Raw genomic sequence first — 57671 nt, 5'->3', positions numbered from 1 at the left:
GCATTGCTTTGGTTAACTTAATCTTCTTTTTAGAATATAGTTTGAAATTATTAGAGAATATAGAAGGTCGGCGCTGTAAAGGTTGTCGGCCTTTTTTGGATTTTACTTGTGAAAATTAATTGGTTTTTTAGAATCCCAGAGGGATGGTGTAAATATAGCCATGGATTTTAATCCATGGTTATAGTAAAAATAATGTTCAAAAATCCCAGAGGGATGGTGTAATAAAATGGCTTGAATGTCGGTGCGAGGCTTTAACCACTTTAACCACAAAGAATCTCCACAACCTCCGCAGCTGCTCTTTCTCCAGAACGCACAGCTCCTTCCATATAGCCATTCCAAACAGTTGCGGTTTCTGCGCCAGCCCAATGGATATGCTGTATCGGTTTTCTTAAATGTTTGCCATAGCCTGTCCAAACTCCAGGGGTAAAATGTCCGCCATAACAACCGCGCGTGTATTCGTCGTCACACCAGTTTTTTTCCACGTATTCCAAATAATCTGCTGCTTTTTGTCCGAAGTAAATAACCAAACATTCTATGGCTTTTTGGGTTCTTTTTTCAATCGACCATTCGGAAGCTTCTCGGCCGTCATTTGCTTCCATAAACATTACCAAAACTCCTCTGGAATCATTCGGTAGAGAGTTGTCCATTACTATTTTTATTGGTCCAGTAAAACTAACGGCTTGTCCAGTTAATCCTTCTTTTCGCCAAAAAGGTGTTTTGTAAATTACTTGAATTTTGATAACTGAACCAGCTGGAATTCTTTGCGTTAATTGATCACGCATTCCTGGAAGTGGCGGTTGATAAGTTATGCGTCCAGCTAGCGTAGGAGGTAGTGTTACGATGACTTTTTTTGCTTCCCAAAATTGTTCTCTTGAGAAAACCTTAATCCCTGTTTCAGATTGCTCGATTCTAGTAACCGGATTATTAAAAAATACTTCTCCTTTTAGTTTTTTAGCTAATCGAACACTGATTTCCTGTGTTCCACCGATAATTCTTTCTTTTTGAGCTCCTTCATCTATATTTAAAAGATTGTCCATTCCGCTGCCCGATTTTATATAAAAAAGGAAGTGTAAGAATGAAATATCCCTTGCTTCTGTTGAGAAAACAACTTCAGATACGATGTTAAAGTATTCTCTAACCTTCTTGATTTTAGTGTTTTTTCTTATCCAAGAATCTAACGTTTCTCCATCCCAAATTTTAGCTTTTGGGTGATTCCAAGGTTCATCTAGATCAATTTGTTCGACTAAACGTTCTACTTTTTTAATGGTCAATCCTAAGCCCAACAAAACAAAAACATTCAATTTTGGTAATGCGCCATTGTTTGAACCCATTAATGTTTTCTTGCCATTATCATACAAGATTATTTTTCCTTCATTATAAGTTGGATAAAGCTCTAAATCCAATTCTTTGCATAATTCATACATTTTAGTTTGCGTAGGTCCAATCCATTGACCACCCAAATCTAAAACTTGGCCGTCTGCTAAATGATGGGTAAAACTCCTTCCACCAACGCGTTCTCTGGCTTCTATCACCTTAACAGAATAGCCTGCTTCTTCTAATTTTCTAGCAGCAGTTAAGCCTGATAATCCTGCTCCAATAACGATTACATCTGTTTTGTTTTCCATTGTATATGCAAGATATAATCAAAATCAGATTAATTGTAATAATTGATATTTTTCTTTGCGTTTTTTTGTGAACGTGAGATATCTTTCAGCTACTATTTTTATTATTTTTAAATTTTCACAAAACGTTTACTTAGAATAATTAGTTTTCATTTTAAGATTTGAGAAAGTAGGAACTAATTTATAATAACAAAAAAATATGGAAAACACTACAAATGAGATCAGTTATCAGAAAAAAGTATGGATTAAGGCAAGTATTTATGCGTTAATTATAGTGCTACTTTTGCTAATTAAAACAACATTCAATATTTTCATTCTTATTTTAGCTGGTGCTTTAGTGGCCATTTTCTTTAGAGGAATAAGCGATTTTATATGCCGTAAAACCAAGTGGAAGGAAGGAATTTGTTTGGCGATATCTTTTGTAGGAATTTTAATTATTGCTGCTGGTTTATTCTTTTTAATTGGCGCAAAATTGCAAAGTCAATCGATGGAGTTGAGCAAAGCATTGCCAGAAACATATCAAAAAGTAAAGGAAGCTATAAATGAAAATGAATTTGGCAGTAAAATCATCAACAGAGTATCTTCATCTGGATCGACTAAAAAAATACAAGAATTAGCGGGAACATTTTTCAAAAGTACGTTTGGAGTTCTCGGTGATGTTTATGTTGTCCTGTTTATAGGGATCTTTTTTACAATTTCTCCACAAATCTATAAGAAAGGTGTAATTCAACTAATTCCTAAAAAGGGTCAACCAAAAGGGAAGGATGTGCTCAATAAAATTGCAGAAAACTTACAAAAATGGTTGAAAGGTAAGTTGTTTTCTATGCTAGTAGTTACAGTTATGACTGCAATTGGATTGGCAATAATCGGTGTTCCGATGTGGCTGGTCTTGGCAATAATAGCAGGTTTACTTAGTTTTATACCCAATTTTGGACCAATAATAGCGCTAATTCCAGCTGCTCTTGTAGGTCTTATGGAAAGTCCAACAACTGCTGCAATTATAGTCGGATTATATGTCTTAATTCAAATCATTGAAAGTAATTTTATAACTCCATTGGTTCAACAAAAACTAGTGAATATTCCACCTGCACTTATTTTGCTCGCTCAGATATTGATAGGTTCATTAACAGGAGGTTGGGGCTTATTGTTGGCTACTCCGATTATGGTAATTGTAATAATTTTGGTTCAGGAATTATACATTAAGAAAAGAGATGAAAAAGCAGCTTAAATAGATTTTTTTAAATCCGTTAACTTGTTGATATTTAGATTTTTAATTGATGTGAAGCCTCTCTTGGTTTCTTAATTCTTATCGCTTAAATTAGGCTCAATTTTTAAAAAAGAAACGAGGATTTAAATCCAGTTTAATGTTTCTCACGTAAGTATTATATGAAAAATTGTCTAATCTTCTTTTTGTTATTAAATATTTCAATTCCTTCAAGTTTTGGCCAAAGAATCGATAATCTATCCTCTTTTCGGGATGTTCCAACTACTCAATATTTACGCTTTAATTACGATAACGATCTTTTTGTTGGGACAGATCAGAATTATACACAAGGCTTTAGTTTGGAATTAGTCTCTCCATTTCTTAAAAAAAATCCAATTAATTATTTGTTTTTTAAGCCTAAAAATACTGAAACTCGATATGGTTTAGCTATTGAACACAATAGTTTTACGCCCGACAGATATTTCGTTCCAGAAATACAGTTAGGTGACAGACCATTTTCAGCGACGCTTATGTTGAAGAGTTTTGTGATCTCAACTGATACCATAAAAGCAAGTAGATTCACATCGTCTTTTATTATTGGAATGATTGGTCAAGCTGCTTTGGGTGAAGAAATTCAAGTCGGAATTCATAAAGTCACAGATAGTGAAACGCCTTTGGGCTGGCCTAATCAAATACAGAATGATGTTGTTCTAAACTATGGTTTTGGTTATGAAAAACAGCTTGTTAGATTCCGTGATTTCTTCTCAATCCAAGCCAATGCCAATGGAAAAGTAGGAACTCTATTTACAAATGGGTCTATTGGAATAAATGCCACAATCGGAATTTTAAACTCTCCATTTTCGTCAATAAAAAGTAAAAATAATTTTAACTTTTATGTTTTTGCACAGCCATTAATTAACATTATAGGCTATGATGCGACTTTACAAGGAGGTGTTTTCAATAGAAAAAGCCCTTATGTTATCTCTGCAGACGGTATTGAAAGATTCACTGGACAATTCAATTATGGAATAGTAATGAGACTTAAATCTTTTTATTTCGAATATTCTGGTGCGTTGGTTACACGAGAATTTAAAACTGGCGGTTCTGCGAAATGGGGAGGGATAAAGATTGGGGTGATGTTGTAAATACGGTTTTTTGAATTGAGAATTGAAAATTAACAATTGATAATTAGTGTCTTGGTGTTTTTTTTTGGCTTTTTGAAAAGTTGGGATTTGGATGGGCTTTGATCAATGGAGAAGTTTTAATTCTTATTTACTCAATTTTAATATCCTAAATGCTCCTTGAATTACTAAAGCGAAAACGATTGTTCCAATTATTAAATCAGGTTTGTTTGAACCCAGCCAATTCACAAGGATTCCAGCGATTATTACTCCTGTATTTATGATTATATCGTTGGAAGTAAATATCATACTTGCTTTCATGTGGGCTTCTTCTTTGCTTTTTGAAGATTGTAAAATGAATAGACAAACACTGTTTGCAATAAGCGCTAAAATTGAAACAATAATCATGGTTTGAAAGTCGGGAAGTTGTTCTGCACCAAAAAACCTTCTTAAAACTTCTCCAAATCCAATTATTGCAAGTATAATTTGAAAATACCCAGCAAGTTTTGCAATCTTTTTCTTTTTGATTATTGTTCCACCAACGGCCAATAGACTTATTCCATAAACGAAACTGTCAGCCAGCATATCCAAACTATCGGCAATGAGTCCCATAGATTTTGAAATAATTCCTGTTGTCATTTCGATAATAAAAAACGAGAAGTTGATCCAGAGAACTATCCAAAGTAATTTACGTTGGCTCTTTTGTTCTTGAAAGCTGGTTTGATCGGTTTGTTCCGTCGATATTTTCTTACCACCCAAATTAAGTGATATGATAGATTCTTCTATTTCATCTAGATTACCGGTGTGGAAAACGGTCAATTTTCGATTGGCAATATTGAAATCCAAATGTGCAATATTGGAAATCTCATCCAGTTTCATTCTGATTAGATTTTCCTCTGAAGGACAGTCCATTTTAGAGATTTCAAAAATTGTTTTTTCCATTTGTCTATTCTGATTTTATGAATAGAACAATATTAGTAAAGCTTCAGTGCAACTCGATTGCAAAGATTATTTGTTGCAATTATTGCATAATCCTTTTATGACAAAATTAGCTTGTTGCAGTATGAAGTTTTCAGGCAGTTGAATGTTTGGAATAGGAAGATCCAAAAGGCAGAAAGTTTTACTACAATTTGAACAGTAAAAATGGAAATGTAAATCTTCCGGGTCGCAATTACAATCCTCCGAGCAAACAGCATATTTAGTCATGCCGGAACCGTCTTCAATACTATGAATTACCTTGTTTTTCTCAAAGGTTTTTAAAGTTCGGAATATGGAACTCCTGTCAGTATAAGTCAATTCGTTTTCAATATCCTTTAATGAAACCGCCTTTTCTTGACTTAAAAGATGTTGTAAAACGACAATTCTGACAGAAGTGCTCTTTACATTTTTAAGATTAAGAATTTCTTCTAGGGATTTCATTTTTTTAATGTGTAATGTAACTTTTTTTTTCCAAATCAATTGATTCAATGAACTCTCTTCCTTCACTATAATGGATTAATTCCCTTTTGTGAAGTCTGCCAATTATAATTGCGGGATGGGTATTGAATTTTTTAGCAAAATTGATAATATCATCGGATTCCAAAGGAAACGAATTGATAACTTCTGCTTCTTCCTCTTTTGAAAATGTATGTTCAACTGCGAATTCATCAGCTTCTTTTTCTTTTTCTAAATCTTGATTTCCGTAGTTTATATTTTCAATTGAAATGTATTTCTTACCATGTAAAAGTATGTGTCCAACTTCATGGAAAAATGTAAACCAAAACTTATCGTTGGTTTTGTATCTTGCTGATAATTGAATTAAAGGTGTATCACCAAGCCATCTTGTAGATCCATTTACGGGAGCTTTCGGTAAGCATGGAGTATATAATACAGCAACACCCGCGGCAAAACAAATCCTTTGTAAATCTTCAAAAAAGTGCTCTGGATGTTCAGCCATTAAACTTTTTATTTTAAGAAGTGACTTCTTTAATAGAATAGGATCAAATAGAGGGATTTCAAGTGTTTTTGCTCTCAATTCTCCTTCTCTTAACCATGCGGAAACTGCTTTCGATTCATTTGTATGTGCAAGAGATATTCTAAAACTTACTTTTAATTCTTGGTCATAATAATAAGATTTCCATGCATTATGATCTGAGACACCGAAAAAATTAAATAAAGCCATAACTTTTTCTTCATTGATTCTCGTAGATTTTACCCAGCCAAGGCTTGCCATTTTTGCATAAGGAAAACCTTTTGACCATTCAACAGCATTCTCAATATCTTTTTGTCTTTTGATTCGTGCCTTGTATTCATCAAACCTGCTTTGTCTGGTTAACCAGAATGATGCAGGTATTTTTAAGACATCTTCAAATTTCACAGCCATCTCAGCTGTAATCGAGCTTTGTCCTTTGGTTACCGCTGTAATTGTCTTTTCAGGTTTATTTACTCTTACAGAAAACTCCTTATTGCCCATTCTCAATTCTTCTAGCTTTTCAGCCAAAGTAAAGCCTGGGTGAGATATCGATTCTGGGTTATATTCGTTTTTCTTAATGGCCATTTTGTTATTATTTAATGATAATCTACTATTTCAATAATCTCTACTCCCTTAATTTCAATCCAGATGTATTTACCTGATTCGTTAATAGGAATTGGAGATTCATGAGGCTCAAAGATTAATCTGTAAGGATGATCTAAGTTGCAAGCCCACTGTCCTTTCCGGTCTGAAGTTAGCTCATGGAAGTTTCCAGGTAAATAGCGAACTTCTTCAAGGGTTTGTGCATCGAATAAATCATCAAGTCGCTGCTTGTACAACTTTGCTCTTCTTTGACCTAACTTCTTTATAGCTTGTGAGTCATTATTAGCATACTTTCTCAGTTTATTGTCATTAAAAGATATATCCATGAGAGGATTTGATTTATTTCTCTTAATTATTCCATACAAATGTATGGATAAAATAATTAACAGAAGGTGTTGGTTAAAATAATTTAATATTGTTGGTTTTTAATGGTATTGTTTATTGAAGATAGGTGGAATTTATTGGAAAAGCAAATTGATTGGGAATGATAGTTAGATGTTTAGGGCCACTTTTCACTTAGGTAGGAAGTGGTTTTTGTCATTAAAATCACCTACAAAGTGATTGGGGAGGTCGTCGACATAATTTTTAGAAAAAAAATGACCATTTCGTTGAAGTCAACAAAATGGTCAAAATATTATTTCTAGAGGTACATGTTTTAATTGTCAATTGATAATTATCCTAAACCCTCTTCTCATAAAAAATAGTCTTCAAATAATTCCCTTCCGCAAATCCAATCGGGTGATCATCATCATGCAGCGTAAAATGCATATACTTCCAGCCATTTCCTGCTGTTATGCTCGCACTTTTATGAATTTCTTCGAATTCTCCTAAACTGATTCTACTAGAGCATGAACCAAGGATAAGTTTACCATGTTTTTTGGTTAAATCCCTGCCTAGTCTCGCTAGTCTTTCATATTGGTTGGATGCGCTATTTACTTCGCTGGCTTGTTTGGCGAATGAGGGTGGATCGATGATGACTATATCGAATTCTTCCTTATTTTCTATTAATTCGTTCATGGCAACGAATGCATCTGCTGCAATGGGTGTCCATTTTGATTTGTCTAGCTTATTGAGTTCGATGTTTTCTGCTGCTACATCCATCGCTTGTTGACTTATGTCAATTGAAGTCAAGGATTCTGCTCCACCTTTTAATGCATGGATTCCAAATCCACCGACATAACTAAATACATCCAATACTTTCTTTTTCTTGGCATTTTGCTGTACCCATAATCTGTTTGGTCTTTGGTCCAAAAAGAACCCTGTTTTGTGTCCAGATTGGGTGTAAGCGTAAAATTTCACTCCGTATTCTTCGAATTCTACTTTTTCGTCGGACAATGCTTCACCAATTATGTGTCCTTCTTTGTATGGGAAAGTATTGTTTTGACCTACTTTTCTACTGAATCGGATGATAAGCGTTTCTAAACCATGCAAACTTTGGATTTCTTTCATCAACACTTCGATGTAAGGTTTCCAGATGTCAGAATAGATTTTCAGTACTCCGACTTTCGCATAAACATCTAGGATTAATCCTGGGAAACTATCGTTTTCTCCATGAATTCCTCTGTAACCAGTAATTCCTTTATCGATTAAATTTTGTCTTTTCGAATGCGCTTCTTTTAATTGAGATTTCCAAAATTCGGTATTCAATTGTAAGCGGCTGCCTTGAAAAATGATTTTAATACGAATGATTTCTTTAGGATCCCATAACCCAAAAGCGATTGGTTTGTTGGTTCGTTGATCGAAAATTACACACAAACTACCCGCAACAGTATTTTTATCTGGAGCTTTTTCAATACTTTGTTCAAATACCCAAGGATGACCTTGTTTTACGGCTCTTTCGCCGGCTTTGTTGAGTTTTATGGCAATTGTGGGGATTTTCATTTTTTTTATTTTGGAGTTGCGAAAATAATGATTTTCGAGAGAGTATGGTGGCTAGTGGATATTATACTTCTGAGCGATTTGCTAAACACCCTGGCCATGCGAAGACGAAATTGCATTTATACAATTTGGGGAAAAGAAGCAGCTTGGAAAAGGAATCGTTTAAGCTCAATTTTATCTCTTAATTATCTTCATCATTTTATCTAATCCATTAATCTCAATTTTCATAAAATAAATTCCTGAATTTAATTTACTCAAATCTAATTTTGAATTTTGATTAGAAATTTTTGACTTTAAAACTGATTTACCTAGATTATCCAAGATATCAATATTTGCTGAAACTTTTAAAAATGGAATTTCGAGGTTCAAATAATTCTTTACTGGATTGGGATATATTTTTATTGTTTCCAAATTATTCTTATCAACATTGGCTGTCTTGTGTTCAGAAGTGAAAACCGCAATGACTTCATTCCATATTCCATTGTTTTTTCCAAACTTTACACTAGAATAGATGAATAATGGGAATTTACTTTTTGTGAAGTTGTAATAGGAATAAATTTCTCTGTAAATGACATTATACTCATTGTTACTGATGTTTATGGTGTCTATTAATTGGTGTCTCAAAACATTGTTAAACTCTATGTTCTGCCCCAATTTTAAAGTTCCTTTTCCATCTGCTTTTGATGAAGATTTTCCTTGAGAAGCAACATGTTCTAATCCCCAATCAAAACCTGTATTGCCCTTAATTGGTTGATAGATTGCGTCACCATAATTAAACGGAAATTCAAACACCTTTTCTGGTTGGATTGCAAACTCTGTTACTAAATCGCCAAGCGTATTAGGTGAGAAGGCACCTTGGTAAGCAAATCCTTGGCAGTATTCTGCATTACCTTGTGGATAATTATAGAATGTCATTCTTGCTCCTCCGTAAGTGTATTTTATACTTATTGCATATTTATCTGTGTTTTCTACAAAGGCAGGATCATACATATATGGAGAATATGATGCGTCTTCAGGCAGCATAACTTCTATTTCACAAGGTGTTGAAGCTGCTAAATAAAGATTACTATAATCCCAGGTTACATTTTGGCCATTGATATTCTCTAATTTATCAACCGGAGTATTAATGTGAAACAAAAAACCTTTATCTCCCATTTGTGGAATGTTGTTTCTTGTAAACTGACCAAATATAAAAAATGGAAATATTAGATAGGAAAGTATGTAAAGTAGTTTCATAATATTAAGTGTTCAACTGTATGGAAATTAGTGAATAAAAATTCAAACAGTTAGTTAATTCTTATAAATATAATTCAAATTCATAGATTTTACTAAAGAAATGAAATTTGATTTATCATCTTGAATTAATTCTAATTCTTTACAGTCCTCACTTTAATCTTCCCCGTTTTTTCATTTCTTTCATGAACAGTTCTTTCAATCCAAATTGAACTTCCTTTAGCATAAGTGACTTCTGTCAATTCCAATAATTTAGTGAACTCAAAATAATCTTTGGTTGATTCTCTACTGTAAACCTTCTTGTTTCTAATTTCGATTTCTACCGAATTGAGATCCCAGTTTTTTACCATCCCAACAATTTCTCCATCTTCAAAACTACATTCCGCAAGTTTAAGGTTGTTGTACATTCCAAAACCGACTAATTGAGCTGCGAGAATTCCTCTTCCTTGCATCATTCCATTTACACAGTCTCCCCTTAGTATAACCGTAAGTTGTTTTGATTCATAATAAGGTTGACCACTAAGGTATCCTCGTATTTTATCAGGAGTAAAGCTTACTAAAATTGTATCTTCAATTCTTCCCGTGTAAAGTTTGCCGTTTTCGTATCTGAACGCTTTTATGTTACTACTTAAATGCTTATCAAATCTTGTTGATTCAATATAAGGATTTGTATAAATTTCTTTGTTGAATCCGCCATTGAATGTGTCTCTTCTCCATCCATTCGCTAAGTGGAATCCAGCAATGTTTTCACCTACATATTGATTGTAAGTTAAACTATCATTTTGTGGATAAGCTGTTCTTGAATCAAGTGGAGGTGGAACTTGATCAATTCGGATACTTCCAGGGCAACAATAACAGCCAACTTGACAACAGATATGACCATGCGCACAGTCAGGAAGTTGGATAATTCTATTGTTTTCTTGCTGATTAATTAATGTGTCTGCTTGACCTGAAGCACTGAATTGAAATGTAAGCAATAAGATAGCTAGAATAATTCTCATGATATTTAGTTTTGCTTCAGTACAGCAACAATCAAAAAGGGTTCAGTATTAAAATACGAATAGTGCTGTAACTCATAAATAAAGGTGCTTAAATTATGCTTCATTTTTTTCTTTATACAAGGCAAAATTTTCAATCATAGCCATAGTTACGATTTAAAATTTTAACGAAGTATAAAGGAAAAAGTGTAGTGAAATAAGTGATGGAATATATGAATTACAGCACTAGCTAATCAACCTCAATTACTGTCTTACCAAATGAACAAAACCATGCTCTGTTCTCGGTTCTCCGTTCCTTTGGTTTCCATCAATTTTGTAGAAATAAACACCTTCGGTACATTCCTTTCCGTTTCTGTTTAAACCGTCCCACAAATAGTTTCCTTCAATAATAAATGATTCACTCACTAGGTTTCCCCATCGGTTTAAAATGATTACTTTATAATCTTTGTAAACGTTATCAATCAAGCGGAAAACATCATTAATTCCATCACCATTTGGTGTTAAAATATTCGGGATAGTCAAATTATCGATCACATTTACAACTACCTCAAACGTATCTTTACAACCAGCAGAATCAGTTACCGTTAATTGAACAGTAATATCTCCAGTTGTATTGAAGAGGTAATCATAAGCTTCTCCATTATTGTTAAAAGATTCACCTCCTTCAATTTCCCAGAACCAATTAACGATTCCACCATAACCACCTGTTGAGAAGTCAGTAATAGTTGCAGGTTCTCCCCAGTTCATTGACATTGGATTGATTTCGAAGTATGGATTTAATGGCGTTATAGTTACTTTAATCGTATCTAAAATGTATGTAATATTACAATTGTCATCATTCATTATTGTAGCCGTTGGAACGTATGATCCAGCTCCAGTATAAGCATAATTGAACGCATCAATTGAACTTATTGTATCGCCATTTCCCATAACCCATAAAATATCTGTAACACCTTGAAGATTCGATGGTGTAAAAGTATACTCCTGTTCACATTGATTGTTTAAAGCCCATTCCAAATCTCCTGAAGGTCCTCCAATTGTTAAATAATCTACGTAAACAATGGAGTCAGAACATCCATATTCATCTGTAATTACTAGTGTTCCTGAGTAGGTTCCTGCAAAAACATAAGTATTATTTGGACTTTGGAGAGTAGAGGTTTTTCCATCACTAAAATCCCAATTCCAATTTGTGATATTTCCGTATGAACCAGATAAGTCAGTTAAATCAGTGAAAACTGGAGGACAAACAAAGCTTCCTTGATCATTTATATTTGCTCCACTAAAGACAAAATCAAATTCAGCATTTGGAGTTGAAACGATTATTTCTTGTTTAATAGAATCTATACAACCATTGGCATCTGTAACGACAAGTGTTATACTGTCAGCAAAAGACAAATCGTTAGGAGAACTTAAATGATTTATTGAAGTTATAAGATTACTGTCAGTTGATTCTGGAGTATTATTAATAAACCATTCTGATGATGTAAAATCAAGCGAGTTATTCACCGCAGTAAACTCTTGGTCGCTACAAACAACTGCAGCAACGTCAAATAATGCAGTAGGTTTTGTTAACTCTATTGCCGCAGTGTCAATTGATGAAACACATCCAAATTCGTCCGTCACAAGAAGTTGAGTTATAAATGTTCCTGTATCGGTAAACGTGTAGTCTGTCGTTTGATTAAGATTTGTCGTTGTTTGAGTAGAACCATCTTCGAAAGTCCAATCAAAAGTAGAAATTGGAACACCACTTTGATTTACAGAATTGTTTGTGTAAGTGACCGTAAGCGGGCTACAACCAGCGATATCAGACGCTAAAATATTTGCTTCTGGTAAAGCAAGTACTTCTAAATCTGTAAATACTTGGCTGTCCTGACATCCAAAAACATTTGTAACAGTGAATGTGATAGTAGAAGTTCCAGGTGTATCGTAAATATAATTAATGTTTGCGTTATTAATAATCGTGTCATTATCAATATTATACTTGCTATTAGTAATTCCATGGGTTGAATTAGTACCGTTATTGGTGAATGTTACTTGATCATTCACACAAACTGAATCATTTGAAACTTGAAACATGGCTTCGATACTAGAAAGGTGAATTGTTCGGGTGATACTGTCTGAGCATCCAGTTGTATAATTATGAACAACCTGTTTTATATTATATGAACCTAGATTGTTATAAGTATGTGTGACTTGGCCTGGGTTATTTGCATATAATCCTGGAGGTGTAACAGTAGTTGATGTACCATCTCCCCAGTTCCATTTCATTTCTGCATTGTCTGTAATTTCTCCAATTATGGCTTGATCACTAAAAGTAACATCTAACGGCAAAGTTGGGTTACAATGAATAGAAAGCACGCCAAATGATGCAATTGGTGCAATAACATAAACGGCATCTTGATATGTGACAGTATCTGGACAACCTCTAAAATTAACGATTAATTGAACATCAAAATTACCAGTATCTAATGGATATTGATAACCTGGGTTTTCAACGCTTGAGGTTCCACCATCTCCAAAGTCCCATGCATAAGTGAAATCTCCAAAATTAGTAGGAACTGGGACTGTTGTTAAATTAGTAAATGTAAAATTCGATTTCGCACAATCTTGCGGTGGAGTCCATGAAAAATCAGCATTTGGAATTATTCCAACAGCAATAGTATCTACTTTTACTTCTGTTTGACTACATCCAGCATTTGTTGTAACTGTTAAAGAAACATCATAAACGCCTTCGGTGAAAGCTTGTGTTGGAGGAGTTTGGCCATTAAATGTGGTTCCATTTCCAAAATCCCATAACCAACTTGTAATCGGATCACTTGCATTTGGAGAGCTAGATAAGTCCGTGAAATTGACATTCAAAGTTTCGCATCCTTTATCAATATCCGGCTCAAATTCTGCAATTATCGAAGAAACATTGATAATATTTGATTGTGTTGTAGCACTAGAACAGCCATTTACATCTGTTTGAGTCAAAGTAACAGAGTAAACTCCATTGGAAGTGTATGGATATGGGGGAGGATTTTCTCCTGAAAAAGAACCACCATCACCATAGCTCCAATTAAAAGTACCGATTCCGCTACTTGTATTTGTAAAAGTTACATCTAAAGGAGCACAACCTGAATTAGGATTGAAAGTAAATGATGGAGTAGGAGCTTGAAAAATTTCAATTGTTTCTGAATGCGTATCCGTACAACCATTAACGCTATTTGTTGTGGTAAGCGTTACTGTATATGTTCCTACTGCAGTGTAAATGTTAAATGGATTTTGGTCAATTGAAGAAGAACCATTTCCAAAATTCCAATTCCAACTATCAGTTCCGGGTGATGAAGCGTCGACAAAATTCACTGGACTTCCAACACATCCTGTAACCGATGGAATTGAAAAATCTGTTGTGTAATCAAAAATATTAATTGTTTCAACTACAGTATTTACACAACCTGTTGTGGTGTTTGTGACTGTAAGCGTAATACTATAAACGCCTTCAGAATTATAAGTGATATTTGCGGGAGTTCCGCTTGTTGATGTCGTTCCATTTCCGAAATCCCAAAGGTAAGTCACTCCTGAATTAGGAAGGACATTATTAATTGAAACAACACTTGGCAGAGAGCAACCTCCAATAACGCTTGGCGTGAATGATGGATTTGGAAGAGGATTGACTGTGATGTAATTAATTTTCACTTCTGGTGATGCTCCATTGGCGTTAACAGCAGTTAATATCACTGTGAAAAGACCTGAATTTGTATACGTGTGCGACGGGTTTTGATTTGAAGAAGTTGAACCATCTCCAAAATCCCAAGTCCAGCTTGTTATTGCAGAAGATGAGGTAGATAAATCTGTAAATTGAACATTTTCTCCAACACAAATCTCTAGCGGTGCAGCTGTAAAATCAGTGGTTGGTTGAGCAAATAAATGATTTGCAAAAATGAAAACGGTTATAAGTGTAAGTAGTATTCTCATAATATATGTTGTTCTGAATAAAAGAAATATTGTTCTGTTATTCTCCTTAATTTAGATTAAAATTGATAATTAACTGCAATTATAGTCATTGTTCCTCGCAGGTTAAAATAAAATCGATATAGTATTGGACAAAAGTTATAATTTATAATACAGTTTAGCATTTCCTTTTGGCCCAATTCCTTCTTTAGCGGCTTCACATTCATTGCCATAAATTTTTCCATCGCAGCCTTCAAATGCTGTTTAGACAGTAAGGCATTGATTGTCATGAACAAGGAATTTGTCATAGCATGAATGATTTCCTGTTTAATCACATCTTGTTATTACAAAGCCAAACATTAACACTAAAAAAATAATTTCCATTCTATATCTTTCCTTACAAACGATAATAAACGCAAAGTAGTTGCTTAAAGTTTCTTATTTATAATTGTAAGGGGGAATTGAATAGTTTAATGAATTTTTCAGTTTTTTAAAGTTGGTAGCAATTATATTTACTACAGTTTGAGGGTTAATTCTTGCATGAATTCTTGTCCAATGACTTACATCCTCAGTTTTGTTCAAACATAAAAAATGTAGGTTGCAGAGTAAATATTTTCTGCTGACCAAATAAAATAAATGGTTCTATATGATTTTGTGTGGGTAGTTTTAAAATCTATGGTTTTAATTGAAGCTAAGTGATTGTTAATTTGGTTCTAATTTTATTTAAATGTAAAATTTCTATTAAAAATCTAATCCGCTTAATTTTATAAATACCTGTTATTTAAGTATTTATAATTCGAAGTCCCAGAGGGACGGCATGTTAATAGGGATGGACGTAAGTCCATCCGCCAAACGATACAAACCGAAACAAATCCCCACAAAATCGACTCAATTGCATGCAATTAGGTCGATTTTGTGGGGATTTGTATTATATCTATTTGTTTTAAACCAAGGACTTACATCCTTGGCTATTAATATGCCGTCCCGCCGGGACTAATCAATTGAAATACAGACCACCATGTGCTTGCTTGTAAAAAAGAAATGATAATTTTGATAAATACTTTAAATTACAACTCGTGTAGCTTACAGTTAAATTCGCAGTAGAACCATTAATTTTTCGAAGGATTAAAATTGATTACCCACAGTATTTCATATAGGGCCAAATAAATAGTATGACTATTAGCCAATTGCGCATTTTATAAGTATAGCGGAAAGATCTAATAAGGTCTTAATTAGCAGGTTTAAATTACCGGAACTATTCTATTGGCTCTGTTCTTCTGCCACAATAAAAATGGAAGTACTTTTTCTTTTCATCTTCTTTTGCTTGATCAAAATTCTTAAGTGCTTTGGGAGTTTCATAATCGAAATCACAGACCACAAAACAAGAATGACTTTTTTTGGCAATTTTCCGCAGCATTTTTAATTCCTTTTCTGTTAAATATTTATAGGAATTCACGCCCTCTCTTTTGGGAATTGGAATTATAAAACCTACTTTTGTAAAACAGTGCCCCATTATTCCATAGGCTCTAATGCTGCACTTTAAAATTGGAAATCAAAAACCCAGACTTGCTCCGGGTTTTTTCTTTGGTGTTTTTATCTAAATTTATCTCTAATAATTACTTAAAACATTTAAAATTCATCTTCTTTTCATGTATTAGAAAAAAAAGTTTTGAACCAGAATGAAATCTATAAATATTGTTATCTACCTATATTTATTGAGGTTAACTTTAAAAACTATTATGTATGCATTGAAATTTATTCAAGTCACTGTATTTCAAGGAAAAATATTTTGAGGAGTATCCTTACTTTATCGTATTATTGTAAAACTTTTGAGCAATCGATGTGTTATTTAAACATTAAAAACTCTCTTTCGAAACTATGTTAAGTTACTCAATTTATAGAAATGAAAACACCACAAAATGGGTGACTTTTGTTCATGGAGCAGGAGGGAGTAGTTCTATTTGGTTTCGACAAATTCGAGCATTCAAAAAAGAGTTCAATATATTATTGATTGATTTACGTGGACATGGCGAAAGTCAAGTTCCTGTGAAGCAGATTAGTAATGAGAAATATACTTTTCAGGTAATTTCTAATGATGTTCTTGAGGTAATGGATCACCTTGAAATTCAAAAATCGCATTTTATAGGGATTTCCTTGGGAACAATTCTAATTAGAGATCTTGCAGAAAGAAATCCAGAACGTGTTGAAAGCATGGTAATGGGAGGAGCAATTCTGAAATTAAATGTGCGTTCTAAATTTTTGATTGGTTTTGGAAATGCTTTCAAATCAGTTGTTCCTTATATTTTCTTATATAAGCTTTTTGCGTTTGTAATTATGCCAAGAAAAAATCATAAGGAATCACGTTCATTGTTTGTTAAAGAAGCAAGGAAACTTTATCAAAAGGAATTTAAAAGATGGTATAAGTTAACTACAGAATTAACGCCATTGTTGAGATTGTTTAGAATGAAAGACATCAATATTCCTACGCTTTACATTATGGGGGAACAAGATCATTTATTCTTGCCATCAATTAAAGAAGTAATTTCTAAACATACGAGTGCGCAATTGCACGTGATTCAAAACTGTGGACACGTAGTAAATGTGGATCAACCTCTTGAATTCAATAGTAAGGTGATTTCGTTTTTGAAAGCACAAGGAGAGTAATGAGATGGGAGTAATGAGATGGGAGTATGGAGTTTTGGGTAGGGAGTACTCAGGATTCTTACACGAAATTTATTGCTGATTTATTTTTCATTCTTTCGATTATAAGAATTACTATGTGGTAAATTAGATATGAAGTCATACTAGAAAACCACACCAAATATTTTGATACTTTCCCGCTTTGTCCAGCTTCGTTTATGATAATTTCACCATTAATGTAAAAACTAAAAGCAAGAATCGAAGCAATTAATGAAAACACAATTGGAAATCCAGATTTTTTATATGTGAGGATCAACGCAGGAACTATAAATATGTTTGCAAGCCAGCTGATATTTCCACTAAAAATTCCCAAGTTTATATTTGCTAAGCCAATCGACTAGGCAGTTGGATGTCCATTGTTTATGTGGAATGTTTCTAAAAACAATGAAGCAAAGAACATTATAATGCTCAAAGTGAATACTATAAATCTATGGTTTCTCAAAACTCCTTACTGATTAATGATTAACAGAAAGAGAAAGAGAAAGAGAAAGAGAAAGAGAAAGAGAAAGAGAAAGAGAGCGAAGAAAAAAAGCTTCGATTTTTAATGATCCGTTTTATTTATGAGCTTTTTTAAAGGAAAAGCTCATAAATAATGGCAGTCTCTACTCTCTAATCATTACTGACCCTTAACATACTTTTCCAACCACTGATCTTGTTCCCACAACAAATGAAGAATACTTTCTTTTGCTTTGTAGCCATGACTTTCTTTAGGCAGAATCACTAATCTCACCGTTGCTCCAAGGCCTTTTAATGCATTGAAATAGCGTTCACTTTGCATAGGGTAAGTTCCTGAATTATTATCTGCTTCACCGTGAATTAATAAAAGAGGATATTTCATTTTTTCAGCATTCATAAATGGTGACATAGTATTGTAAACTTCTGGCGCTTCCCAATAATTTCTTTCTTCACTTTGGAATCCGAATGGAGTTAATGTTCTATTATAAGCTCCACTTCTCGCTATTCCCGCAGCAAATAAATCACAATGTGAAAGTAAGTTCGCCACCATAAATGCACCGTAAGAATGTCCACCAACAGCAACTCTATTTCTGTCGATGTAACCTAATTCATCCACAGCGTCAATCGCTGCTTTTCCATTCGAAACCAGTTGTTCAATGTACGTGTCATTTGGTTCATTATCGCCTTCACCAACTATTGGGAATGAAGCATTGTCTAAAACAACGTAGCCTTTCGTTACCCAATAAATCATTGAACCGTAAAACGGAAATGTAAATTTATTCGGATTTTGTGTGTTTTGACCTGCACTAAATTTGTCTTTATATTCAGTAGGATAAGCCCAAATAATCATTGGCATTTTCTCCTTGCTTTCCATATCATATCCAATAGGTAAATACAAAGTTCCCGAAAGATCTAATCCATCTGCACGTTTGTAATTGATTACTTCTTTATGTACATTTTGGATGCTTACAAAAGGATTTTTGAAGAAAGTAATTTGATTCAATTTATTTCCTTTAATCTTTCTGAAGGAGTAATTTGGATATTCTGTTGGTGATTCAATTCTCACTAAAAGTTGATTGTTTTCAAGGTCATAATCTTGTAAATTCTCAATTTTATCAGTGTATTTCGATTGATAGATACGTTTTGTTTTTAAATCCTTTAGATTCATTTGGTCTAAGAATGGAAATTGTCCTTCCTCAGTATAGCCGTCACCTAAAAGATAAGCGTTATCATTTGACAAAGCCAAAACACTTCTTCCCATCGCATTTCTTTTGGTTACAAAATTTCCAGGATCGCTATATTTATCTTGGTAACTTCTGTCTGATATCGTTTTTGGTTCAATTGAAGCATCAGAAGGATTGAAAATATAAGATTTTGTATTTCTAGTATTGAACCAATAATCACTTGCAATGGCCATTGAGTTATTTGCCCACTGAATTCTGCTCATTCGATTGATTGTCTTGATTAAGCTTCTTTCGTTTCCTTTAAATGGCGCTTCCATTTCAAAAGTTTCATCTCTAAATGGAACTTCGTTTTCTGGATCTCCACCATCAAGTGCTTTTGTATAAATTAAAGTAGAAGGTTTGTCGTTTCTCCATGAAAAGTCTCTTTTCCCTTCTCTAACAGCCATAAATCCTTGTGGTAAATCTTCGATTAGCGGAACTTCTAAAACTGTTTCTACTTTCTTTCCGTCTTTGGTGTAAATCGTCGTTTTTGAAGGGAATCTATAATAAGGAACTAAGTAAGAAAATGGTTTTTCAACTGTTTCAATCATTACATAATTTCCGTCAGGAGAAAAGTCTATTGTTGTGTAAATATTGTCGCCTAACCATTTCTCAGTGCTTCCATCCAAATTAACTTTATAAATTTCTGATAAAGCCAGTTGCTCAAAGTTATGCTCATCACTTTTATTGCTCAGTAAATCTTGATAAGTTCTATTCTGTGCTTTCTTTCCATCGTTTACAGAGATAGTTGGTCCAGAAGGAACAGCAGTTTTTGTATTGATTAATTCTTTTTTATTTGATGAAACGACTTTCACTAACAATGATTTTCCATCATCAAACCAATTGATAACATCACCAATGTTGGCGTTTATATTGTCGCTTGTTAATTTTTTAACTGTTGCAGTGGCTAAGTCTAAAACCCAAACTTCAACGCCATTTTCTGCGGTATTGGTAAAGGCTAATTTATCTTGTTTTGGCGACCATTTAAAATTCGTGAGTTTTGGATTTTTAGGCAAGTTCTTCACCTGAATAATCTCCGCATTTTTCTCCTTAAGATTCTTAACTTGAATATTATTAAAGTAAGTTACACGACTTCCAATATTCGTTTTAGGATCGATTCGTAAACCTCCTAAACGCAATTCTTCTTGAGAAAGTTCTTCAATCGATCCATACATATTGCGCGAAATCAGAATCATAAATGATTTGCTTTCATCCATAAGAACGCTTGGTGCCAAGGATACATCTACTAAGTCTAAAATTTCTTTTGAAGGCTTTTGGTAGGTTAGTCCTTCTTGGGCGTTGAGTTGAGTAATTGAAAACAATAGAAACAAAAAAGTAAATATTCTCATGTGAATTGTTGTTTTTGGGTGAATGAAACTATTAAGGATTCTAAAATAGTAATTTTTAACCGTTAAGACGCAAATTTTTCGCACTTGTGCAGAGTTTGCCGAAGTAAAGTTTGAAGAGAAAAGAAGGGGGATTATGAGTTATGAATGATGAACGTCAGGTTTACTTAGATGGGTTTTTTATTGGTTAATTGTTAATTATCAATGGTTAATAGTGGATTTGTTTTAATATCTACTGCGTAGTTGTTGCGATGATTTTGACGTATTTTTTGACTTCTTGTTGTTTCTTTGAGGTTATTCTCTGCTAAATAAATCTAATAAAGAATCGATATCTATAGGACGTTTAGCTTTGATTATGACTAGAATATGTATAAGTTTAGTTTTCAAAGTAAACTATATGAAAATTTTAGAATTATATAATCGTGTAGCTCAGGCTATAAAAGACAAGGACTTCGAAAGTTTGAAGGAATTAAAACCTAAAAAGCCAGAGTTTTTCAATTGGGTAACTGATATTTTTGAACCGCAGAATGTCAAGCAGAATCCAAATGACAAGGCATTGATTTGGAAATACAATGCGCAACGCGAGGACTTTACTTATAAAGAAATTTCAGAACGCAGTAATCAGTTTTTAAATTTAATGCGAAAACATGGAATTACACATGGAGATAAAATCTTTGTTCAACTTCCGCTTGTCCCTTCGAATTGGTATGGATATTTAGCTTGTATAAAAGGAGGAGTTGTGATTATTCCTGCGGCAACAAGTTTAGAGACGCGTGATTTAGAATTTCGTTTTAAATCTGTTCTTCCACAAGTTACCTTATCGGATGCTGCAAATGCAGATAAAATAGACGAAGCAGAAAAGAACAATGGTCAGAAGATTAAATTGAAAATCCTTACTGAAGGAACACGAGAAGGTTGGATTTCTATCGATGATATTTTTTCAGAATCTAAAGTAGCTGAAGGGGCTAAAACCCGTTCCGATGATGATTTATTTTACTTCTTCACTTCTGGAACAACCGGAATGCCAAAGATTGTCGTGCATACACATTTCGGATATCCGATTGGACATTTAACGACTACTACTTGGGTTGGATTACAAAAAGGGGATTTACATTATAATATTTCTCAACCAGGTTGGGCGAAATTTTCATGGAGCAGCTTTTTTGCACCTTGGAATGTTGGAGCAACAATTTTAGGATATCACATCGATCGTTTTGTGCCTAAAGAGCAATTACAAACCATTCAAGATTTTAAAGTGACGACTTTTTGTTCGCCACCAACCTCTCTAAGAATGCTGATTCAGGAAGATTTAGCTTCATATAATTTCTCTTTGAGGGAATGTGTTGCTGCTGGTGAACCTTTAAATCCAGAAATCATTGAAGTTTGGAAAAAGGCTACAGGAATTCTTATTCGTGATGGATATGGACAAACGGAAGCAACTGCTTTGGTAGGAAACTTACCTGGAAATAAAGTGAAGTTTGGTTCAATGGGGAAACCTACATTTCTGTATGATATTCTAATTGCCGATGATGATGGAAATGAAGTAGAAACTTCTGAAGAAGGGAATATTTGCTTGAGACATCATCCAGAAATCGTAACTGGTGTGTTTAAAACCTACTTAATTGATACCAAAAGAAATGATTTAGTTTTCAAGCATGGTTTGTATTACACTGGAGACAAAGCATACAAAGATGAGGAAGGTTATTTTTGGTTTGTGGGTCGTGATGATGATGTAATCAAAGCTTCTGACTTTAGAGTAGGGCCATTTGAAGTAGAAAGTGTTCTGTTAGAACATCCAAAAGTATTGGAAACAGCAGTTGTAGCGAGTCCACATGAAATGCGAAGTAACGCCGTAAAAGCATTTGTTGTTTTGGCGGGTGGTGCAAAAGCTTCTGCGGAATTGGCGAAAGAATTATTCGTCTATTCAGAAGAGCATTTGTCACGCTATAAAATTCCAAGAATCATCGAATTCACTAAAGAATTACCAAAAACTATTTCAGGAAAAATACGAAGAGTTGAACTCCGTGCTGAAGAAGCGATGAGTAAACACAAAAAGGAAAAACGTGATAATGAATTTTATCATGATAAGTATTAGGTGAGATAAATTCTTGTTGGGAAATTATGTGGGAAGGTCTTTGGAAGGAGGAAAGTTTAATTGGAAATTGAGCCTTCGTTCTTCCATTCTATCAACCTCAATAACTCTCATTCCGGAAAGTACAATGACAAGGAATCTCATTTTTTTCATTTTGTAAGCTATAATAAGTTTACAAAACAAAGCGCTCAAATATATCCTCTAATTCCTTTTCAGGATCTTCACAAACTCCGGTATGTGTGATAGAGCTGTGAATAATCGTACTTCTCGTTGCAACCAACCAACGAAAACGATCTGGCATTTCCATTTGTGCGATAGCATTACTTTTTGGTTCTGCATTGCAAATCCTTTCCCACGCTTTTAAATAAGCTTCAAGCTCTTGTTTCGTGTATTCACTTTTAAAAGCGGCCAATTTATCTTCGTCAATATGAAAACGAAGCGCTAAGAATTTCTTTGGTTTTGAATATAGAATCGCTCCAATATTGAAAAACTCTCTGCGTTCCACAAGTGGTGCAAACTGAATGATGGCGTATTCGTATATAAATTTATCTTGCATCTTGCGCTTCTTTTACGAGTACATCAATTAATCTCAATTTAGCCATCATATATTCCAAATATGCTGCACGTTTTTCATCTGGATTGATTGGGTCATGTTCATCTGTTAGCCATTCTTCAGGAATGACATTAATGATGTTTTTAATGGTTTCTTCGTTTAATTCACTTTGAATTTCTTTCGCTGCTTTATCTAATTCTGTAGCTTTTTCAAGAAGAACATGATCTTTAATCATTGGAAAACTACGTGTAAGATGTTGTTTCCAATTATTCCAATTGTGATGAAAGTAAAACGCTGCTCCGTTATCAATAATCCACAATTCTTTTTGCCACATCAAGAGATTTGGATTCTTTGTTGTTCTATCGATATTAGAAATCAAACTGTCTAGAATAACGATTTTAGAACAAGTCATAGCTGGAGCTACAGAAACTAAAGGATCGTAAGTTATTGCAGAAGACAGGAAATGTAACCCTAAATTTAATCCAACACTGAATTTTAGTAAATCTTGAACCTCTTCATCTGGTTCCATTTTAGAAAAGGAATCATCGAGATTCATAAAAACCAATTCTGGAACTTTTAGTCCTATTGCTCGTGCTAATTCTCCACCAAGAAACTCAGCAATAAGCGCTTTCTTGCCTTGTCCAGCTCCTCTGAATTTTATAATATAAAGGAAATAGTCATTAGCTTTTACAATTCCAGGCATGGAACCTCCTTCACGCAGAGGACTTATATATTGAACGACATCTACTGTGCGAATATCAATTTTGTGCATAAAACAGCTTGTTTTGAATAATTGATTTTTATTGGACTAAGGTAGTGAAAAAGTAGAAAGTGGTAATTTATTCTATATTATCTAAAACAAAGTGTATTAAATAGAGATAATAAATCTAGCATGAAATTATACAACAATTCAGGAACGACTTTACATCTAATGAATTAAAACGGAAGTACATCATTCATTAATCATGGTGCCACAAGTAGCTTTAAATGTTCGACAAGAATATATTACTGTACAAATTGCTTAGAAAATGTTAAGAATCGTTCCAAAGAAACATTTATAGCGGGTGGAGAAGGTGCGTCCTGTGGAAAAACAATAACGCTTAAGTAAATAAAAATGATCTCAGTACCCTAATAACACCATAATACCACCTAAAATTTGTCAAGCAGTACTTCTGAAAAAAGGGGGGGTTGATTTTTTTATAATCCAAAGTATGAAATCATGGTTCAATTAAAGGGTAAATTCACAACAAGCGGTTATTCAGAACAAACACTTTTTTATTCGCCATGGATGTTGTCAATTATCAAAACAGTAGCTATTCATTATTTATGCTTTTACCCAAATAATATTTCATTAAAAGTTCTTTAATTGGTGATATCCTTTGCTCTAAATCCACTACTACCGCGAGTTTCCAAATTGTGGCACGTTAAAAATTATCCATTAACAATAAAGTCCACCGCCATTTCCACATGCAATCCCGTAGTATCAATCAAATGAAAATCTGTTTCCTCTTGTTTAATCAATATTGGTAATTCTGTGCAACCCATAATCATCGCATCAGCGCCTTTTTCTTTTAAAGCTTTCATTTGCTCCAGAAAGTAAGTTTTTGCTTCTGCTGAAAAGACTCCTTGAGTTAATTCTTTAGAAATATAATGGTGCACTTTTTCGATATTCTCCTCATCTGGAAGTGTTATTTCAAGCGGATAATTGTCTTTGATGTAATTTTCAAGAAAACCAATTTTCACAGTTTGTTTCGTTCCTAAAAGCCCTAGATTCTTAAAGTTATTTTTGATAGCATAATCCCCAATCGCTTTTCCAATATGTAGAATAGGAACATCAATTTTTGGTTGAACAAAATCGTAAACCATGTGTGGCGTATTCGCACAAATCAAAATCCCCTCAGCTCCAATTGAAATCAATTCTTTCGAAATTCTAAGGTATTCATTTTGAATTTTTTCACGATCGCCAGAACGCATCAAAGCAATGTTCAAACTATACAAAAGTAACTCAGGATTTTGATCATGTCCAATAACATCACTCACTTTTTCATTAATCATTCGATAATAATCTATTGTAGAATGATAAGATGTCCCTCCAATTAACCCTAGTTTTTTCATTACGTCCTATTTTAAAATTTATTCCCGAAATTGCTTCCGCTAGTGTTGACACTCCTATCGCGTTAACCATTAATAATTAACCATTAAATTAATAATTAATAATTACCTCTCAAAGATTATACTCCAAATCCCCCTAACTTCATTGTCCTGGTATCCTGTCGCTTTATCCTCTGGATACAATTTCGAAAGCATCGCCAAAGTAGCTGGTTTTACGACATCTTCTTTCGTTCCGTGACATTGTAGACACATTTCATTCGTGATAATTGGGTAATAAAATTGTACTTGATCTCCGTTAATTTCTACATTCGGTTTGATGTCTTTTCCTTTTTTACCATCTGCAATTAAGCCTTTGTAATACTCAATTTGATCTAATTCTCTGGCATTTGCAGCATTGTTTTGATTACGTGGTTTGTCACTCACACGTCTGATTTTCGCATTGTGAACCTGACTCATGCTATCCGTAAGTGGCATCGCTTGAACATTACAAAAATCAAGTGCATGTTCTGTTCCTTTTTCCATAATCGCAGCCATCAAATTTTTCCCTAAAGTTGCTTTTGTAGTTGAGGCATATTTGAAACCAATATCGCTGTATTTTTGAATCTCTTCATCGTGCTGCTGCTGTTCCACTAATTCAAGTGAATCCAGTGTAGCTTGATTTTTTTCTGCTAATTCTTGATTACTTGGTGATGAACAAGCTGCGAAAAGTGATGCGGTAATAAATAGAAGTGCTAATTTTTTCATTGTTTCAGGTTTTGTGCTGTTTAATTGTACATACAAATATAAATGTAAGGATTAAGAATTTATGAAACAAAAGTCACAATGAAAGACTTGAGTCTTTTACATTATTGAGTGGGAGTAAGGAGTATTGAGGCGAGATCAATTGGCTTTATTCTTTTGGAATTGAGTTTTCTTCTTTTTTGGGCATTCCCCTGATATTCTTCTCCGTAAACTCCAAAGAATATCAGGGTCGGGCTATCCGCTGTATCTTTTTTTAAAAAAGGATGCCGCTGCTATCCCTAATGCAAATCAATTACGAATTATCAATTATCAATTACGAATTCTCAATTGATAATTCGTAATTTTGAAGTATGACTGAGGAGGAACAACAAAGATATTTAAGAGCGACATCAATTCTTGAGGTAAATCATGAAAGTACCAAAGAATTGATTTCAACTATTGATACTTCTTTATCTAAAAAAGAGCAGGCCATTGCTTTGTACTATAAAGTGAGAGATGGCTTTATTTACAATCCTTACCATTTAGATTTACGTCCTGAAGGATTAAAATCGAGTAAAATCATGAAACAAAGTCGCGCTTGGTGTGTGGAGAAATCAATTGTCTTGGCAACTGGATTGCGCGCTTTGGGAATTCCTTCAAAATTAGGTTATGGAAATGTAGTGAATCATATTGGAGTCGAAAAATTAACAAAGGTTCTGCGACGCGAAGAAATTGTATTTCACGGTTATGTTTCTGCTTATTTGAATGGTAAATGGGTAAAGTCAACACCGGCTTTTGATCCTTTAATTTGTAAACTCTCTGGAGTTGATCCATTGGAATGGGATGGAGAAAATGACGCTTTGTTTCAAGCTTATCAAGGGGATCAGAAATTTATGGAATACAAACATTTCTATGGAGAGTTTGATGATGTTCCTGTAGAGTTAATGAATGCTGAAATGAAAAAGTATTATCCGCATCTTTTTGAAGGAGAGCATAATTCTCGTTCGTTTTCGTTCTTCCATTTATAGTCGCTAACGTTTGCTTATCAAAGTATAAAACGGGTTGAGTCTTATAACTTTGAATAATAAATGTAATTTCGTATAATGTGTTACAACGTTCAACAAAAAGCAACTATAAAGGAATTAACGGAGCGATTTAACGCTCAATTCGATATGCCAGCTTTGTACAATCCAAAGAATATCATCAGTGGATTCGATTTTCCATTACTTCCTGTTTTAAAGAGCGATGCTCCAGAAGTTTTCCAATTTTTGAATTGGGGATTAATTCCACATTGGGCAAAAGATGAAGAAATTCGCAAGAACACATTAAATGCAAAACTTGAAACGATAGGAGAGGTGGCCTCTTTTAAAGACGTTAATGACCAACGTTGTGTTTTGCCTGTCACAGGATTCTACGAATGGAAATGGTTGGACAGCAAAGGAAAACGCAAAGAGAAATACTTAATTCAATTGGAAAAACAACCCGTTTTTGGATTAGCAGGATTGTATAGTTCATGGACCAATCCAAAAAACGGAGAAATCACCGATTCCTTTTCATTGTTAACAACTGAAGCCAATGAGATAATGGCAGAAATTCATAACATCAAAAAACGAATGCCATTGATTATGGATACACAGCAAGCCAAAGAATGGTTGAGAAATGGAAATATCAATTTGAATGATTGCTTGAAAACTAAATGTATAGAAAGTGATGGGCAATTAGGTTTGTTTTAGAAGGTGAAATGGTGTAAGATTTTTGTTATGTAAATTAACATCATCTAAATTTATTGAACTGTAGCCTAAGCGCAGTCTATAATTTCTAAAAAAGTATTGTTTTTAAAAAGTTAGCGAATAAGGCTTTGATGTTTCGTTAACTAAAATTTAAAATAGGAATAGACTGTTAATTAGGTTAATTGCAATAGTTTTGTCTTACTAATACAATATTTATAAAACAAAACACAATTACAATGAAAAAGATTAAAATTTTATTATTCATGCTAACGATTTCGTTAGGTACACAATTAAATGCTCAAAGCTTTACAAATGGAATGGATGGCTTTTCTAAGAAAAAACCTGCTAAAGTAACTTTGAATGATGGAACTGAAGTTAACGGTTTAATCAGTAAGTTGAAAAGAAAAAAAGGAAACTTTGTGAGTATCACAATAGAGAATGGAGGAGCAAAAGTAGCTTACGCAGCTAAAGATATAAAGCAAATGTATTTAGCGCCGAGTGGTTTACAAAAAATGGGTTCTGGTCTTGAGAAAGCAACAGACGTAAATAGATGGAATAAATCAGATTTAGATCCAGCTTTAATAAAAGATGGATATGCGTTTTTTGAAACAACCAAATTCAAAAAGAAGAAAAAAGAATTTACGGGTATGTTGCAATTGGTAAATACAACTTCTGCTGGAGATATTAGAATATACTTTGATCCTTTGGCAAAAAGTGGAGCTTCGGCTTCTATTGGCGGAATAAATGTTGCAGGAGGTTTAGATAAGTCTTATTATATCAAAAATGGAGATGAAGCTGCTATTTATACAGATAAATCAGAGTATAAGAAAAATGGTTCAACTTTATACGGTGACTGTCAAGAAGCAATAGATGCATTTAATAACTCCAAATCAACATGGAAAGAATTCCCTATTCATGTACAAACTTACTTTGATAACTGCCAGAAGTAATTTAAGTTTTAACAAATTATAAAATGCGTTTCAAGAAATTGGAACGCATTTTTTTTACCCAATAATTTAATGGTTGTTACCATCAACATCGCAATTTTAAACTTTACAAAAAATAAGTAACCTTCACAGCCTTAAATTAGTAAACAATAGCATCATTTTAGTAAGACTGTTGACAGTTCTATAGTTTCTCACTGATTCAACTTGCAATAGCAAATAATAATTTCTAAATTGAAAATATTGGTAAGCAAACTCTTGCCAAATAAATTACACACAAACTAAACTTGAAATTATGCTAAAACGTACAAATGCTATTCGGAACGGACTTCTTCTTTTTGCTATCTTGGGATTATACTTCCTTTTATTAGACGCATTAGGATGGGCAGATAATTTATTTCTAAGACTGGGAAACTATGTATTTATATTTCTTATGGTAAACAATACCTTGAAATCCGCTGTTAAGAATGGCGAAAACTATCTCAGCAAACTGGCAGTTGGAATAGTGACTGTATTTATTGCAATGACATTAGGTGCTATTTCTCTATTCATATACCTTCAAGTTTTAGAACCAGATTTAGAAAGGTACATTAGTCCAGTTATTGCAGCCAATAGTTATTCAGGACTTTGTGTAGCACTCTTCATTCAAAGCTTAGCTTCTTCAATGATTTTAGTATTTATTTTATCACAATTGTACAAGAATAAAAAGCCATCTGAGATGAAGTAAAGATTTTATACTATTTTTGAGTAGGGACGGTCATAATCGTTCCTTTTTCAAGAAAATAGAAATAATATTTTATATTCCAATAATATGTCGAACTTCAAAAACAAAACAGCATTAATCACAGGAGGAGCTTCTGGTATTGGTAAAATAATGGCGCGTTTATTATTAGAACGCGGAGCAAAAGTTATCCTTTGGGACATCAATCCTAAGGGAATCGAAGAAGTAATTACGGAATTCAGTTCGAAAGGAGAAATATCAGGCTACACAGTCGATATTTCAAATATTGAACAAGTAAAATTAACTGCTGAACAAGTAAAGCAAGAAAAAGGAGTTGTAGACATTCTTATTAATAACGCTGGAATTATAGTCGGAAAATTCTTCCACGAACACACAGTCGAGGAAATCACATCAACGACTGCAATTAATGCCAGTGCTCCAATGATTATTACCAGTTGTTTTATTCAAGACATGATGAATCAAAATTCTGGATATGTGTGTAACATAGCTTCATCAGGTGGATTAATTTCCAATCCAAAAATGTCAGTCTACGCCGCAAGTAAATGGTCGTTGATTGGTTGGTCAGATAGTCTAAGATTAGAAATGAAACAACTCAATAAAGATGTTCATTTCACTACAATAATGCCTTATTACATCAATACAGGAATGTTTGACGGAGTTAAATCTAAAATTCCAATTTTAAAACCAGAACCCGCAGCATTAACAATTATAAATGCCATTGAAAAGAAGAAATCGACGGTGACATTGCCAGGCTACATTTATCGCATAACAAGATTGGGTCAAGCAATTATGCCTATAAACATGTTCGACTGGTTCGCAGGAAGTGTATTAGGGATTTATAAAACGATGGAGTCTTTTACTGGAAGAGGTAAATAATTTAGAATGTTATATTGAAACTTTATGTTTCAATTCAGTGCTGTCCAATTAAAATATTAACTCTTCAAAGAATCTTTTGTTTAGCCCCTTTCGAAGGCACAAATTGCATTCCAAGAAGAACATTGACAACACGTTAATAATTAACAATTATCTCCTACCGCATCCTAAAACTAGCCATTACCGGATAATGATCAGATAATACCTTTTCTTTCCAAGTTTTGAAAGAAACAGCTGCAAAACCTTCATTGTGGAAAATGTAATCAATTCTTCCAGCTGGAACTTTTCCGGCATAAGTTCTTGTCATGCTTAAACTTCCTTCGTAAAAAGCATCTTTGAAATGCTTGTTGAACATGGAGTAAGCGTAAGATGTTGGTGGGTCATTCAAGTCTCCGTTAATAATAACAGGATAGGGAGAAGTTAAAACGTGATCAATGATTTTTTGAGCTTGGTCTGCACGCAATGGATATGCTTTTTTGAGTTTTGAAACAAGTCCTTTTATGCGTGAAGAATATGTTTTTGTGCTGGCAACCTCAGTATCGAATAATGAATACTCATCTTTCTGAAAACGTATGCTTTCTAAGTGACAATTGTAGACACGAATGGTGTCTTTTCCTTTTACTATATCAGCAAATAAACTGCGAATAGTTTGGGTAGAATCACTGATTATTTCTGAATGAATAATCGGATACTTAGAATAAATAGCTTGACCCGAAAACATCTTTTTAAGTTCCAAAGTCATTGTAGTGGTGTGATATTTGAATCCTCCTGCTTTTTTAATTTCCTCTGGTGAGATGATCCTTTTATTGGATTCATCTTCCGCATATTCCTGTATCGATAAAATGTCTGGAGATTCTGATTTGAATAATTCCGTGAATGCTCCTTTGCTATCAACTAATTCAGGAGTTAGGAATTTATATGCATCAAATAATCGTACATTGAATGACATCACTTTAATTTCTTTCTCTGAATATGATGTGAGATCTGGAGATTTAAAATCGATTCCAAAATATTTGGCATGTGTAAATGTTCCAACGAATAGCACTAGAATTGAAAACGCAAGTCTTCTGTTCATTAAGAAATTCAGAATTGTCAAAAGAATTGTAGCTACCAATAAGGCTGGATAAGCCAGTCCAAATAATTGAAGAAACCAGAATTTTTGAGGCGGAATAACTGAACTTGTATAACTTACAAGAAGACCTAATGAAACGAATAGGGTGGTGTAGCGAACAATTAATTTTATTAATCGAAAGAGCATTCTTTTCTCATTTTAGGTAGTTATTGGCTTTGGTCAAATAGAATTTGCTTTTCTTTTTTGGTTAAACTATCGTAACCAGATTTAGAAATTTTATCAAGAATAGCATCTATTTCCGCTTGTTTCTTCTTTTTATCAAGGTTGTACTCTGAGTCTGTTTGTTTTTGTGTTTTAGTTGAAGAACTTGTCGTGCTTTTACCGCCTTTATGTGCTTTCATTTTAGGTTTACCGCTAAAACTTGCTTTGATGTTTTCGACTGTAACACGGGTGAAATTGACAACGTTATTTTTAGAATTAATGTTACGAATAGAAAGAATCCCAAAAGCTGCTCCTCCTAAATGTGCGAAATGTGCAACATTATCAGCTCCACCCATTTGTACGAGATCCATCAAAATAAATATTCCTGCCAAGTAAATCATCTTCACCTTAAACCTTCCGAAAAGATGAACAATTGCCATTGGACGGTGGAAAGCTGCAGCCATAAAAATTGCGTTTACCGATCCAGATGCTCCAACAACAAAAGTTTGTGTTCCTTGTAGTGCAGGGAAAAGTGAATAAGCTGCAATTTGAAAAAATCCTCCCATTATTCCACCTAATATATAAGTGTAAAGTAATCTCTGATTAGAGAAATACATCATAAAGAACTTCGAAATGAAATAGAGGAAAAGCATATTGAATGCGAGGTGCATAAAGTCAAAATGCGCAAATATACTGGTGAATATTCCCCAAGGATGCGTCAAGAACCCAAAGAAATCTCCTCGTAAAGTGAAGAAATTATAAACAAATGATTCGAGTGGATTAGATCCTCCATTGCTCACCATAAGTGAACCAAAAACTAAGAGTATATTGATTAAAACGAAAACAGCTAAGTTCACACCAATTAACTTGATCTGCATACCTCCATGTTTCCATTGGTACTTTATCTCATCGCTAAAATTACGGTTCATAGTCTAATAAAATTTTCGTTTGTCCTTTTGCCAGAAAAGCACGATGATAAATCCAACAATTGCTCCACCTAAATGCGCTAAATGCGCTACGTTGTCTCCTGGATTGTTTTGGAAAGAGTTGTAAACTGCAATTCCCACCATGATTGTTACTAACCATTTTGCTTTGATTGGAATAGGAGGGAAAAGTAACATAAGTTTTGTATTCGGGAACAAATAACCAAACCCAACCAATACACCGTAAACGGCACCTGATGCACCTACAACTGGAGTTGATATTCCTGCAATGTAATCTTGCACAAGGCTATTCGTATTGGGTATAACGTTGAATGTTTGAATGTATCCATTCTGTAGCTCTACAATTTTATCTTGTAAACTGTAGAGGTCAGTATATCCCGCTGCTATTAGCTGTTCTTCGATGTTTCTTACTTCAATATATCCAACTAATTGATGCAAGAAAAAAGCACCAAGCGCTGTTGCAATATAGAATATAAAAAATCGTTTTGGTCCCCACACTTGCTCTAATGCAGAACCAAATATGACAAGGGCAAACATGTTAAAAAGAATGTGAAAAAATCCACCGTGCATGAAAAAATGAGTCACTATTTGGTAAGGCTCAAAGTTCGGTGAGTTAAAAACGTATCCTCCTAAAATTCGTGTCATAGGAATCCCTTGGGATTCTCCCAACATGGTAATGATAAACATGATTACATTCAGCAGCAGTAAGCTCTTTACTACTGGTGGCATGTTTCCTAATATATTATTCATGATAGATAATTATTCAGTTCTTCAATCGAAATTGTGTTCAAAATTCTTTTTCCACTTGGCGAATATTGATGTTGTTCACTTTGGAACAATCGATCAATCAAGTAGTTCATTTCTTCTTCAGAAAGTGCCTTACTTCGGTGATTCGTTGCTGCAGCGGATAAAGATAAAATTAATTCGTGGACCAACTCTCCTTTGTCAAGTTCTTCGTGGGTTATTTTTTCAATAATTCCATCCAAACATTGGGTAACATATTCCACTTCCAACATCGAAGGAACGCTTGATAAAACAAGTGTGTTGTTTTTCCAATCCCAATCAAAACCTAGTCTTTTTAATGTACTGGAATTGTTTTCCCATTCTAATTTTTGCGTGGAGAGCAAATTATATTCATAAGGAAACATGAGTTGTTGAGCTGCAATCGGAGAAAGCATAAAATGTTCCATTAATTCATCGTAAAGTACGCGTTCATTCGCACGATTAATATGAACCAACATGGCGCCAGATTTAACTTGAATCAATAATAAATTGCGGTGTAATTGTATTTTATTTGAACTCGATTTTAAAGGTTCTTCAAAACTAATTTCCTCTTCCTCTTCTGTTTTCAATTCTTCTTGTGCTTCTTCAGTAATTTTATAAAAATCTTCCCATTCTTCTTTATTAGGTTTTAGACTTTTAAAGCTATTTGATCCTCCTGAACTACCAAAACTTCCTGAACTTCCGCTTCCGCTAAAACCAGAGGATGATCCAGATGAACTACTTTTAAAAGGATTAAAAGATGAATCTACTCTAATTTCAGGTTGACGAATTGGACTATTTTGTTGTTCTATTGATAAATCAAATTGTGCTTCATGTTCAAAGTCTAAAATAGGAGCAATGTTATATTTTCCAAGCGCCAATTTAACCGCACTCCTTATTATACTGTAAATACTTCTATCATCTTCGAACTTTACTTCCGTTTTTGTTGGATGAACATTAACGTCCAATGTATTTGAAGGTACTTCAAGATAAATAAAGTAGGAAGGATAATGTTTTGGTGGCATCAAATTGTCATATCCTGCAACAACAGCATGATTAAAATAACTGTCTTTAAAGTACCTGTTATTCACAAAAAAGTATTGTTCTCCTCTCGTTTTACGCGAAAATTCAGGTTTTCCGATAAACCCTTTCACTTTTACAATATCAGTTTCCTCTTCAATAGGCACTAATTTATCATTGAAGTTTCTTCCAAATAAATCAACGATTCTTTTTCTTAAACCTGCTCCGTCTAATTTGTGAATTACATTTCCATTGTGAGAAAATATAAATCCAACTTCAGGATGTGTTAAAGCAATTCTATTGAATTCCTCAATGATATGTTTTGTTTCAACATTATCCGATTTCAAGAAATTTCTTCTCGCGGGAACGTTAAAAAATAAATTCTTTACGGATATAGAAGTTCCTTTTCCTCTTGAACTTGGTTCTTGAGAAGTAATTTTACTTCCGGCTATTTGAATTTTTGTTCCAATTTGTTCACCTTGTTCGATGGTGTCCATTTCAACATGGGCAATTGCAGCAATTGATGCCAAAGCTTCTCCACGGAATCCTTTAGTGGTCAGTGTAAATAAGTCTGCTGCTGAAGTTATTTTACTCGTCGCGTGCCGTTCAAAAGACATTCTCGCATCCATTTCAGACATTCCTTTTCCGTCGTCTATAATTTGAATGGATGTTTTTCCAGCGTCTTTTATATGCAGTTCAATATTATTTGCACCAGCATCTACGGCATTTTCAATGAGTTCTTTAACAACTGAGGCAGGTCTTTGAATAACTTCTCCTGCGGCGATTTGGTTGGCTATATTATCTGGGAGTAAACGAATTACTTCTGACATTCTTTAATTCCTGTTTATGGGTTTTCTATATCAATTACTTCGGCTGCAAAAATATCAACATAACCCAATATGAAATAGGTTGCTAAAAGTAAAGCGGCAAGAATAATAATTAATCGAATATTTGCTGAACGAGATTGCTTGGTGTAAGTACTTTCAATGTTCCAAGCGCTTTGCATTTTTTCTCTTAATCTAGCTTGTTGCTCAGTTGGTGTAGATTCAGAATCTTTGTCATACGCTTTTTGCATATTTCTAATGCGCTCTTTTCGTGCATCATAATAACGCGGCGTGTAATCAAACTGCTTAGTTTTATTCACTTTCATGAACTTAATTCGCTCCAACATATTCTTTTGAATTTAAAAATTACAAAGCATAAAGGTAAGCTAAAAATTATAAGTTATAAAATCATTTTAAGTCTATTTGGGAATGTTTCCCTCTTTTTGGTCGGCCAAAAAGTTAATGTGCTGGTAGGGACGATTTGCAAATCGTCCCTACTTTGGCATAATGAAATTTCATTTATATAATTTCCACAGAAATAAAATTCTTTTAATGATTTCAACCTAATATTAGCATTCTTTTAGATACTCACGTTTATCCTTTGATTATATTTGTTCATAATTAAAAATACTGTGCGATTTTCGGCAGTGTATTTGCAGGAAGTATCACTTTTATAACAAAAATCACAACGTATATATTTACATGAAATTAGCCCCAATTCTTATCTCTTTAATAATTCTTTCAAGTGGACTCATGAGTTGGTCTATCAATCAGGAAGATGAACCAAAAACTCCTAGTTCTATAGGATTGCCAGCTTATATGCGACTTTCTCCACAATGGGCTTTAGAGAAATTAGAAAGTTTGACTTTAGAGGAAAAAATTGCACAAAGTTTTATGGTTGAAGTAACGCCTAGAAAAGGAGAAGATCATCTAAAAATCATTGATTCCTTGGTGAGCGTTCATAAAATTGGTGGAATTATCACTTTTCAGGGAACGAAAGATGAAACTAAAACGGCGCTTAATCGATTACAACAAAAAAGTTCGATTCCATTATTAGTTGGGATTGATGGTGAATGGGGAAGTAATATGAGGATTTCTGATTCGCCTCGTTTTCCTTTTCAATTAACAATGGGAGCTGCAAATCAATTAGAAAGTACAAATCTTGTGGCGCAAGCAATGGCTAAAGAAATGAATGAATTAGGAATTCACATGAATTTCTCCCCAGTTGTTGATGTCAATACAAATCCTCAAAATCCGGTAATTGGTTTTAGATCTTTTGGTGAAAATCCTTTACTCGTTGCTAATCATGCCCGTGAAATGATCAAAGGAATGCAAGAATTTGATGTCTTAACGTGTATGAAACATTTCCCTGGTCACGGAGATACGGATGTTGATTCACACAAAGATTTACCAACAGTAAATAAAAGTAAAACGGAACTCAATAGAGTAGATTGGTTACCTTATAAACAAGGTCGATTGGCTGGAGCTTCTGCAATCATGATGGGACATTTAAACGTTCCAGCTTTGGACGCAAGTGGGTTACCTTCAAGTTTATCTCCAACAACGATTAAAGAAATCTTAAGAAAAGAATTGAAATTCGAAGGGTTGGTAATTAGTGATGCTTTGAATATGGGAGCATTGACTAAGCGTTATGGAGATGTGGATATCGTTAAAAGAGCTTATTTAGCCGGTAACGATATTTTACTTTATCCTTCAAAAGTGAAAGAATCAATCGCTGCAATTGTTAAAGCAGTTGAAAAAGGAGAGATCAGTGAAGCTGAAGTGAATGAAAAAACCTTGCGTATTTTAAGAGCGAAATTCTATGCTATTGTTCACATAAACAATAAAAAGCCAGTTTTATCACCTGAGAAAGTAGAATTTGCGCAATTGAATATTTACGAAAAAGCATTAACAGTGATTAAAAACGACAGTGCAATTCCAGTGAAAGATGTATCGGGAAGAAACTTGATTTTGAATATCGGAGGAAATGGAAGCGCATTTAATAAGGCAGCAAGTTTTTATACCAATGCAGATACTTTAAGCGCGAAAACAGCTAAAGATGCTTATGCAATTTATAAGTTTGCATTTAAAAATTATGATAATATTTATCTGAATTTAATCGCTCCTTCTGTTTTACCACGCAATAATTTTAGTTACCCAGAAGGATGGCAAGAGTTATTAAGAGAAATGCCTGAGAATTCAAAAGTTTATGTTTCAATTTTTGGAAATCCTTATGCTGTGGATGATAGTTACGCTTTTGAGAAAGTGCAAGCTGTTATTTTAGCATTTCAAAATACGGAATCAGGTCAAAATAGAGCAGCGCAATTGATTTTTGGAGGATTTCAAGCAAATTCAGTTCTGCCAATTACATTGAGTGCAGATTATCAAGAAGGATTTGGAATTGTAACCCCAAAAGCTTCTCGATTAAAATTCACCGTTCCAATGGAATTAGGTGTTTCTGCTTCGGCTTTTAATCAAATTGATTCTATCGTATATAGAGGAATGAAAGAAAAAGCTTATCCAGGTTGTCAGGTTGTTGTAGCGAAAGATGGAAAAGTGGTGTACCAAAAATCTTTTGGTCATCAAACTTATGATAATAAAATAGCGGTGGATGATCGAACTATTTATGATATCGCTTCCATTACAAAAGTTGCCGCATCTACAGCGAGTTTGATGTATCTACAAGACCATAAAGAATTTTCTTTGGACAGTACTTTAGGTGATTTCTTAGGGGAAGTTACCCGAGCAACTGCTTATGAAAACATCAATTTGAGAGATATGATGACGCACCAAGCGGGTTTGATTCCTTGGGTTCCATTTTATACCCAAACTTTGGTAAATGGATATCCTGACACCTTATTGTATTCCACCGCGCCTTTTAGCAATAAAAATTCAGTTGTTGCAGATCATTTATACATGCGCGATAATTACGAAGACGATATTCTGAAAGTGATTTTATCTAAACCTTTGCGAGCAAAAAGTTATAAATATTCAGATTTAGGCTATTATTTTGTGAAGAAAATCGTTGAAAAATCCACAGGAATGCCAATGAATGAATTCGTAAATAATACATTTTATGCGCCAATGGGATTAACAACGATGGGTTATCATCCTTTGGAGCGATTTGAATTAAATCAAATTGCACCTACAGAATTAGATACTTATTACAGACATCAATTGGTGCATGGATATGTGCATGATATGGGAGCAGCCATGACAAATGGAGTGGGTGGTCACGCTGGGCTTTTCTCAAACGCTACAGATTTAGCCGGATTCATGCAAATGCTATTGAATAAGGGAGATTATGGCGGACATAATTACCTTTCGAAAGAAACAATTGAAGAATATACAGGTTGTCAGTTTTGTCCGAGAAACAGAAGAGGAGCCGGGTTTGATAAGCCAGTAAATTCAGGAACTGGAGGTCCAGCAGCAGAAGCGGTATCAAAATCATCTTTCGGGCATTCAGGATTTACTGGGACTTTAGCATGGGCAGATCCAGAATATAATATCAATTATGTATTCTTATCGAATCGTGTTTATCCTAGTGCTGAAAACTGGAAATTAGTTAAAATGGATATCCGTACAGAGATTCAGAGGGTTATCTATGAAGCGTTGAAATAAACGTTAAATTTTAGAAGTAGATTGAACAACTCAGACTATGCTTTGTTTTTTCTATACATTTTTTAAGCTGAATATTGTTGTTCAGCAAAATAAAAGCAATAATGAAGATTGGAATTGTATTGTATCCAACATTTGGAGGAAGTGGAGTAGTAGCAACGGAGCTTGGAAAAGCTTTAGCTGAAAAAGGACATAAAATTCATTTTATCACCTATTCACAACCGGTGAGATTAAGTTCTTTCCGCGACAATATATTTTACCATGAAGTTGTTGTAAGTAATTATCCGCTTTTTGAATTTCAACCTTATGAAACAGAATTGGCCAGTAAAATGGTTGACGTTGTTGAAAACGAAGGTTTAGATTTGTTGCACGTTCACTACGCAATTCCTCATGCTTCTGCAGCTTATATGGCACAACAGATTCTAAAAAGTAGAGGGCTTAATATTCCATTCATTACCACTTTGCATGGAACAGATATTACGCTTGTTGGAAAAGATAAATCTTTTGAACCAGTAATTACATTTTGCATAAATCAATCCAATGCAGTAACAGCTGTTTCTGAAAGTTTAAAACAAGATACGTACAGTCATTTTGATACAGAGCGAGAAATTAAGGTGATTTCAAACTTTATTAATGAATTTATCGATGATCCAATTACTCAGGATTTAGAGCGCAGAAGAAAATATGCAAATGATGATGAAAAAATAATTTGTCACGTTTCGAATTTTAGAAAAGTAAAAAGAGTAGAAGACGTTGTTAGGATTTTTCATAAAATCAATCAATCTGTGAAATCTAGATTATTGCTCATTGGCGATGGTCCAGAAAGACATAATGTTGAATTACTTTGCCGTGAGTTAGGAACTTGTGACCGAGTAATGATGGTTGGGAAAATTAGAGATGCAGCCAATTTAATGAGCGTTGCAGATTTGTTTTTATTGCCTTCAGAAACAGAAAGCTTTGGTTTAGCCGCTTTGGAAGCAATGTCAGTTGGAGTTCCAGTTATTTCTTCAAATACTGGAGGAATTCCAGAAGTGAACAAAGAAGGTTTCTCAGGATACCTTTCCAATGTTGGCGATGTAGAAGATATGGCCAAGAATGGAATTCGTATTTTAGAGAATGAAGAAGTACTAAATCGATTTAAAGTTCAAGCGAAAGAACAAGCCATGAATTTTAGTTTAGATGCTATTCTTCCTCAATATGAAGCATTGTATGAAGAGGTTTTAGAGAAGTTTAACGCACTTCAATTATAATTCTTTCGCATTTCTTTTAACTCATTAATGCGTATAAACTTGCCTCGCTCTCGAATGTTTTGAGAAGTTTGTGTGTAATATACATGTACATCATCGAGGTATTGAATTTGGAAATCAATCCACTCTTGTTGTGTCATGATCTTGCCATAATTAGCTAATTCATGTCTTAGCGTTTTTGCCACATTATGATAGTCAGCACGGCCCAAATAGTCGTGATCAGCGTCACACATAATTTTTTCGAGCAGTGTAATTGGAAAAACTTCTTTTCGTGTAGATGAAATAATATTACTTACAATTTGTATTTGTTCTTGGCTATAACCAAATTTTTCAAGTTCAATTTGAGCCATTTTAATACCAAAATCTTCATTTTGAGAATAGCGATAAATAAATCCTGCATCATGGAATAAAACTGCTGTTCTTAATAAAATAAGTTCTTCTCCAGTAACACCTTCCAAACGAGCAATGCGAATGGCTGCCTTTTCAACATTTAAAGTATGTTTAATATTATGATAATCTAATTCCTCAGGTAAGGATGACTTTAATTTATTGATGATAAATCGGCGTGCAAATTCAAAATCCATTGGAGGTAAATCACATGCTGTGCGTAATTCACTGTTTGGAAGTTTTCCTTCATTAAAAAGAGAATGTTCTGTTTTCAATTGCTCTACAAAATACATGTCGGCATGATTACCATACTTTAGTTTTATTTCGCCGCGGTGGGTTACATCGAAATATTCACCAATATGTTCAACCATAGCATCCGTTACTGTAATACTATTTTCAGCTGAGTTTTGTTCCGCTCTAGCAGCAATATTGACAGTATTCCCCCAAACATCGTAGCTTATTTTTTTAGAACCAATAACTCCAGCAACCAGAGAGCCTGAATGTAATCCAATGCGAATATTCCAATAGGGACTATTTGTCGCAATTGCCAATTGTTTCCTACTCAATACATAGTTGCGAATTTCGATCGCCGCCAAAGTAGCTCGAATTGCAGGATTATTATTTTTTTCAGTTACTCCTGCTAGCGCCATATACGCATCACCGATTGTTTTAATTTTCTCTAAGTTATACCGATCCATTATTTCATCAAATTTGGTGAAATAAATTTCTAGCTCTTGTAACAATAGGAGAGGGTTTTGATCCTTAGCGGATTGCGTAAAAGCGATAAAATCTGTAAACATTACAACTCCTTCGTCAACTTTCTTTTTCGTGAATTTACCAGTAGACCTTAAATCTTGTAGAATATTTTGCGGAAAAATATTTTCTAAAAGTTGACTTATCCTGAGGTCTTTAAAGTAAAGGCTTTTAAATACCTCAATTTTTGCTTTAACTAAATTATGGTTGAATGGGCTTGAAATATAATCTACAGCTCCTTCTCTAAAACCTTTCACCAATCGTGCACCGCTAGATGTGCTTTCACTGATTACGATTTTATATGAATCTTTTGAATTGGGATTAGACTTTAACCGTTGCAATAATTCAAATCCATCAACAGATTCTGTTTCAATGTTGATGAGAATAATTCCAACTTTCCGTTTTTCTATTACAGGCATAGCAGAAGCTTCGTCTTGACAGAATATTAAGTTATTTCCGCCACCTAGAAGCATTGATCTTAAATCGCTGATGTTGACAGGGTTGTTGTCAATGACTAAAATGTTGATAAATCTTTCCACTTAATAGAGTTTGTACCTTCTCAACGAAAATAATAATTTTGATTGGTTTGAAGTGTTGAATGTATTTATTTTTCAATCTTTGATTTTTTTGAATTTTTCAATAATTATATTATTCCAAAGGAATGGGACGATTTGCAAATCTTCCGTACATTATATCTTCGAATAATGTTTATCCTTTGAATCCTTGAATTTTTCAATAATTATATTATTCTAAAGGAATGGGACGATTTGCAAATCGCCCGAACATTATATCTTCGAATAATGTTTGTTCTTTGAATCCTTGAGTCTTTGAATTTTTCAATAATTGTATTATTCTAAAGGAATGGGACGATTTGCAAATCGTCCTTACATTATATCTTCGTATAATGTTTGTTCTTTGAATCCTTGAATTTTTCAATCTTTGAATTTTTCCAAAGGAATGGGGCGATTTGCAAATTGTCCGTACATTATATCTTCGTATAATGTTTGTTCTTTGAATCCTTGAATTTTCTAAAGCATAAAAAAAGGGACAATCTTTTCGAAAGTCCCTCATTAATATTTTTAGAAAATTACTACAAGTGCATGAAATCTTTTTTCTTCAATAAAACTTCTTCTGTTTCTGGATGGTCTGGATCATCAATACAACAGTCAACAGGACAAACAGCAGCACATTGAGGTTCATCATGGAATCCTTCACATTCTGTACATTTATCTGTTACGATGTAATAAACATCCATATCAACAGGTTCGTTTTCCTGTTCTGAATCAACTTCTTCTCCTTTAAGCGTGGTAATCATTCCTTTCAAAGTGGTACCTTCGGACCAAGCCCATTCAGCACCTCCTTCGTATATCGCATTATTTGGACATTCAGGCTCGCATGCTCCGCAATTGATGCATTCATCCGTAATTATTATTGCCATTTTACTACTTTTTAAGCGTTACTTCTATACATTTGCAAATATAAGAAACCTTTAGCAAGGGATTTTGTTTTAATGAAGTTAAATTTTTTTCAAAATACAGATGGATAGACTAAAAACAATCAAGACATTTTCGATTTTAGGAGACAGTATGAAAAAATGGGGGAGCGGAGCTGAAAAAGAGGCTTTTAATCCTTTCGTAGCTGGAGATTTCTATAGTCGAATGCATACAGCAATTCTGGGTGCAAAGGCACATAATGGTTGGTTTTCAGAACAATCAGTAAAAGAGAGTTTTTGTGCAATAGGAGAAACTTTGTCTGAGGAAAACTTAACTGCTTGGTTAGAAAAGTATCCAACTGTGAAAACGGCAAAGTCTGTTGGTTTAATCTTAGCAGGAAATATTCCATTGGTAGGGTTTCATGATATCTTGTCAACAGTTTTTTCTGGAAATAAAGCCAGTATAAAATTATCAAGTGATGACAAGATATTAATTCCAATGTTGCTTGAGATTTTAGTTGAGCTTCAACCTGAATTAAGATCACAAATTGAATTAGTTGATAAATTAAATTCTGCCGAAGCTGTAATAGCGACAGGTAGCGATAACACAGCGCGTTATTTTGAAAAGTATTTTGGACATTTACCAAGAGTTATTCGCAAGAACAGAACTTCTGTTGCGGTAATTAATGGAACTGAAACTCCAGAAGAATTAAAGGAATTAGGAAAAGATATCTTTACTTATTATGGTTTAGGTTGTAGAAATGTTTCTCATCTATTATTACCAAAAGGATATAACTTAGATCATATTTTCGGCGCTATTGTAGGTTATGGAGAAGTAATTAATCACCATAAATACTGCAATAATTACGATTATTACAAGGCAGTTTATTTGATGAATCAAGAAAAGATTATCGAAAATGGTTTTGTCTTGACAAGAGAGATCAAGGAGTTATTTGCACCAGTTGCCGTTCTACATTATCATTTCTATGAATCTGAAGAAGAAAAGAATTCCTATTTAGAAGAACATAAAGAGAAAATTCAAGCAATTGTAGGAAAGGATTATTTGCCTTTTGGAGCTGCCCAATCTCCAGCTTTGGATGATTATGCAGATGGCGTGGACACAATGGAGTTTTTATCTAAATTATAGAAACGTATTTTATATTGATTTTCAATCAGTGAAATTTACGTAAAAATTAAGTGCTATATTTAAGGAGTATTATATTTGTTAAAATTGAAAAACACAGCAATGGAGTTATTAAAAGATAAAGTAGTTTTGATTACAGGAGCCTCAAGAGGTATTGGGAAAGCAATCGCTGAAAAATGTGTTGCAGAAGGAGCGAAAGTTGCCTTCACTTATTTATCCTCAGAAGAAAAAGCAAATGCATTAATTGCAGAATTGACTAAAGACGGAGGAGAAGTGAAAGGATTCAAATCGAATGCTGCAAATTTTGAAGCTGCACAAACTTTGGTGGATGACGTAATTACAGCATTCGGTCAAATTGATGTGCTTGTGAATAACGCCGGAATAACGCGCGATAATTTATTGATGAGAATGACTGAAGAGATGTGGGATGAGGTAATCAATACCAACTTGAAATCTGCATTTAACTTAACAAAAGCAGTTCAACGTCCGATGTTGAAAGCCAGAAAAGGATCAATTATCAACATGTCATCAGTTGTAGGAGTTTCAGGAAATGCTGGACAATCGAATTATGCTGCTTCAAAAGCTGGAATGATTGGCTTTACGAAGTCAATAGCGCAAGAAATTGGTTCTCGTAACATCCGATGTAATGCAATCGCTCCAGGATTTATCGAAACAGAAATGACTGAAGTTTTAGACGAAAAAGTAGTTGAACAATGGAGAAATGCAATTCCATTAAAACGTGGTGGTTCACCAGAAGATGTAGCAAATGCTGTTGTTTTCTTGGGTTCTGATATGTCGACTTATATTACAGGACAAACGATTAACGTTTGTGGAGGAATGCAGATGTAAAATCTGAAAGTATCTGTTTTTAGATCAACTGAATAAGATATTTTTGATGATATGTAATAAACGATAACTTACTGCGTTTATATATCGAACTAAATATTAAATGCTTATGGCAAACAGTTACTCAAAAACAGCTCCAGAGATGATGGAGGATAAACAAAAACCATCGCAAACGACACTTCAATTTATTCTCAATTATTCGAGAAGTATAGAAGTCAAAAAAACAAAACAAGAATCGTTACTGATTCATTTAAACTAATTAGAGAGCATCGAGAGGTGCTCTTTTTAATTTAGAAAAAAATAGATTTTTTTTATTGGAATAAGGAATAGTAAAGAGTGAATCCTCATTCCTGTCATTCCGACCTTAGAAAGTTTTTGGAATAAAGAATAGTTTAAAATGAGATTCCTCAGTCGTTTAACTCCTTCGGAATGACAAGGTGTGGTTGGTTGGGTGTGGAAATTAGTTGTAAAAGCTTCGCTTTTACAACTAATTTCCACACATTCTCCCTAACGCCTGTCATTCCGAAAATGCCTTGGCATTGAGGAATCCTTTTTTTTTAAGCGAGTCTTTTTTCCTTAAGCGTGTTGTTTTTCTTTAAGATTAAGGTTTACTACAAGGATTAACCAAAGAAGAGATTCCAGTCATATTACTCCAGTTGTGCTGAGCTTACCGATGTGTCCAACTGTCATTCATTGTACTTTCAATTTATATCCGATGATTTTTTTCTAAACTTTTATTACTTTTTAGTTCATGCTTTAATATTCAGAAATGGCATCAATAGTTTATTGTAAAAAGTTGATTATTTGATTAAACTTGCGTGATGGTTTTTAGTACGACCTTATTCTTATTGTATTTCTTACCAATTTTTCTTTTGGTCTATAATCTTGTAACCAAAAAATGGAAAAACATTGTTATCCTCATTGCTAGTATTTTATTTTACAGTTGGGGAGCTCCAAAATTTGTATTTGTAATTGTGGGTTCCACAATTCTAGATTTTTATCTTGTTCAACAGATTTATAGAAGCACCAAAGAAAAACATAGGAAGATCCTTTTGGGAATATCTATCTTCATGAATTTAGGTTTGTTGGCCTACTTTAAATACGCTAATTTCTTTGTTGAGAATCTAAATTCTGCCCTAGAGTCTATTGGTTTTACGGAATTAGCCTGGACTTCTGTTGCCTTGCCAATTGGAATTTCATTTTACACCTTTCAAACTCTAACTTATTCAGTTGATGTATATAGAAAAGTACATGCTCCGCTTGAAAAAGTAACCGATTACTTGATGTACATCATGTCGTTTCCACAAATGATTGCTGGTCCAATCGTTAGATTTAGTTCAATAGCTGATCAAATAACCAATCGAAAAGAAGTTATAGATGATAAATTGATTGGATTTTATCGCTTCTGTATTGGATTGGCAAAGAAAGTTTTAATAGCCAATGTAATGGCTGAACAAGCTGATTTGATTTTCGACAGTGATTTGAATGAAATATCTATGGGAAGCGCATGGATTGGAATGTTGGCTTATACATTTCAAATTTACTTCGACTTTTCAGGTTATTCAGATATGGCGATTGGATTGGGTAGAATGATGGGATTCAAGTTTCCTGAAAATTTTAATTCGCCTTACATTTCAAGAAACATCAGTGAATTTTGGAGAAGGTGGCACATCACATTAGGCGCTTTCATGCGCGATTACCTTTACATTCCATTAGGAGGAAATAGAGTGAAATCAAAAGGTAGATTGTTCTTTAATTTATGGATTGTCTTTTTACTTTCTGGATTATGGCATGGCGCATCTTGGAATTTCGTTATTTGGGGAGCTTATCATGGATTATTTTTAATTCTAGATCGTTTATTTTTGATTCGTATATTGAATAAAACGGGAGTGATTTTCTCAACGATTTTCACATTTTTCATTGTAATGATTGGTTGGGTTATTTTTAGACTTGAAGATTTAACATCGATAAAGATTTATTTAATCAAGCTGTTCTCCTTTGACTTAAACTTTGAAATAAATTCAGTTCCATCCTTTTGGTTCATTGCCATTATAGCAACATTCTTCTCCATATTCACAGCATTTAAAGTGGGTCAGAAAATTGAAAACTATGTACTCTTTCAGAATTATTTAAAAATTTCAAATCATTTAGTATTTACTTTTGTTTCGGTTGTTTTATTAATATTATCATTGATTTCAATCACTTCCTCAGAATTTAATCCATTTATTTACTTTAGATTTTAGAGATGGAGGAAAAGAAAAGAGATGATTTAATTAAGAAATTCCTTTTTATAGGAATAGTAGCTTTGCTATTTATACCCATGTTTTCGAATCGGTATAAATTATTTGAAATTAAACCGTTAGGTGGATCATATTCCCAGGCTGAAGATCCAAAATTTGCTTTTGAAAATTGGTTTGAAGGAGTTTATCAAGATCAGAAACAAAATTATATAGAAGAAAGTTTAATCTTCAAACCTTTGTTCGTTCGGATCTATAATCAGTATTACCACGATTTTTATAATATAGGAAGAGCAAATTCTGTAGTAGTTGGTAAATCTGGATATTTGTACGAATCTTACTATATTAAAGCATATTTAGGCAGAGATTTCATAGGGGATAAAGAAATACAAGCAAAAGTTAAAAAGTTAAGTCTTGTTGTTGATACATTAAAATCAAAAGGAGTTGAATTGATTGTTGTCTTTGCACCAGGGAAAGGAAGCTTTTATTCAGAGTTTATTCCAGAAAAATTCAATCCTAATGACAAAACAATCACGAATTATGAAGTTTATAATGAAAAGCTATTAAAGTCAAGTATTCACTATTTGGATTTTAGAAAGTGGTTTCTGAGTAAAAAGTCAACTTCTAAATATCCACTTTTTCCCAAAACAGGTATTCATTGGAGTAAATACGGTGAGTTATTGGCCGCAGATTCACTTCTTCGATATATCAATTCTATCTCACAATTTAAGAAAACACCAGAATTGATTATTGGAGAGGTAGAGGTTTCTAACATTATGAGAGATACGGATGATGATATTGAAAAAGGGATGAATTTATACTACGATATTCCAGATTTAGAAATGGGATATCCAGTTTTTTCAATACATAAGGAAAAGATTAATAATCAACCTAAAGTCCTTACTATATCAGATAGCTATTACTGGGGAATGTTTAATTGGGGTTTGTCTAAAAAAGCATTTAATAATGGTCAATTCTGGTATTATAACGAAGCGATTTATCCAGATAGCTATGAAAAACCAATAAAGGTGAGTGATATCAATATTATTGATGAGGTTGAAAAGAATGATATAGTAATTTTGATGTCGACAGATGCTTATCTCTATAAGTTTGCTTTTGGATTTATAGATCAGTTATATGCTGCTTACTTTCCTCCAGAAGTTCCAACTAAATAATCATAGAATTACTAACTCTTGATCTTCTAATTTTGATAATATAGTTTCAATTTTAAAAATAGATACATGTGATTGAGCCTCCCAGGATTTTTATAGGGGGTGATAATACATTTTAATAACATCCAGACCGAAAGTCGTTTCAATGGTTGTTTATTTACTGTTATGAAACTTTTTAAATAATAATTATTAATCTCAAACCTGTGACAATATTTAAAAGTGGTAGTATTAATCATTGACAAATAAAAAAACCAATAGTTTGGGATGGTGAGCATGCTCAAAACATTGCTGAAGAACATATAAAAGATAAGGGTTCACATCATTTGCTACATGTTAGGGATCAGTAGTTGACTAAGCAAGTAAAAGTATGGACTAGAGTTAAAAGAAGGTTAAAGAGACATGAAGCAGTGATATTCGATACAGAGGCAAATAAAAAAAATCGGGCACAAAAAAAACCGTCTGTTTCCAAACGGTTTTTTTTAAGTAGCGAGAGGGAGATTTGAACTCCCGACCTCAGGGTTATGAATCCTGCGCTCTAACCAACTGAGCTACCTCGCCAAATTATCTAAAAAACAATGGTCATATTGACTATTGCGAGTGCAAAGATAATAGCTTTTTTCTAATTTCAAACACTATGAACGGTCTTCCTCAAATAAAATTTTCGTGTGGTGTTTTAATGTTCTTAAAAACAAGCTGATAAACAATGCAGCTGCAAGAACAATTAAATAATAAGTATGAAGAATAAATGCATCTTCAATGATATAATTGCGTAAAACATCAACAAACAAGAATCCTAAGATTGTTGCGGTAATTCCTGAGTACTCTCTTCTCAATATTGTTTTCATAGAAAATGATATCGGAGATTTGATGTAATTTTTCCATGAAGGCCAGAATGCTGGAACTTTCAAACTCCAATCTAAATAGTCCTTTCCGAATTTGCGTTCCAAAAATCTTTCTTCAGCGAACATAATTCGCTCATAGTATAACCAGAAAGCTAATGAAACAATGACAACAAACCAGATGTTAGCAGTGAAAACCACAATACCAATCCACATGAAGTAATTTCCTACATATAAAGGGTGTCGCATCGTAGAATAAATTCCTTTGGTATTCAAAGCTTCCGCAACTTGTTCTTTTGTATTTCTTCCAGAAGTATTTTTACTTGAAGTTCCAATTGCAATTGCACGAATTACTTGTCCTAAAATAGAAAGTACTGTGGCAAAGGACAATAGGATCCAATAATAATTATCATTTAATTCCATCCAACCATAATCCGTAAAGAAAACAACGGGAACCGCTAAAATGAATAGTATGACAGGGATTTGACCTCTGAATTTAAACAAAGTATTACCCGACTTTTCGAGAGAATGTATAAGAGCCATTTAAAAGTTATTAGTATATTGCGAAAATAATCTTCGGCGAAGATAATAAATATATAATATTTGCAACATGCCAGAAAAATTTAAGTTTGAACAAGAATATCTTTTTAGAACCTCTTCAAAAGTTTTAAATTCTATGGTGATGACTCCCAGTGGTTTGAGTGAGTGGTTTGCAGATGATGTGAATATAAAAGATGATATTTATACCTTTTATTGGAATGGGAGCGAAGAAGTTGCGCGATTAATCAGTAAAAAAGCAAATGATCACATCAAATTCCAATGGTTAGAGGATGAAGAAGAAGGATTAGACACGTATGTCGAAATCCGCTTTAAAGTTGACCCAATGACAAAAGCGGTAGTTCTTCATTTAACTAGTTTTGCAGAAAAAGACGAGATGGAAGAAATACAATTGTACTGGGAAAGCACAATTGAAGAACTCAGAAGAGTAATTGGTGCATAATTCATTTTCTTTTTAACAAGTTTCTATTCACTATTACTGTTCTATTTTTGTAAATCCTTATTTTATTTAAAGTACATTTATCCCCATAATTATATGTTATGAGCGGATTCTTTATCTTATCAATTATTCTTGCCTATTTCGTGGTTTTGTTGATCATTTCACGAGTAACCTCCAGAGGGGCAGAAAATGATGCCTTTTTTACTGGAAATCGAAATTCTAAATGGTATTTAGTAAGTTTCGGAATGATAGGAGCTTCACTTTCAGGAGTAACCTTTATCTCTATTCCAGGATTAGTGGGTGGCTCTGGATTTTCCTACATGCAAATTGTAATTGGGTATATGTTGGGATATGCTATTATCTCCTTTGTCCTATTGCCATTATATTATAAGCTTAATTTAACTTCTATTTATTCCTATTTAGGAGGACGATATGGACCCAAAACACACAAGGTGGGTGCTGGGTTTTTCTTGATTTCTAGAATTCTTGGTGCTTCTGTTCGTCTATTTTTGGTGGCAGATATCCTCGATTATTTTGTTCTAAGTTCTTACGGAATACCTTTCGAAGTCTCTGTTTTGGTAACACTTCTCTTGATCTATGTTTACACCTATCGTGGCGGAATCAAAACAATTGTTTGGACCGATACATTGCAAACACTTTTTATGTTGATAGCCTTGGTCGTGAGTGTTGTCTTAATCACACAATCCATCGGTGGAATAGATGAAGCTACTGTTGGTTTAAAGTCTTTAGGAATGACGGATTGGTTTGTAACAGATAATCCAAAAGACAGTAATTATATTTTGAAAGGAATTTTAGGAGGTTTATTTATTACTGTTGGTATGACTGGGTTAGATCAAGACATGATGCAGAAAAACCTTACGTGCCGAAATGAGAAAGAAGCCAAGAAAAATATGATGTGGTTCTCTATAATTCTGTTTGGAGTAAACTTTGTTTTCTTAATGTTAGGTGGTTTGCTCTTCCTTTATGCTCAGGAAAATCCCGATATTTTATCATCTATTCAAGGAATGGATCTCGACAAGCAAACCGACCGTTTGTTTCCGTTAATTGCACTAGAAGGTGGTTTGGGTACTATGATTGGTATTACATTCTTATTAGGTCTGGTTGCTGCGGCATATTCTTCTGCAGATTCGGCGTTAACAGCATTAACGACATCAACAAGTGTCGATTTATTTAAAGTGGATACTTGGGAAGACAAAGCCAAAGCAGAACGCGTTAGAAAATATATTCACATTGGAATGACTGGAATTTTGTTTGTGGTTATACTCTTAGCAAATGCTTTAAAGGAACAAGATGTCATTAATACATTATTCGTTCTGGCTGGGTATACTTACGGTCCATTACTGGGACTTTTCTTCTTTGGAATTATAACTAAAAGAAAAGTGAATGATAATTTAACTTGGATTGTCTGCTTAATCGTTCCTGTGATTATATTCGTTTTCAAAACTTATGAAGGCGTTTGGTTTGATGGATACAAATCAGGGCATGAGATTTTGGGTGTAAATGGATTGTTGTGTTATTTGGGGTTGTGGGCATTTTCTGAAAAGCAAGCTAAATTAGTTGCTGATTAGGTTTTTTTTGGAGTGTTTGTAATTGGCTATTTTGAGTTGTAGTGGTATTGAATCCTTGATTTACGCTAAATTTCAATAACGGCTATTGGCTAACTTTCACTAACGGTTAAAAACGACTAGCGTTAAAAGGTTGGTTTTATTGATGTATAGAAGGAATTATTTGGATAAATACTCTAAATCTCTGCAACGGTTATTTCCTGAATTTCACTAACGGTTAAAAACGACTAGCGTTAAAATGTTGGTTTTATTGAGTTGTAGAAGGAATTATTTGGATAATTACGCTAAACTTCAATAACGGCTATTGGCTATCTTTCACTAACGGTTAAAAACGACTAGCGTGTATTGTCTGATTTCATTGAGTTGAAGAGATTCTAAATCCTCTATTTTTGCTGAATTTCAATAACGGCTATTAGCTAACTTTCACTAACGGTTAAAAACGACTAGCGTTTATTTTTTTTGATTTTATTGAGTTGTAGAAGTAATTGTTTGAGAAATTTCTCTAAATTTTTGTAACGGTTATTCTTTAAGATCTAGTAACGGTTAAAAACGACTAGCTTGTATTGTTTGATTTCATTGAGTTGTAGAGGCATTGAATCCTTAAATTACGCTAAATTTCAATAACGGCTATTGTCTAACTTTCACTAACGGTTAAAAACGACTAGCGTGTATTGTCTGATTTCATTGAGTTGAAGAGATTCTAAATCCTCTATTTTTGCTAAATTTCAATAACGGCTATTGGCTAACTTTCACTAACGGTTAAAAACGACTAGCGTGTATTGTTTGATTTGATTGATTTTTAGAGGGCTAGAAGCCTTAATTCACGCTAAACTTCAATAACGGCTAACAGCTTATTTTTTCTAACGGTTAAAAACGACTAGCTTGTATTGTTTGATTTCATTGAGTTGTAGAGGCATTGAATCATTAATTTACGCTAAACTTCAATAACGGCTATTGGCAAATTTTCACTAACGGTTAAAAACGACTAGCGTGTATTGTCTGATTTCATTGAGTTGACAGGGACTTGAATCCTTGATTTATACTAAATTTCAATATCGGCTATTAGCTAATTTTCACTAACGGTTAAAAACGACTAGCGTGTATTGTTTGATTTCATTGAGTTGTAAAGGACTTGAATCCTTAAATTAAGCTAAACTTCAATAACGGCTATTGGCTAGCTTTCACTAACGGTTAAAAACGACTATCATGTATAGTTTGATTTCATTGAGTTGTAGAGGCATTGAATCCTTAAATTACGCTAAATTTCAATAACGGCTATTGGCTAACTTTCACTAACGGTTGAAAACGACTAGCGTGTATTGTTTGATTTCATTGAGTTGTAAATGACTTGAATCCTTAATTCACGCTAAATTTCAATAACGGTTATCTGCTGATTTTACTAACGGTTAAAAACGACTAGCTTGTATTGTTTGATTTCATTGAGTTGTAGAGGCATTGAATCCATAAATTACGCTAAACTTCAATAACGGCTATTGGCTATCTTTCACTAACGGTTAAAAACGACCAGCGTATATTGTTTGATTTCATTGAGTTGACAGGGACTTGAATCTTTGATTTATACTAAATTTTAATAACGGCTATTGGCTAATTTTCACTAACGGTTAAAAACGACTAGCATTTATTGCCTGATTTTATTGAGTTGTAGAGATTCTAAATCCTCTATTTACGCTAAATTTCAATAACGGCTTTTGCTATTTTTACTAACCATTAAAAACGACTATGCAGTCAATTTTCAAAACCATCTGGGATTTAATTTTAAAATTCTAATCAAATATTTTGAATGTAAGGTTAAATTTATATATCTTGAATAAGAGTTACATCAATCTAAATCAATTTAATAACTTAAATCAATCAATTATGAAAATATGTAAAGTGTGCAGAAACTTAGTTATAGGGCGGGCGGATAAAATATTCTGCTCTGTAAAATGTAAAAACTTCTATCATTTAGAATTAAGAGCAATCACTGCTATTGCCGCCTCAGACATCGATAAAATTCTTCATCGAAATAGATCAATTCTTTCTGAACTGATAGGGGGGAATAAGCGACAAGTCAAGATTAAGCGATTAGAAATGGATAAGAAGAACTTTCATTTCAAATACCAAACTCATAAAAACATCAATTCAAAAGGAAAAACCTATAATTGGCTCTATGATTTAGGGTGGATGGAGTTTAGTAATGATGAAATATTGTTACTTAAAAAGCGTTTGTGAATTTCATAAATTCGTAACATAACTTAAATCTCCTTTCGATTGTTTCTTATAACTCCACCTCTAAAATCGGTCATAATGGCATTTCGTGTTGCTTTAAGATGACTTTATGTCATTAAAAACACTAGGTTTTATTACTTTTATCTCTAAATTCTCTTAAAATTCCCATTGGTATTCAATTTGATAATCATATATCGAATTAGAAAACAACAATTAAAAAACATAGAATATGGAAATGTCAAGAATTAATAGCGGGTTTTTACCATCATTTTTAACTGGATTAGATGAGGAATTATTTAACAAACGTCAAACAGCAAAATCTTCTCAGGTAGCAGTAAATATTATTGAGCGCGATGAAGATTATGTAGTTGAAATGGCTGTTCCAGGATTTAATAAAGAAAATATTCACATCGAATTGGATGGAAACAAGCTTTCAATTAGAGGTGAAGCAAAAGAATCCAAAGAGGTAGAGGAAGAAAACTATACACATAGAGAATTTTCTTACGGTGAATTTACAAGATCATTTACTTTACCAAAAGATGTCGATGGGCAAAATATCGGAGCGGATTATAATGAAGGTGTGTTAAGAGTTACTGTTCCGAAACCTGAAATGAAAAAGAAAGTTGTTAAGAAAATTGAAGTGAAAGGAAACTAAAGTTTTGAATAGTAGAGTAGTAGTTTGATAGTGTGAGTTTAAAAGTAGGGGTTGATTAATTTCAACCTCTATTTTTTTTGTAATAATTTGCCAAATAACTCAAGCGATAAAAATCAAATAAGCGAATTGAAGGATTTGATTTAAATAGATTGCTCTTCATTAAACTTCCAAAATTATTATAAATAAAACTCAAAACTCCAACCATTCTAAAGGACCTCATTTTTTCAAATACTCGAAAAATCTTAATCTGTTCGACGATTTCTTTTTCTTGAAACTGAGGATTGAAAACGTATTTTTCGACAGCTGTTAAACTATTGGCTATAAATCCTTCGTTGGTTTCAAGATAATCATGCACGAGTTGATTGTCGATATGTAAAACAGAAATATTATTTTTCTTTAATTCCAATCCCAGTAGCGTGTCTTCATGGCCATAACCGCTTTTTTCAATATCAATAGTTCCTTCATCAAATGGATGTTTATCAAGAACTGATTTCTTCAACATGATATTGAAACTAATAAGCGATTTGTAAGGTGTTTTATTTCTTATTTCCGCAGGAAGAAACTCACGTTGTGATCCATAATGCCAGCGCAACGCATTTTCTTTTGGTGGAGTAACACTGTACTTCATTCCACCAATAATAACCTGTGCATTATCTTTATTAATCGTGTAGTTCTCAATGAAATCTGGACGATTAACCAATGCATCTGAATCTATAAAAAGCAGATTTTCAAATTGTGCTCTTTTACCGAGTTCATTCCTTATTTTCGCCCGACCATAATGAATGTTAGATTCAATATATTGACAATGTTCGAATTCATTTATTGCCCTGTTTTCCTCTTTAAACTGAGTAGAAGTATCGTCTAAAACCAATACTTCAAACGCAATATTCAATTCCATACATTGACTGTGCAGCGCTTTTACGAGTGCTACACAATCAAAATTATATACGGGAATGAGTATGGAAAGCATTATTTATTCATAAGACAATAAAACATCTAATCTCTTTATGCATTCTATAAAATATGTTCTAACATGCTTTATAGTCAGATATTACTTATTTCCTTTTTCGAAATCGGCTAAAAACTGAGCTAATCCGCTGTCCGTGAGTGGGTGATGAGCCAACTGCTTAATCGCTTTTAGTGGGCCAGTCATAACGTCTGCTCCAATTTCCGCACAATCAATAATGTGCATTGGGTGACGAACTGAAGCCGCTAAAATTTGAGTGTCAAAAGCATAATTATCAAAAATTCTTCTAATTTGAGCAATCAATGCAATTCCATCTCCTGAGATATCATCTAGCCTTCCAACAAATGGTGAAACATAAGTTGCACCGGCTTTAGCAGCCAATAATGCTTGACCAGCAGAAAAAATCAATGTACAATTTGTTCTGATTTTATTTTCAGAAAAATATTTAATCGCTTTAATTCCTTCAGTTGTCATTGGAACTTTTACCACAATGTTATGATGTAAGTCAGATAAACGTTGACCTTCTTGAATCATTCCTTTGTAGTCTGTAGCAATAACTTCAGCGCTTACAGGGCCATTAACAATCTGACAAATATCACGGTAATGCTTAAGAATAGCATCTTTTCCTGTAATGTTTTCTTTTGCCATTAAAGTAGGGTTTGTGGTTACACCATCTAAAACTCCCAAATCGTTAGCTTCCTTAATTTCAGCTAAATTTGCTGTATCTATAAAAAATTTCATGTTCTTTCTTTTTACTAAAATAGTCAGATTTTTTTAAAAGCATAGAGAAATTCTAACTAGATAAGGACTAAGAGCAGAATAGTCCATGTTAAGAAGGTTTTTTTAATGGTAAAAAGGATAGTCCTCAATATTTTAAAGACAATGTATTTCTATTTTTTCAGAAGCGTTTAGTGACACATGATAAGTTTAAAAGGTAAGAATATACTCTTCAATTGACTTATTACCACAAGCATCAATAGCTCTAATTATTACGGTTTTTTCACCTTTTAAATCTTTCGGTGGATCAAAGTAAAACTGTGTGCTTTTTGGCTCGTATTGTAATAAGTACCACTCTCTATTAATGTAAATATCATAATCAATTAATCCTGAGCCTTTTTCTGAAATACTCCAACTCAATTGTTTGTTTCCAACGGCAGTATTATTACTGAAATTACGCGCCTTTATTGCAGGTGCTATTGTATCAACTTCTACTGAGAAATCACCAAATGACTTAATTCGAGAGGTGATCCAACCATCTTTTACTGTTCCTCCTTCCGCGTATTTCGTTCCATATCTGGATATTCTCTGAATGTATTGCTTTTCATCTTTTACATTAGACAATGAAGGCAACATCAGTTTGAAAGTCTCCTGAAGTGGAATTAGGTCATCTCCAAATTCAATTGCATTTTTGGAAGATTTCAATTTTAAAGGAGTTGGTTCATAAAGAATCCCAGGTGGAAAAAGGATATAATGAAACTCGTCATAACTCAAATATGCACTGTCAGGATAAAGTAATTTCGCATTAGGATAGAGCTTGTGTTCCTTTCTTTTAGTTCCTGCTTCAATTTCTAAGTTGAAAGATAATTTGCTAGAATTTCCATAAGCATCTTTCGCAACATAACTTATCGGATATGTATTTCCTGGTTCCGCTTTTATCATTCCATTGTTAAGCATTGTACGATAAATTGGCAACGGATTATGCTTGGTTTTAAATGCTTTTTGATAATGACGTCTTCGATTATGATATTCTTCGTAATCCTTATGTGTATTGATTTGTCTGTTGGAAGCAAACGAAATTCTTTCCATGTTCTGACTAAAAACCGTATCCTTATCCACCAATAAAAATGCTTCATGGATTCCACAAACATTATTTGCTCCATCAAGTTTATCGATTACATCAAAAGAAAATCCAATGCCTCCTTTATTAGAAGTATACGAAGCATCAACACTTACTGAATTTCCAGAAATACTATATTTCCCGTTTGATCCTGAAACAGTATAGCTTTTTGATTTATCGGGAACGCGATACCCTTCCTCTGTTAATGCGTAAACTTTCAATCCTCTAATTGTTGGCTCTTGGGTGTCTGCAATATCAAAATTGAATAGCAATGGATTTAAAGCATTTTCTGAAATTGTTTCTCTAATTTCGAAATGTAAGTGTGGAGCAGAACTTCCACCTGTATTTCCCGATTTAGCTATTATTTGTCCTTTTTTCACTCTCAAAGAATCTTTGGTAGGATAATAATCGATTTCAAATCCTTCATTCCCCTCTTGCTGTTGGGATGCTAAATAGGCTAATTGTCCAACGAAGGCTTCACAATGTGCATAAACAGAAGTCAATCCGTTATAATGGTCGATATAAACAACGTTTCCATATCCCCAAGGAGAAACTTTGATTCGTGAAACATATCCATCCTCAACGCTTAAAATATTATATCCCGATCTGCGATTCGTTTTTATGTCGATTCCTGTATGAAAATGATTCGATCTTAATTCTCCAAAATTCGCAGCCAAAACCATTGGAATATCCATTGGAGCGTGCAAATCATATTTTGAATAATCGATTTTCTGAGCGTTCAAATGAACACTGAATCCGATAAAAAGTGATAAGAAAAAGATACTGATTTTTGTCATACTGCAAAAGTAACAATTAAGTAATTTTATTGACGTATACTGACTTGAAAGCGATGAAAAAGTAAATAACA

The 57671-nt window shown here is 33.6% G+C and carries 45 protein-coding genes and 1 tRNA gene; 19 read left to right on the top strand and 27 right to left on the bottom strand.

The window, feature by feature from the left end; all coding sequences use genetic code 11:
- Positions 1 to 260 precede the first annotated feature (260 nt).
- Entirely contained in the window at positions 261 to 1625 is a 1365-nt protein-coding gene (locus tag ERX46_RS11685; protein ID WP_130094051.1) for a flavin monoamine oxidase family protein, read from the bottom strand.
- 196 nt (positions 1626 to 1821) lie between these two features.
- Between ERX46_RS11685 and ERX46_RS11680 the strand changes: the two genes are divergently transcribed.
- Complete coding sequence (locus ERX46_RS11680; protein ID WP_130094050.1) at positions 1822 to 2850, top strand: AI-2E family transporter; 1029 nt, start codon at positions 1822 to 1824, stop codon at positions 2848 to 2850.
- Positions 2851 to 3008: 158 nt separating this feature from the next.
- Positions 3009 to 3971: a lipid A deacylase LpxR family protein gene (locus ERX46_RS11675; protein ID WP_130094049.1), complete on the top strand. Its 963-nt coding sequence runs from the start codon at positions 3009 to 3011 to the stop codon at positions 3969 to 3971.
- 123 nt (positions 3972 to 4094) lie between these two features.
- Here the strand turns inward: ERX46_RS11675 and ERX46_RS11670 are convergent, their stop codons facing one another.
- The 9 genes from ERX46_RS11670 to ERX46_RS11630 all read right to left on the bottom strand — a co-directional run bounded on the left by ERX46_RS11670 (position 4095) and on the right by ERX46_RS11630 (position 15999).
- Positions 4095 to 4889: a cation transporter gene (locus tag ERX46_RS11670; protein ID WP_130094048.1), complete on the bottom strand. Its 795-nt coding sequence runs from the start codon at positions 4887 to 4889 to the stop codon at positions 4095 to 4097.
- Positions 4890 to 4955: 66 nt separating this feature from the next.
- Positions 4956 to 5366 (bottom strand): Fur family transcriptional regulator, encoded by a 411-nt coding sequence (locus ERX46_RS11665; protein WP_130094047.1) that lies wholly within the window; start codon positions 5364 to 5366, stop codon positions 4956 to 4958.
- Positions 5367 to 5370: 4 nt separating this feature from the next.
- Positions 5371 to 6483 (bottom strand): ImmA/IrrE family metallo-endopeptidase, encoded by a 1113-nt coding sequence (locus ERX46_RS11660; protein WP_130094046.1) that lies wholly within the window; start codon positions 6481 to 6483, stop codon positions 5371 to 5373.
- 11 nt (positions 6484 to 6494) lie between these two features.
- Complete coding sequence (locus ERX46_RS11655; protein WP_130094045.1) at positions 6495 to 6827, bottom strand: type II toxin-antitoxin system RelE/ParE family toxin; 333 nt, start codon at positions 6825 to 6827, stop codon at positions 6495 to 6497.
- A gap of 352 nt (positions 6828 to 7179) precedes the next feature.
- Complete coding sequence (locus ERX46_RS11650) at positions 7180 to 8382, bottom strand: class I SAM-dependent rRNA methyltransferase (protein WP_130094044.1); 1203 nt, start codon at positions 8380 to 8382, stop codon at positions 7180 to 7182.
- A 171-nt stretch (positions 8383 to 8553) separates the two neighbouring features.
- On the bottom strand, positions 8554 to 9615 hold the full coding sequence (locus ERX46_RS11645; RefSeq protein ID WP_130094043.1) for a T9SS type A sorting domain-containing protein: 1062 nt from the start codon (positions 9613 to 9615) through the stop codon (positions 8554 to 8556).
- Positions 9616 to 9746: 131 nt separating this feature from the next.
- On the bottom strand, positions 9747 to 10613 hold the full coding sequence (locus ERX46_RS11640) for a hypothetical protein (protein WP_130094042.1): 867 nt from the start codon (positions 10611 to 10613) through the stop codon (positions 9747 to 9749).
- 240 nt (positions 10614 to 10853) lie between these two features.
- On the bottom strand, positions 10854 to 14567 hold the full coding sequence (locus ERX46_RS11635; RefSeq protein WP_130094041.1) for a PKD domain-containing protein: 3714 nt from the start codon (positions 14565 to 14567) through the stop codon (positions 10854 to 10856).
- A 1231-nt stretch (positions 14568 to 15798) separates the two neighbouring features.
- Complete coding sequence (locus tag ERX46_RS11630) at positions 15799 to 15999, bottom strand: hypothetical protein (protein WP_130094040.1); 201 nt, start codon at positions 15997 to 15999, stop codon at positions 15799 to 15801.
- A gap of 422 nt (positions 16000 to 16421) precedes the next feature.
- On the opposite strand from ERX46_RS11630, the gene ERX46_RS11625 reads away from it, so the two are divergent.
- Complete coding sequence (locus ERX46_RS11625; protein WP_130094039.1) at positions 16422 to 17207, top strand: alpha/beta fold hydrolase; 786 nt, start codon at positions 16422 to 16424, stop codon at positions 17205 to 17207.
- 652 nt (positions 17208 to 17859) lie between these two features.
- On the opposite strand, the gene ERX46_RS11620 is transcribed toward ERX46_RS11625, so the two are convergent.
- Positions 17860 to 20271 (bottom strand): S9 family peptidase, encoded by a 2412-nt coding sequence (locus tag ERX46_RS11620; protein WP_130094038.1) that lies wholly within the window; start codon positions 20269 to 20271, stop codon positions 17860 to 17862.
- Between the two features lie 394 nt (positions 20272 to 20665).
- On the opposite strand from ERX46_RS11620, the gene ERX46_RS11615 reads away from it, so the two are divergent.
- Complete coding sequence (locus ERX46_RS11615) at positions 20666 to 22363, top strand: AMP-binding protein (RefSeq protein WP_242494570.1); 1698 nt, start codon at positions 20666 to 20668, stop codon at positions 22361 to 22363.
- A gap of 169 nt (positions 22364 to 22532) precedes the next feature.
- On the opposite strand, the gene ERX46_RS11610 is transcribed toward ERX46_RS11615, so the two are convergent.
- From ERX46_RS11610 to ERX46_RS11595, 4 genes are all read right to left on the bottom strand, one after another.
- Entirely contained in the window at positions 22533 to 22916 is a 384-nt protein-coding gene (locus ERX46_RS11610; protein WP_130094037.1) for a DUF3037 domain-containing protein, read from the bottom strand.
- Positions 22906 to 23685 (bottom strand): HipA family kinase, encoded by a 780-nt coding sequence (locus ERX46_RS11605; RefSeq protein WP_130094036.1) that lies wholly within the window; start codon positions 23683 to 23685, stop codon positions 22906 to 22908. The genes ERX46_RS11610 and ERX46_RS11605 overlap by 11 nt, the downstream gene beginning before the upstream one ends.
- A gap of 659 nt (positions 23686 to 24344) precedes the next feature.
- The gene (locus ERX46_RS11600; RefSeq protein ID WP_130094035.1) at positions 24345 to 25028 is read right to left on the bottom strand and encodes an aspartate/glutamate racemase family protein; all 684 of its coding nucleotides are present in this window, start codon (positions 25026 to 25028) and stop codon (positions 24345 to 24347) included.
- Positions 25029 to 25130: 102 nt separating this feature from the next.
- Positions 25131 to 25769 (bottom strand): Tll0287-like domain-containing protein, encoded by a 639-nt coding sequence (locus ERX46_RS11595; RefSeq protein WP_130094034.1) that lies wholly within the window; start codon positions 25767 to 25769, stop codon positions 25131 to 25133.
- 347 nt (positions 25770 to 26116) lie between these two features.
- Between ERX46_RS11595 and ERX46_RS11590 the strand changes: the two genes are divergently transcribed.
- The 5 genes from ERX46_RS11590 (at position 26117) to ERX46_RS11570 (ending at position 30037) form a co-directional block, all read left to right on the top strand.
- Positions 26117 to 26773, top strand: coding sequence for a transglutaminase-like domain-containing protein (locus ERX46_RS11590; protein ID WP_130094033.1), 657 nt, complete (start codon positions 26117 to 26119; stop codon positions 26771 to 26773).
- A gap of 75 nt (positions 26774 to 26848) precedes the next feature.
- Complete coding sequence (locus ERX46_RS11585) at positions 26849 to 27478, top strand: SOS response-associated peptidase (RefSeq protein ID WP_130094032.1); 630 nt, start codon at positions 26849 to 26851, stop codon at positions 27476 to 27478.
- 233 nt (positions 27479 to 27711) lie between these two features.
- Positions 27712 to 28425, top strand: coding sequence for a hypothetical protein (locus ERX46_RS11580; RefSeq protein WP_130094031.1), 714 nt, complete (start codon positions 27712 to 27714; stop codon positions 28423 to 28425).
- Positions 28426 to 28714: 289 nt separating this feature from the next.
- Positions 28715 to 29146, top strand: coding sequence for a hypothetical protein (locus tag ERX46_RS11575; protein ID WP_130094030.1), 432 nt, complete (start codon positions 28715 to 28717; stop codon positions 29144 to 29146).
- Between the two features lie 84 nt (positions 29147 to 29230).
- Positions 29231 to 30037 (top strand): SDR family oxidoreductase, encoded by an 807-nt coding sequence (locus ERX46_RS11570; RefSeq protein WP_130094029.1) that lies wholly within the window; start codon positions 29231 to 29233, stop codon positions 30035 to 30037.
- Between the two features lie 154 nt (positions 30038 to 30191).
- Here ERX46_RS11570 and ERX46_RS11565 read toward each other — a convergent pair whose 3' ends face one another.
- Genes ERX46_RS11565 through ERX46_RS11545 form a run of 5 tightly spaced genes read right to left on the bottom strand, consistent with a single transcriptional unit; the run spans position 30192 to position 35204 of the window.
- Entirely contained in the window at positions 30192 to 31292 is a 1101-nt protein-coding gene (locus ERX46_RS11565; protein ID WP_130094028.1) for an endonuclease/exonuclease/phosphatase family protein, read from the bottom strand.
- A gap of 20 nt (positions 31293 to 31312) precedes the next feature.
- Positions 31313 to 32236: a rhomboid family intramembrane serine protease gene (locus ERX46_RS11560; protein WP_130094027.1), complete on the bottom strand. Its 924-nt coding sequence runs from the start codon at positions 32234 to 32236 to the stop codon at positions 31313 to 31315.
- 3 nt (positions 32237 to 32239) lie between these two features.
- Entirely contained in the window at positions 32240 to 33001 is a 762-nt protein-coding gene (locus ERX46_RS11555) for a rhomboid family intramembrane serine protease (protein ID WP_130094026.1), read from the bottom strand.
- Positions 32998 to 34863: a DNA mismatch repair endonuclease MutL gene (mutL, locus tag ERX46_RS11550; protein ID WP_130094025.1), complete on the bottom strand. Its 1866-nt coding sequence runs from the start codon at positions 34861 to 34863 to the stop codon at positions 32998 to 33000. The genes ERX46_RS11555 and mutL overlap by 4 nt, the downstream gene beginning before the upstream one ends.
- A 14-nt stretch (positions 34864 to 34877) precedes the next feature.
- Positions 34878 to 35204, bottom strand: a complete 327-nt coding sequence (locus tag ERX46_RS11545; RefSeq protein WP_130094024.1) for a hypothetical protein — start codon at positions 35202 to 35204, stop codon at positions 34878 to 34880.
- A 355-nt stretch (positions 35205 to 35559) separates the two neighbouring features.
- Here ERX46_RS11545 and ERX46_RS11540 point away from each other — a divergent pair, with 355 nt between their 5' ends.
- Both ERX46_RS11540 and bshA read left to right on the top strand, forming a co-directional pair.
- Entirely contained in the window at positions 35560 to 38478 is a 2919-nt protein-coding gene (locus ERX46_RS11540) for a glycoside hydrolase family 3 N-terminal domain-containing protein (RefSeq protein ID WP_130094023.1), read from the top strand.
- Positions 38479 to 38579: 101 nt separating this feature from the next.
- Positions 38580 to 39725: an N-acetyl-alpha-D-glucosaminyl L-malate synthase BshA gene (gene bshA / locus ERX46_RS11535; protein WP_130094022.1), complete on the top strand. Its 1146-nt coding sequence runs from the start codon at positions 38580 to 38582 to the stop codon at positions 39723 to 39725.
- Here bshA and ERX46_RS11530 read toward each other — a convergent pair.
- Together ERX46_RS11530 and ERX46_RS11525 are read right to left on the bottom strand one after the other, a co-directional pair.
- Positions 39716 to 41401 (bottom strand): adenylate/guanylate cyclase domain-containing protein, encoded by a 1686-nt coding sequence (locus ERX46_RS11530; RefSeq protein WP_130094021.1) that lies wholly within the window; start codon positions 41399 to 41401, stop codon positions 39716 to 39718. The genes bshA and ERX46_RS11530 overlap by 10 nt on opposite strands.
- A gap of 551 nt (positions 41402 to 41952) precedes the next feature.
- Complete coding sequence (locus tag ERX46_RS11525) at positions 41953 to 42300, bottom strand: 4Fe-4S dicluster domain-containing protein (protein WP_130094020.1); 348 nt, start codon at positions 42298 to 42300, stop codon at positions 41953 to 41955.
- Between the two features lie 100 nt (positions 42301 to 42400).
- Here ERX46_RS11525 and ERX46_RS11520 point away from each other — a divergent pair, with 100 nt between their 5' ends.
- The 4 genes from ERX46_RS11520 (at position 42401) to ERX46_RS11505 (ending at position 47696) form a co-directional block, all read left to right on the top strand.
- Complete coding sequence (locus tag ERX46_RS11520; RefSeq protein WP_130094019.1) at positions 42401 to 43441, top strand: acyl-CoA reductase; 1041 nt, start codon at positions 42401 to 42403, stop codon at positions 43439 to 43441.
- Positions 43442 to 43540: 99 nt separating this feature from the next.
- Entirely contained in the window at positions 43541 to 44287 is a 747-nt protein-coding gene (gene fabG / locus ERX46_RS11515; protein WP_130094018.1) for a 3-oxoacyl-[acyl-carrier-protein] reductase, read from the top strand.
- Positions 44288 to 45105: 818 nt separating this feature from the next.
- On the top strand, positions 45106 to 46527 hold the full coding sequence (locus ERX46_RS11510; RefSeq protein WP_130094017.1) for an MBOAT family O-acyltransferase: 1422 nt from the start codon (positions 45106 to 45108) through the stop codon (positions 46525 to 46527).
- Between the two features lie 2 nt (positions 46528 to 46529).
- A complete protein-coding gene (locus tag ERX46_RS11505) occupies positions 46530 to 47696 on the top strand; it encodes an alginate O-acetyltransferase AlgX-related protein (protein ID WP_130094016.1) in 1167 nt (388 codons plus the stop codon).
- Positions 47697 to 48177: 481 nt separating this feature from the next.
- Here ERX46_RS11505 and ERX46_RS11500 read toward each other — a convergent pair.
- Both ERX46_RS11500 and ERX46_RS11495 read right to left on the bottom strand, forming a co-directional pair.
- A tRNA-Met gene (locus ERX46_RS11500) sits at positions 48178 to 48251 on the bottom strand.
- 74 nt (positions 48252 to 48325) lie between these two features.
- On the bottom strand, positions 48326 to 49075 hold the full coding sequence (locus ERX46_RS11495; protein ID WP_130094015.1) for a methyltransferase family protein: 750 nt from the start codon (positions 49073 to 49075) through the stop codon (positions 48326 to 48328).
- Between the two features lie 67 nt (positions 49076 to 49142).
- Here ERX46_RS11495 and ERX46_RS11490 point away from each other — a divergent pair, with 67 nt between their 5' ends.
- The 4 genes from ERX46_RS11490 to ERX46_RS11475 all read left to right on the top strand — a co-directional run bounded on the left by ERX46_RS11490 (position 49143) and on the right by ERX46_RS11475 (position 53999).
- Positions 49143 to 49532 (top strand): START-like domain-containing protein, encoded by a 390-nt coding sequence (locus tag ERX46_RS11490; RefSeq protein ID WP_130094014.1) that lies wholly within the window; start codon positions 49143 to 49145, stop codon positions 49530 to 49532.
- A 98-nt stretch (positions 49533 to 49630) separates the two neighbouring features.
- Positions 49631 to 51118, top strand: a complete 1488-nt coding sequence (locus tag ERX46_RS11485; RefSeq protein WP_130094013.1) for a sodium:solute symporter — start codon at positions 49631 to 49633, stop codon at positions 51116 to 51118.
- 1875 nt (positions 51119 to 52993) lie between these two features.
- Complete coding sequence (locus ERX46_RS11480) at positions 52994 to 53347, top strand: hypothetical protein (protein ID WP_130094012.1); 354 nt, start codon at positions 52994 to 52996, stop codon at positions 53345 to 53347.
- 226 nt (positions 53348 to 53573) lie between these two features.
- On the top strand, positions 53574 to 53999 hold the full coding sequence (locus ERX46_RS11475) for an Hsp20/alpha crystallin family protein (RefSeq protein ID WP_130094011.1): 426 nt from the start codon (positions 53574 to 53576) through the stop codon (positions 53997 to 53999).
- 61 nt (positions 54000 to 54060) lie between these two features.
- Here the strand turns inward: ERX46_RS11475 and ERX46_RS11470 are convergent, their stop codons facing one another.
- The 3 genes from ERX46_RS11470 to ERX46_RS11460 all read right to left on the bottom strand — a co-directional run bounded on the left by ERX46_RS11470 (position 54061) and on the right by ERX46_RS11460 (position 57600).
- Positions 54061 to 54969, bottom strand: coding sequence for a glycosyltransferase family 2 protein (locus ERX46_RS11470; RefSeq protein WP_130094010.1), 909 nt, complete (start codon positions 54967 to 54969; stop codon positions 54061 to 54063).
- Positions 54970 to 55050: 81 nt separating this feature from the next.
- Positions 55051 to 55707, bottom strand: coding sequence for a fructose-6-phosphate aldolase (fsa, locus tag ERX46_RS11465; protein ID WP_130094009.1), 657 nt, complete (start codon positions 55705 to 55707; stop codon positions 55051 to 55053).
- Between the two features lie 186 nt (positions 55708 to 55893).
- The gene (locus tag ERX46_RS11460; RefSeq protein WP_130094008.1) at positions 55894 to 57600 is read right to left on the bottom strand and encodes a M23 family metallopeptidase; all 1707 of its coding nucleotides are present in this window, start codon (positions 57598 to 57600) and stop codon (positions 55894 to 55896) included.
- Positions 57601 to 57671: the final 71 nt, after the last annotated feature.

The sequence above is a fragment of the Brumimicrobium glaciale genome, from assembly GCF_004152935.1.
Classification (GTDB): domain Bacteria; phylum Bacteroidota; class Bacteroidia; order Flavobacteriales_D; family Crocinitomicaceae; genus Brumimicrobium; species Brumimicrobium glaciale.
The sequence above is the reverse complement of the archived record's forward strand: the minus strand, read 5'-3'. Positions and strand labels throughout refer to the sequence as shown.

Bases quoted from the DNA above. Each gene is read 5' to 3' on its own strand.
- ERX46_RS11685 (WP_130094051.1), bottom strand. From the start codon at position 1,625: ATGGAAAACAAAACAGATGTAATCGTTATTGGAGCAGGATTATCAGGC.
- ERX46_RS11680 (WP_130094050.1), top strand. From the start codon at position 1,822: ATGGAAAACACTACAAATGAGATCAGTTATCAGAAAAAAGTATGGATT.
- ERX46_RS11675 (WP_130094049.1), top strand. From the start codon at position 3,009: ATGAAAAATTGTCTAATCTTCTTTTTGTTATTAAATATTTCAATTCCT.
- ERX46_RS11670 (WP_130094048.1), bottom strand. From the start codon at position 4,889: ATGGAAAAAACAATTTTTGAAATCTCTAAAATGGACTGTCCTTCAGAG.
- ERX46_RS11665 (WP_130094047.1), bottom strand. From the start codon at position 5,366: ATGAAATCCCTAGAAGAAATTCTTAATCTTAAAAATGTAAAGAGCACT.
- ERX46_RS11660 (WP_130094046.1), bottom strand. From the start codon at position 6,483: ATGGCCATTAAGAAAAACGAATATAACCCAGAATCGATATCTCACCCA.
- ERX46_RS11655 (WP_130094045.1), bottom strand. From the start codon at position 6,827: ATGGATATATCTTTTAATGACAATAAACTGAGAAAGTATGCTAATAAT.
- ERX46_RS11650 (WP_130094044.1), bottom strand. From the start codon at position 8,382: ATGAAAATCCCCACAATTGCCATAAAACTCAACAAAGCCGGCGAAAGA.
- ERX46_RS11645 (WP_130094043.1), bottom strand. From the start codon at position 9,615: ATGAAACTACTTTACATACTTTCCTATCTAATATTTCCATTTTTTATA.
- ERX46_RS11640 (WP_130094042.1), bottom strand. From the start codon at position 10,613: ATGAGAATTATTCTAGCTATCTTATTGCTTACATTTCAATTCAGTGCT.
- ERX46_RS11635 (WP_130094041.1), bottom strand. From the start codon at position 14,567: ATGAGAATACTACTTACACTTATAACCGTTTTCATTTTTGCAAATCAT.
- ERX46_RS11625 (WP_130094039.1), top strand. From the start codon at position 16,422: ATGTTAAGTTACTCAATTTATAGAAATGAAAACACCACAAAATGGGTG.
- ERX46_RS11620 (WP_130094038.1), bottom strand. From the start codon at position 20,271: ATGAGAATATTTACTTTTTTGTTTCTATTGTTTTCAATTACTCAACTC.
- ERX46_RS11615 (WP_242494570.1), top strand. From the start codon at position 20,666: ATGAAAATTTTAGAATTATATAATCGTGTAGCTCAGGCTATAAAAGAC.
- ERX46_RS11610 (WP_130094037.1), bottom strand. From the start codon at position 22,916: ATGCAAGATAAATTTATATACGAATACGCCATCATTCAGTTTGCACCA.
- ERX46_RS11605 (WP_130094036.1), bottom strand. From the start codon at position 23,685: ATGCACAAAATTGATATTCGCACAGTAGATGTCGTTCAATATATAAGT.
- ERX46_RS11600 (WP_130094035.1), bottom strand. From the start codon at position 25,028: ATGAAAAAACTAGGGTTAATTGGAGGGACATCTTATCATTCTACAATA.
- ERX46_RS11595 (WP_130094034.1), bottom strand. From the start codon at position 25,769: ATGAAAAAATTAGCACTTCTATTTATTACCGCATCACTTTTCGCAGCT.
- ERX46_RS11590 (WP_130094033.1), top strand. From the start codon at position 26,117: ATGACTGAGGAGGAACAACAAAGATATTTAAGAGCGACATCAATTCTT.
- ERX46_RS11585 (WP_130094032.1), top strand. From the start codon at position 26,849: ATGTGTTACAACGTTCAACAAAAAGCAACTATAAAGGAATTAACGGAG.
- ERX46_RS11580 (WP_130094031.1), top strand. From the start codon at position 27,712: ATGAAAAAGATTAAAATTTTATTATTCATGCTAACGATTTCGTTAGGT.
- ERX46_RS11575 (WP_130094030.1), top strand. From the start codon at position 28,715: ATGCTAAAACGTACAAATGCTATTCGGAACGGACTTCTTCTTTTTGCT.
- ERX46_RS11570 (WP_130094029.1), top strand. From the start codon at position 29,231: ATGTCGAACTTCAAAAACAAAACAGCATTAATCACAGGAGGAGCTTCT.
- ERX46_RS11565 (WP_130094028.1), bottom strand. From the start codon at position 31,292: ATGCTCTTTCGATTAATAAAATTAATTGTTCGCTACACCACCCTATTC.
- ERX46_RS11560 (WP_130094027.1), bottom strand. From the start codon at position 32,236: ATGAACCGTAATTTTAGCGATGAGATAAAGTACCAATGGAAACATGGA.
- ERX46_RS11555 (WP_130094026.1), bottom strand. From the start codon at position 33,001: ATGAATAATATATTAGGAAACATGCCACCAGTAGTAAAGAGCTTACTG.
- mutL (WP_130094025.1), bottom strand. From the start codon at position 34,863: ATGTCAGAAGTAATTCGTTTACTCCCAGATAATATAGCCAACCAAATC.
- ERX46_RS11545 (WP_130094024.1), bottom strand. From the start codon at position 35,204: ATGTTGGAGCGAATTAAGTTCATGAAAGTGAATAAAACTAAGCAGTTT.
- ERX46_RS11540 (WP_130094023.1), top strand. From the start codon at position 35,560: ATGAAATTAGCCCCAATTCTTATCTCTTTAATAATTCTTTCAAGTGGA.
- bshA (WP_130094022.1), top strand. From the start codon at position 38,580: ATGAAGATTGGAATTGTATTGTATCCAACATTTGGAGGAAGTGGAGTA.
- ERX46_RS11525 (WP_130094020.1), bottom strand. From the start codon at position 42,300: ATGGCAATAATAATTACGGATGAATGCATCAATTGCGGAGCATGCGAG.
- ERX46_RS11520 (WP_130094019.1), top strand. From the start codon at position 42,401: ATGGATAGACTAAAAACAATCAAGACATTTTCGATTTTAGGAGACAGT.
- fabG (WP_130094018.1), top strand. From the start codon at position 43,541: ATGGAGTTATTAAAAGATAAAGTAGTTTTGATTACAGGAGCCTCAAGA.
- ERX46_RS11510 (WP_130094017.1), top strand. From the start codon at position 45,106: ATGGTTTTTAGTACGACCTTATTCTTATTGTATTTCTTACCAATTTTT.
- ERX46_RS11505 (WP_130094016.1), top strand. From the start codon at position 46,530: ATGGAGGAAAAGAAAAGAGATGATTTAATTAAGAAATTCCTTTTTATA.
- ERX46_RS11495 (WP_130094015.1), bottom strand. From the start codon at position 49,075: ATGGCTCTTATACATTCTCTCGAAAAGTCGGGTAATACTTTGTTTAAA.
- ERX46_RS11490 (WP_130094014.1), top strand. From the start codon at position 49,143: ATGCCAGAAAAATTTAAGTTTGAACAAGAATATCTTTTTAGAACCTCT.
- ERX46_RS11485 (WP_130094013.1), top strand. From the start codon at position 49,631: ATGAGCGGATTCTTTATCTTATCAATTATTCTTGCCTATTTCGTGGTT.
- ERX46_RS11480 (WP_130094012.1), top strand. From the start codon at position 52,994: ATGAAAATATGTAAAGTGTGCAGAAACTTAGTTATAGGGCGGGCGGAT.
- ERX46_RS11475 (WP_130094011.1), top strand. From the start codon at position 53,574: ATGGAAATGTCAAGAATTAATAGCGGGTTTTTACCATCATTTTTAACT.
- ERX46_RS11470 (WP_130094010.1), bottom strand. From the start codon at position 54,969: ATGCTTTCCATACTCATTCCCGTATATAATTTTGATTGTGTAGCACTC.
- fsa (WP_130094009.1), bottom strand. From the start codon at position 55,707: ATGAAATTTTTTATAGATACAGCAAATTTAGCTGAAATTAAGGAAGCT.
- ERX46_RS11460 (WP_130094008.1), bottom strand. From the start codon at position 57,600: ATGACAAAAATCAGTATCTTTTTCTTATCACTTTTTATCGGATTCAGT.